The following is a 57671-nucleotide window of genomic DNA, read 5'->3' on the forward strand; positions in this document are numbered from 1 at the left end:
GACTCGCGCGACGTGGCGGACCGGCTGGTGGCGCTGACCCTGGCCGGGCCGTCCGGGCAGGCGCCCGATCTGGCCGGGCCGAAGGTGTACGGGATGGGGGAGCTGATCCGTACGTACCTCCAGGCGCGCGGTACGCGGCGGCTGCTGGTGCCGGTGCCCATGCCGGGCAAGGCGGGGCGGGCCTACCGGGCGGGCGAGAACCTGTCCCTGGACGGGACCGCGGTGCTGGGGGAGCGGACCTGGGAGGCGTTCCTCGCCGAACGACTAGGCTAGCCAGCGCGACTGCGATGGCCTGTGTATGGCCTGCGTATGGCCGAGAACATGAACGTGAAGGACGGGGTGGTGGGACCGTGAGCGACTTCGACGCGATCGACTCGCTGCTCGCCTCGGTGGGTCCCGAGGCCGCGCTCCCGGCGCCCGAGCAGCGCCTGCGGCTGCGCGAGGCCGCCCGCCTCTCCAAGGCGCAGGTCGCCCGTGCGCTCGGGGTGAGCCCGTCGACGGTCACGGGGTGGGAGACGGGCCGTGACCCGTCGGGCGAGGTGCGTACGCGGTACGCGTATCTGCTGGAGGGGTTGCGGGAGCGGCTGGAGGAGTCCGAGCCGGAGCCGGAGCTGGAGCCTGAACCGGAGGTCGAGGCGGAGCTGGAGTCCGCGCCGGTGGGCGAGGCCGGGGACGAGGCCGGGGACGACGTCGAGTCGCTCGGTGCGCCCGAGCCGTGTGTGCTGTGCGGGCGTCCGGCCCGGCAGCGGGTGGCGGGGTTCGCGCAGCACCTGGATCCGGCGGAGTGCGAGACGGCGGCGGCTCCGGTCGCGCAGGACCCGGTGGCCGCGCAGGCTCCCCAGGTCCTGGCGGCCCCGCAGACCCCGGCCCGTACAGCGAACGAGTCCGCCGTGCCCCGCGCGACGCACACACCACGCACCGCGCGCCCCCCGGAGTCGGCCAAACCCCCCACCCGCCGCGCCTTCCAGCCGCCCCGCCCCGAGCCCTCCGACCTCGTCACCCAGGCCGTGCGCGGGGCCCTCGCCGAGCATCACGGGGACGTCGAGGCGGCCACCGCCGCGCTGGTCAAGCGGGCGATCCCGGACGCGATGCGGCTGCTGGACGAGTCGCGCAAGGGGGCGCGTTACGACATCATCGCCCACCCCTGGATCCCGGACGTGCTGCGCAAGCAGACGGCCAAGGGCGCCGACCAGATCTGGGAGGCGCGCCCCAAGTGGACGCGGCGCGAGCTGCCGCCGGGGGAGCACGAGGTGACGGCGCTGGACATCAACGGCGCGTACCTCTCCGCGCTGAAGACCCACCTCCCGCTCGGGCAGCTGGAGCACTCCACCGGCTTCGCGCACGACCGGCGCCGGGCGGGCGTACACCTGATCACACCGCCGGTGTGGGAGCACGAGGACGTCCTGCCGAACCCGATCGGCAACCGCGAGGAGCCCGGCCCGCTGTGGGTGACCGAGCCGACCCTGCGCCTGCTGCAACGCCTGTCGGGACCGAAGTACGGGCTGTGCGAACCCCCCGAGATCCACGAGTCGTTCACGTCCGGGGCGACGGAGAACCTCCTGGAGAAGTTCCGTATCGCCCTCAAGGACGCCCGTGACGCGGCGCTCGCGGACGGGGACGAGGTGACGCTGGAGTACGTGAAGGCGATGTACTCCAAGTTCGTCTCCACGATGGGGGAGTCCAACTACAACCGCGAGCTGTACCGTCCGGACTGGATGCACATCATCCGCTCCCAGGCGTTCGCCAACCTCTGGATGAAGGCGTACAAGGCGCACGACGAGGGTCTGGCGGTGGTTCGGGCGATGGGCACCGACGAGCTCCATGTGATCGGCGACTGGCGCAAGGTGTTCGCGGAGGGCCGGGGCGTGACGGAGGTCAAGGTCAAGGACACGTACACCGCCGGCGCGGTGGGCGGGGAGGGCTGAAGTGCCGGAGCACAGCCATGAGTTCGGCAAGTACGGGGCGCGCGGCATCAAGGGCAGCGAGGCCGTGTCCCGGGTCCTGGACTCGCTCGCGGGCGGCATCGCGACGCCGGTGACGGTCAGGCGGGGCCTGCTGGCGCGGCTGCACTACCTGACGCGTACCCCGCACGCCTGGGCGGCGGCGCGGGAGGCGGGCCTGACGGTGACCGACCGCACGGTCAGGGCGTGGCTGGCGGGCGCGCGCAACCCCACCGCGGCGAACCTGGAGCGCATCGACCGCGCGTACTGGACGGTCCGCCGCCACAACGTGGCCCGCCACCTGCTGCGCCGCCTCAACTCGGCGGGCGGCACCCGGGTGGAGCTGCACCCCCTCAACCAGTCCCAGGTGCCCCGGCCGCGGCAGCGGGTGGTGGAGTACCGGGCCCTGAACGTACGCCGGTGGGACCGCATCGTCGAGGCGTGGGCGGCGGCGGACGCGGAGGCGCTCGACGGGGCGTGGACGGACGTCATCGAGGACCTGGGGTCGCAGTGGGGGCAGTATGAGTATGTGACTAATGTGGGGTTTGCGGCGTGAGGCCGTCGCCGCCGAAGTGGTCGGCGTTCCACGTCCTTATGATCAACTGGTGATCACCCCGGAGACCGTCGTCGAACGCCAGCTCGCCGCCTACAACAGCCATGACCTCGAAGCCTTCGCGGCGACGTACGCCCCCGACGTCTGCGTCAACCGCCGCGGCGGCGACCGCCTGCTCGGGCGCGACGCCGTGCGGGAGGCGTACGCCGACCAGTTCGCCGCGGGGCGCTGCCGGGCCGAGATCGTTGGCCGGCTCACCGAGGGCGACTGGGTGGTGGACCACGAGATCGCCCACGGCATCACGGACGACCCCCTGCGTGTGCTGGTCGCCTACCGGGTCCGCGACGGCCTGATCGACCGCGTCGACTTCCTCGGCTGACTGTCGGGCCTTGGATCACGACTGCTGTCTTTCTTCTGTCTCTCTTGGTTGGCTCCGGGAACGCTGCTGGGTTATCACGCCGTGATAAGTGGCCGCAGGGGGAGGGCTGTTGCTCGCCGGGGGGGGAGCGGCCGTCATCGAGACGTCGGCTCTGCGTGGAGCGGGTTGCCGGGGGCCGGGGTGACGCGGGCGAAGGAGGTCACGACGGCGCGGAAGCCGGTGTGGTCGTGGTGCCGTGCGGTGTGCTGGATCGCCCAGTCCTCCGGCCCGTCGCGGGTGTCGGAGGGCGGGGAGGTGTCGAGGCAGGTGGTGCACTCCATGACGTGGATCGGTGCGGAGGCGCCGGGGGTGGTGTCCGGGCCGAGCGTCCATTCCGCGTAGCGGATCACGGACCTCATGGCGTCCGCTCCGGTGTCGGCGTCTGGCGCAGTCTGTGCTGCCCGAGCGCGACCAGGCCGGCGACGGCCTGGGCCGCGCACAGGCTGCCCACGGCGCGGGGTGGGAGGGCCCAGTACGGGCCGGGGCGTGCGGTCCGTTCGACGCGGGGGACTCCCAGCCAGGTTCCTGGGCGTAGGCATTCGACGCCCGGCGTCCGCCAGGCGGTGTAGGTGCCGGGTGGGACGAGTGCGTAGTACCAGACCCCCACCCCATACGCGTCGTGGATGACGGCCCCGCTGGGGAGGGCTGTGGCGAGGAACGCGGCGACGGTGTCCGGGTCTTCGCTGCCTGCGGCCGCGTGGACGACGGGGGCGGGCAGGCGGATCGCTTCGAACCGCGTGCCGGTGCGGAGCAGTGCGATGCCGGCGTCGAACTCCCGGTGGGCCTGGGCGGGGGCGTCGTGGGAGGCGGCGAGCCAGTCGGTGATGGCCCTGGTGGTCTGGTTCATCACGGCGTGATCACCCCGGCGGGCCCGGACGCCTCGGCGCAGCCGCGGTGCGCGTAGCTGGTGTGGCTGGCGCCGGAGTCGGCGACGAAGATGTGGGTGGGGGTGTCGGCACCCGGCTCGTGGCACACCTCGCAGGGGCGGTACCGCGCCGGGTCGATGGGCCGATGGTTGGGTGCGTCCTCGATTTCGGCCGCCTCCAGGTGGTTGCCCGTGGCGGAAGGGATGGTGGGCCGGGTGGGCATGTCGCCTCGTCTCCTCGGGGATGGGGAGACGGTAGGGGCTGCGACGGCGCACGCCATGAACTGAGCGTTCGCATGAACTCTCCGTTCATGTCAGGCCAGCCCTCACTGCGAGGGCGTCCACCTGGTCCCGGTAGGTGGGCCGGGCTCGTCTGCGCAGGTCGGCAAGGAGATCGAGGGCAGCCGGGCTGCGAGCCAGGTCTTCGGCGGAGAGTTCCTCCAGGCGTAGGAGGTGGACGAGGGTCGCGGCGTCTTCGTGCCGCATGGCGTAGCAGCGGGCCACTTCAAGCGTGAACGTGAACGCCCTTTCGCGGCTTGGCAGTCGGTGGGTGTCGATGCTGTCGGCGACACGCAAGGCCTCCCCCGTCTCTCCGGCGAGCATCTCGATGCTCAGAGCGTGCAGGGCGACGTTGGTCGGGCCGAACACCGTGTGCTGAACGTTCCCCTCACCCGCGCGGTCGCCAAGGCCGCATGCCTGGTCGGCGAGCCTGTCGCGTGCCTTCCACCACTGGCGGCGACGGGCGCAGGCGACGACAGCGACGAGTTGGAGGGCCCCAGCCATGGCGCTTGTTTCACGGGTCTCGTTGCCTTGGGTGAGGGTTTCGATAGCCGAGAGGGCGATGTCGGCGGCCTCTTCGACGGCGCCTTCGCGCGGGTCGGAGAGCATGACGTGCCCCATGTTCCAGCTGGCTGCCGCTATACGGATGGGATCATCGGCGTCTTCGGCGGCGCGCAGGGCCCGGTCGGCGACCACGAGGGCAAGGTCGTTGCGGCCGGTGCGGCGGCAGTAGGAGCGCGTCAATCCGTAGAGGTCGGCGGCGGTACGCAGAACGTCGCGGCGCCCAAGGTCGTCCGTCCCGTGGCGGTGTGCGCGAGCGGCGTGCTCGACGTCTGCGATGAGCGGCGGGAGCACGGTCGCGATTTCCGTGAAGCGGGTTCTGGACGTCTGCCAGATCCGCCAGGCAGCCTCGACGCGATCGCGGAGTTCCCCGACCGGAAGGGCGTCGCGGGAGCGGGGCGCTCCATAGCCCATGAGGGCTCGGGCGACGGCGGGCGCGATGGTCGGCGGAGCGGCTGGTTCGGGCGCGGAGTCTTCAGTGAGGAGCGCGCTGACGGGGACCCCGAGTTCAGCGGCGATACGGACGAGGACGTCGTGGGAGGGGATGCGCTGACCCCCCTCGATGTAGGCGAGGTAGCGCTCGCTGATGCCGCAGAGCCCGGCGACGGCGGCTCGCGTACGGTTGCCGTTCTCCCGGCGGTAGTACACGATCCGCTCACCGACGGGCAGCCTCGGTGAGTCCATAGTGGTCAGCGTAGGGCGAGAACCGGTGGGCGGGCACGCTGTGCGCCCGCTCGGGCGGACTCTGGATACCCAGTGGCACACGGGCAGTTGGGGAGGGCGACATGCGGCTGGTGCTGTGGGACATCGACCACACGCTGATCGATACGCGCGGGGTGGGCCGGGAGCTGTCGGCAGCGGCGTTCGAGGCTGCGACGGGTGTGCCGATGCGGGAGCAGGCGAAGATCGACGGGATCACCGAGCCGGTCATCTTCCGGGAGACCGCGAAGCTGCACGGGCTGGTCACGGACCGGAACGACTTCGAGCGGTTCGCTCATGCCCTCGAAGAGCAGCATCTGAAGCGAGCGCCCGAGCTCCGGGAACGGGGGTGGGCACTTCCCGGAGCCGCAGAGGCCCTGGGTGCCCTGGCAGCGGCGGGCGTCCGGCAGACGGTGGTGTCGGGGAACATCCAAGGCGTCGCCAAGGTCAAGCTGTCCGTATTCGGTCTGGACGCACACATCGACTGGGAGATCGGCGCTTACGGAGAGGACGCCGACGAGCGCGCCGACCTGGTGCGACTGACCCTCGATCGGGCGGGCGTCGCTGCGGCCGACGCGATCCTGATCGGCGACACTCCGGCCGACGTCGAGGGCGGCCGGGCCCACGGGGTACAGGTCGTCGCCGTCGCCTCCGGCAAGAGCAGCGAAGCCGATCTCAAGGCGGCCGGTGCCGATGCCGCGCTGCCGGATCTGCGGGATGCGGGTCTGCTGGTGCAGCTGGTGCAGGACGGCATCCGCTGACGGTGCTCACCCGTCTTGTCGCCGTGGTCGGGCCCCTGCGGTGAAGTCCCGCTAGCCGGTTCGGTGTTCGCGTCTGCGGGCTCTGCCGTACCGGCTGTCACGCCGTGATGAGTGGGCGGGTGAGCGGCGGCGGCAGGGCCGTCACCAACCCCCTCCGAAAAAAGTTCTCCCGAACGTGTCACGTTCCCCCGCCCCCACGTTTCACAGAAGCAGAGCCACCGAGAAGCGCGGCTCACCCCGCCGGACCGGTGGGGGCACGGAAGCGAGTTCTGGAGTGAAGCGTCATGACGAACCCCATCCTGGTCACCGGCGGCACCGGCACCCTCGGCGGGCACGTCGTTCCCCTTCTGCGGGAGGCCGGGCGTATCGTGCGGGTGCTGAGCCGGAATCCGCGCGAGAGCGGGGACAGCGGTGTGGAGTACGTGGGGTGCGACCTGCTCAAGGGGGAGGGGATCGATGCCGCCCTCGACGGGGTCGAGACCGTTCTGCACCTTGCTGGCGGGCCCAAGGGGGACGACGTCGCCACCCGTAACCTCGTCGCCGCCGCCACCCGCGCCGGCGTCAAGCACATCGTCTACATCTCCGTCATCGGCGCCGACACCGTCCCCCTCGGCTACTTCCAGGCCAAGCTCGGCGCCGAGCGGGCCATCGCGGAGTCCGGGATCGCGTGGACGACGCTGCGGGCCGCCCAGTTCCACGACCTGCTGCTCACCATGGCCGAGAAGATGGCCAAGATGCCGGTCATTCCCGTTCCCGGCGGCATTCGTTTCCAGCCGGTTGACGCGAAGGAAGTCGCTGCCCGGCTCGTCGAGTTGACCCTCGGCGAACCGCAGGGGCTGGTCGCGGACCTGGCCGGGCCCAAGGTGTACGGGATGGGCGAGGTCAACCGTACATACCTCAAGGCGCGCGGCAAGCACCGGCTGATGATGCCCGTCCGGGTGCCGGGCAAGGCCGGGAAGGCCTACCGCGCGGGCGTCAACCTCTCCCTCGACCACGCCCTGGTCGGCACGCGGACCTGGGAGGACTTCCTCGCCGAGCGGGTCGCGTGACCGGCCGGGAGGCCACTGCGCCCGCAGCCGGCGCGTAACCAACCGGAGGCCACTGCGCCCGCAGCCGGCGCGTAACCGACCGGAGGTCACTGCGCCCGCAGCCGCCCGCTCAGCCACCCCAGCGCCGGCGGGATCTCCCGCCGCCACGTGTTGAAGTTGTGCCCGCCCGTATCCAGCGTGATCGACGAGACACGGGCGGGGCTGCGCACCTTCGCGATGAACTGCTGGGTGGCCCGGTAGTTGGTCTCGCCGTGCTTCGACGTCGTGACCAGGAACGACGAGTGGCCCTGCGGCAGATGGTCCAGGCTCCACAGCAGGTTGGCGCGCTTCTGCGCGGACTTGTCGCCATGGAACAAGTCGCCCGAGTCGCGGTCCACCTCCGCGTTGTAGTCGGCGGACAGACCCACCCCGGCCGCGTACGCCTCGGGGTGCTGGAGGGCCAGCTTGAGCGCGCAGTAGCCGCCCGTCGAATCCCCCATGAAACCCCAGTTGCGTGGCGCCGTCCCGACCCGGAACGTGCCCGAGATCGCCTTCGGCAGGTCCTTGGCGAAGAACGTCTCCGTCTGCGGGCCGCCGGGGATGTCGATGCACTGGGTGTTACGGGGCGGAGCCACCGTCGGCCGCATCATCACCAGGATCATCGGCTGCATCTTCTTCTGCTTGACCTGCATCCACGCCGTCTTGGGGTAGCGCAGCCCCTTGAGGAGGTTCTCGGCGGTGCCGGGGAAGCCGGTGAGGACGACGGCCGCGGGGAAGGTCTTCGTCTCGTACTCCTTCTGGAAGTACTCCGGCGGCAGATACACGTACGCCGGGCTGACGATCCGCGACCGCTCCCCCTGCACCGAGATCTTCTGCACCTCGCCGCTGAGGTGCGGCGTCCCGGACCCCGGAACGGGGACCTCCTCCTTGCTGACCAGCTTCACCCCGGGGTTGCCGATGGCCTGCGTGCCGAGGACCCCCACGCCCGACTGCTTCCCGAAGAGGTCCGCCCACGACCCGTAGAAGAGGAACGTCCTGTTCGCCGCGAGGCCCACCGACGAGAACAGCAGCACCTGGATCGCCAGGACCAGACCCACCCGGCCCACCACCGGCATCCACCCCCGCCGCGCCAGGAACGGCCACACCCAGATCGTGGCGGCGAACAGCAGCACCGTGCAGATCACGGCCAGCAGCAGAACGGTGGTACTTGTGAGGCCCATGAACCGTGGTGACTCTCTGTCGGATGGACGGAAGGCGGATGGACGGAAGGCGGATGACCGGAAGCCGGATGGCCGCAAGCCCGACGGTGACCGGGGTTCCCTTCGCCCAGTTCTACCGTCCTGGCGGTGCGCACCCCGGTAGATGGCGTTCGCGGGCGATCCGTTCCCCGGGCCGCCGCCGGGTGCCCCGCGCCCGCTGGCTATGATCCCCAGCCCGACGAACTGGAGGATGCCGTGAGCGAACGCCTTGTCCGTACGGTCGAAGTGCCCCTGGCCGAAGGCAGCGACGAGACGATACGCGTCCAGGTCCGCGAGGTGGACGAGAGCCTGGTACGGGTGGGGCGGGGCGACGGGTCCGTCAACCGGGCCCAGCGGACGTTCGGGCAGATGCTCGACACCGTACGGCCCGTCGCGGAGAGCTTCGTGGGGCGGTTCCGGGATCTGGCGAACTCGCCCGACGAGATCACCCTCGAATTCGGGGTGTCGCTGTCGGCCGAGGCGGACGTCGTCATCGCCAGCACCGCCACGGAGGCCAATTTCTCCGTGACTCTGACCTGGAACAGGAGTGACACCCGAGGCGGGACGGCCGACGATGCTCCGCAAGGGAGTTGACCAGGTGTCCCGCCATCGCGGTGGCGCGAGGACGCGGAGGTCGTGGTGACGGGGGCGCAGGCACGGAGCGCGGACGAGGTGCTGGCCTCGACGGTCGTACGGATCGCGGGGCGCGGCGGCGCGGTCTGCGGCGCGGGCGCCCTCGTCGCCCCCGATCTGGTGGTGACCTGCGCCCACGTGGTCTCCGACGCACTGGGACGGCCCCGCCAGGAGACCGTGGCGGCGGGAGCCGTGCTCACCGTCGACTTCCCGCTGGCCGGGACCGGGGCGAGCGGGACCGGGGCGAACGCGGCGGCCGAAGCCGAAACAGGGGCAGGCCACGACGACCCCCCGGCCCCGCCCCCCGCCCGTCCCCCCACCACCGCCACCGTCGAACACTGGATCCCCACCCGCCCCGACCGCACCGGCGACATAGCCGTCCTGCGCCTGCCCGAGCCCGTCCCCGGCACCTCCCCCCTCCCCATGGCCGACCCCGACACCGTCTGGGAGCACGGCGCCCGCGCCGTCGGCTTCACCGGCGGGGAGCCGGGCGAGATGTGGTTCCGGGGCAGGTTCAGCGGCGCCACCAGCGAGGGCTGGATCCAGCTCTCCCGGGCCGACGGGCAGAGCGCCCACGTCAGACGGGGCTTCAGCGGCACCCCCGTCTGGGACAACGAACTCGGCGCCGCCGTCGGCCTCGTCGTGGCGGCCCAGCCCGAACAGGACGCCCAGCAGGCCTTCGTGCTCAGCACCCGCACCCTGCTCAGGGAGGTGCCCGCGCTCGCCGCCGTCCTCAGCCCCGCCCCGCCGTTCCGGGGGCTCGCCACCTTCCAGGAGAGCGACGCGGACGTCTACTTCGGGCGGGACGACGACATCGAGGAGGTGGTCCGCGCCCTGCGGGGTGAGCACCGGACGGTCACCCTGTACGGGCCGTCGGGCTCGGGCAAGTCCTCCCTGGCCCTGGCCGGAGTGGCCCCCCGGATGCGGCAGGCCGGATACGACGTGCTGGTGGTGAACGCCGGGCGCATCGCCTCCCCCCGGGCCGCGATCGCCACCGAGCTGTACGAGCGGATACGTTCCGGCAGTTACGGGCTGCCCGCCCGGGCCTCCAGCGCCGACCAGGTCGAGACCTGGCTCGCCTCGCTCGGCCTCGCCGACGCCCTCCACCGGGCCACGGGCAGCCCTTCCGGCAGGCTCCTGATCGTCCTCGACCAGGCCGAGGCGCTCCTCGACCGTACCGACGACGAGCTCGCCCAAGCCGCCGACCTGCTCTTTCCCGCCCACCCCGCACCGGGGTCGCGCGTCCTGCTCACCCTGCGCTCCGACTTCATGGACGCGACGCTCAAACACCCGCGCCTGGGCCCCGCCCTGCGCTCCGGCGCCACGCTGCCGCTGACGCCGATGTCCCGCGACCAGCTGCGCGAGGTCGTCGTCCGGCCGCTGGAACAGGTCCCGGCGGTGGCGTACGACCCGGGCCTGGAGCGGCGCATCCTCGACGACGCGGGCGGCGAGCCGGGCATCCTGCCGCTGCTCGGTTTCGTCCTGGAACAGCTGTGGGAGCGGCGGGCCAGCGGACGGCTGCGCTCGGCGGCGTACGAGGAGATGGGCGGCGTACGCGGCGCACTGGAACTCCACTCCGAGCGGGCCTGGCGCGAGATCGTGCGCCCCGGGAGGGAAGAGGAGGGGACGGAAGGCGAGAGGGCGGCGGTCGAGGGGACGGAGGCCGAGGCGCTGCGGCTGCTCACCGGCCTGGTCCGGGTGCACCCCGGCAGCGACACCCCGCTCAGGCGCAGGCTCACCCGGCAGGAGGCGGGCGAGGAGCGGTGGGCCCTGGCACGGGCGTTCGCCGAGCGGCGCCTGCTCGTCCTGCACGGCGGCGAGGAGGAGCCTCAGACCGCCGAACTCGCCCACGAGGCACTGGTCACCGCCTGGCCCGCGCTGCGCCGCCAGGTCAGGGCCGACGCCGAGTTCCTGGCGGGCCGGGCGGAACTGGTCCACGACCGCAGGCGCTGGGAGCGCGGCGGCCGCCGGGCCGATCTGCTGCCCGGCCCGCGCCAGCTCGCCGCGACCGAGCACTGGCTCGGCGGGCGTGAGCGCGAACTGAGCGAGCGGGAGCGGGAGTTCCTGGCGCTGGCCCGCCGCCGCCACCGCGCCCGCCGCACCCGGCTGCGCGCCGCCTGGACCGCCGCCGCCCTGGTGCTCGCGCTGATCGCCGGGCTCGGCACGTTCCTGGTCTACCAGTCGCACGTCAGCGACCAGCGCCGGGCCGAGGCCCGCTCGCGCGCCCTGGCCAGCATGTCTCGCGACCTCACCACGACCGACCCGGGGCAGGCCGCCCTGGCCGCGATCGCCGCGTACGACATCGCCCCCACCCAGGAGGCCCGCAGCGCGCTGTTGCGCCGCTACGACCAGTTCAAGGACGCCGACTGGGTGCTGACGGGTGTTCAGGGGAAGATCGACGCGGTCGCGATGAGTCCGGACGGCGCCGTGACGCTGGTGACGACCAAGGAGGGCCGCGCGACGCTGTACGTACGTGCCCGGGGCAGGGTCCTGCGCACGCCGCTGCGCCTGCCGGACAAGGCCCGTGGCCCGATGGTGAGCCGGGACGGCCGGCGGATCGCCTACCTGGGGGCGAAGGACGGGACGCTGTTCTGGCACGACGTGGATCCGGCGGCCCGGGACGCGGAACACCTGCTGACGAGCACGGGGCGGATCGACGGCGAAGGCGCCTTCAAGGCCGTCGGCGGGCTGTTCGCGGGCTCGGCCGGCATGGCCGCCCTGTCCCCGAGCGGCGCCCGGGCGGTGGCGGTCGACGACGGCGGGCGGCTGTGGCTGTGGGACCTGCGGACGAAGACGCGGCGGCAACTGCTCCCGTCCGGACCGAAGACCGAGGCGGTCTGGTACGGCCCCGACGAGAACACCCTGGTGACCCAGCGGCCCGGCCCCTCGCCCCAGGAGTCGACGATGGTGGCGGTCGACATCGCCACGGGCAGGACCCGCCAGCTGGCGGAGCGGGCCTACACGGACTCGCGACTCGCGCAGCTCGGTCTGTCCGGCGACGGCGGCGTCCTGGTCGTCTGCCAGGCGGGCGCCACCGTGAGCACCCCCGTCTACCAGGCCGTCCGGGTCGCCGATGGCCGCCGGATCCACCGCCACACCGCCGACGCGCCCTGCCACGGCTTGGCCATCGACCGGACGGGCGAGCGGTACGCGGTGCACCAGGGCGGCGGCTGGCACCTGGTCGACACCCGCCCGGGCAGGGAGGTCAAGCCGCTGTTCGGCCCCAGGGTCACGTCGCTCAGCAACATGCGCCTCCTCGGGCGGGAGCTCGCGCTCACCATGGCCGCCTGGGAGGAGACCGCCGTCACCGGGTGGTCGCTGGGGATGGACACGACCCACATCCCCACCACGCCGGTGCTGCTCGACAGCGGCGACAAGATGCTCGCCCACGTGGGTTCGAAGGGCGAACAGCTGGTGCTGATGGACACGACCGAGGAGTCGTTCGACGGCCCCGGCCCGCCCCGCCGCCTCGCCGAGGTGGCACGCGACCCGGCGACGGACCCGCAGCAGCTGTCCGACCTGAAGATCAACCGGGCCGAGACGCTGCTGGCCGACCTCGTCGGCCGCACCACGGTGATGATCCGGGACACCTCCACCTTGCGCGCGGTGGCGCGGATCAGCACCGCCGAGCCGCCCCTCGACACGGAGGGCGAGCCGGAGAAGGCGGAGTACGTGTTCACCGCCGACAACGAGCTCGTCACCGTCTCCGGCAGCCTCGTCGAGCACTGGAACGCCCGCACCGGAAAACGCCTGTCGCGACCGTTCGAGGTGGGCGACGCGGGGATCAGCGAGGACAAGCACCCCAAGTTCAGGCTGTTCCGCCACCCCGCGCCGGGCCACGTACAGGTCATCATCTCCGGGGACCCGGCCGTCCACGCCGTCGACCTGCGAACGGGCAGCGAGGACAAGGCACTGAGCCTCACCCTGGGCCCGGACGTCACCGACGCGGGCTTCGACCGCAGCGGACGGTACGCGGCGGTGCGCACGGGCGGCGACATGGTGGAGCTGTGGTCGCTGCGGCCCGGGAGAAAGCCGGAGAAGGTGTATGGGCCGATCGGACCGCTCAAGCAGTTCAGCGACTACAGGGGCGGATTCGTGGGCGACAGCTCCGAATTCGTCCTGGCCAACGGGAACTCCATCCGCTTCGTCCAGGCGTCCGACCCCGGCCAGGTCCGGTCGTACGACTTCGACACCCCCCAGACGTTCATCGCGGCCCCCAAGGACGCCAAGGTCCTGCTGCGGACCGGCCAGGACGGGCGGGTGGACCTGCTCCGCTTCGACCCCGGCCGCTGGAGGGCCCGGGTGTGCGAGGTCCTGGGCCGCGACCTCGACCCGGAGGAGCGCCGGAGCCTGGCGGGCGGCCTGCCGAAGCGGATCTGCCCGGCGCCCGCCGGGTGAGTCCTACGCCTCGAAGTGGCTCGGCCGCCCGTCCTGGTGGACGAGGCGCCCGAGCCGGGCCGCCGCCGCGCTCGGCATCAGCGTCCAGGTGCCGTCCGCGCGCCGCAGCGCCGCCGAGTGCCACGGGGTCGTCCAGGCGTCGGGCGTGTCCAGGAGGCGGATGCCGAACTTGGGGGCGCCGACCGGCTGGGGGTGGATGGACAGGCGTACCGCGTCGGGGTGGTGGGCCGCTATCAGGTCGCCCCAGGCGCGGCTGCGCTGGATGACGCCGTACGCGCGGGTACGGCATGCGCGTTGGAGGGCGGACCGCGTACCCGTGAAACCCGCCGTGTCCTCCACCAGGAAGCGGGTGATGCCCCGGTACAGCGCGAGGGTCTGCTCGTCCGTACGGACCTCGGCGCGCAGGGTCTCCACGCTCGGGGCGTAACGGTCATGGACGTGGGTGCGTTTGGCGGGGTGCGACAAATCGCCGAGGACGTCGCGTAGGTCGAAGACGGAGAGCCGGTCCAGGTCGGACGTGGCGATGAGGGCCCGCAACTCGTCGGAGTACGCGTCGATGTGGTCGTCGGGGACGTGTATGAGGTCCCCGAAGACATGGCCGTCGGAGCAGATGACGATACGGGCGCCCGGTGGGTATATCCGGCCGATGTCTCTGCACAGGGCGTCCAGGAACCGCAGCGACAGGCGTTCGCCCTGGTCGGGGAGGTGGCCGAGCACCTTCGCCGGGTTGGGGGACTTGCAGGGGAAGCCCGGCAGGGTGAAGACCACGGGCGCCCCGGCCCGTACGAAGGCCGCTATCCGGCGCAGTTGGTGCCCGAACGCCTCCGCGTCGACGGCGGATTCGTGGTGGTCGGTCGTGCGGTGGTGGGGCAGCAGCAGGTTCAGGATCGAGGCGCTCAGGCTCGTGGAGACACGGTCCGGTGCGGTGGTCAGCGGCATGGGGGTTCTCTCCGAGAGGGCGTAGGGGCATGGCGGGATGGCGCCTCGGCGGTGTGCCGGGCGCCGGGCCGAGCGGGCTCGGGGAAGTGCGTTGCTGTACCGCGCCCCTTTAGGGGCGCGGGGCTGTGACCTGTGCGGCTCCGCCGCGTGGGCGCGACCGGCCCAGGACGGCCCGCAGACAGGTCACGGCACTTCCGACGGCGTCAGACGCGCCTGTCGTACGCCACCGGCAGCCGCACCGTCCCCCGTCCCAGCACCGCCTGGATCCACTCCAGGTCCTCGTCCGCGACGGCGAGCCGCAGCCCCGGCAGCCGGGTCAGCAGGGTGCCCAGGGCGATCTGGAGCTCGGCGCGGGCCAGTGCGGCGCCGGGGCAGAAGTGGATTCCGTGGCCGAAGGCCAGGTGGGGGTTGGGGAGCGGTCCAGGACGAGCTCGTCCGGGTTCTCGAAGCGGCGCGGGTCCCGGTTGGCCGCGCACAGGGAGACGATGACCGAGTCCCCGGCGGGTACGGCCGTGCCGTGCAGATCGTCGTCCTCGGCGAGGAAGCGCCAGGTGGTGAGCTCGAAGGCGCTGTCGTACCGCAGGAGTTCCTCGACCGCGCGCGGCAGCAGCGCCGCGTCGTCGCGCAGCCGGGCCAGCTGGCCGGGGTGGCGCAGCAGGGCGATCAGCGCGGTGGTGATCTGGTTGGTGACCGGCTCCTGGCCCGCGACCAGGAGCTGGAAGATCATGGAGTCCAGCTCCTCCTGGGTGAGTTCGCCCTCGTCACGGGCGGCCACCAGACGACCGAGCAGGTCGTCGCCCGCGTCCTCGCGCTTGTGGGCGACGACCTCGGCTATATAGCTCTGGAGGCCGTGCAGCCGCGCCTCGTACATCGGCCGCCCCGGATCGGTGGGGCCCACCGGCTGGACGACCTTGCCCCAGTCGCGGTCGAAGCGGGCGGCCAGCGGCGCCGGGAGGCCGATGGTCTCGGCCAGGACCTGGAAGGGGAAGTGCGCGGCGAAGCCCGCCACCAGGTCGGCGGGGCCCGTCTCGGGCAGGGCGTCGACGAGCGCGTCGGCCAGTTCCTGGAAGCGGGGCCGCAGGGCGTCGACGCGGCGCGGGGTGAACGCGTCCGTCACATAGCGCCGCATCCGCGTGTGCCGGGGCGGGTCCTGGTGCAGCAGGTGGACCTGGAGCTGGGAGTGCTGCGGCTCGGGCATGATCGAGGCGCGGGCCCGCCAGCGGTCGTTGCCCCGGTCGTGGTTCTTGCCGAGCCGCTCGTCGTTCAGCGTGGCGTGGGCGGCGTCGTACCCGGTGACGAGCCAGGCGTTCACCCCGCTGGGGAACAGGACGCGGTGGATCGGGCCGTCCTCGCGCATCTGCTCGTAGAGGGGGTACGGATCCTGCTTGTACGGGCAGCCCATGAGCGGGACGGCATCGGCAGCCGGGCCGGTGACCGGCAGCGGTTCCTGGATGGTCATGAAAGCGCTCCTCAGAGGGCGAGTTCGGGCTGGTGGTGATCCAGCCACAGGGCGAGGTCGACGACGCGTTCGAGGCGGAGCCGGTGGCCCCACGGCAACTGCTCGGGCGGGGCGTCCAGACACGGCTTGATCAGCGTCTCGTCGGCGAGGTCGCGGACCCGGCCGCCACAGGCGTCCAGCGCGTCGCGGGCCATGTCCTGAAGCCCGCGGTTGTAGTCGGGGTGGTGGGTGGCCGGATAGTGGTTCTTGGGCCGCCACAGCACCGACTCCGGGGCCAGGCCCGCGCCCGCCGCCCGCAGCAGGCTCTTCTCGCGGCCGTCGAAGCTCTTGAGGGCCCACGGGGTGGCGAAGGCGTACTCGACGAGGCGGTGGTCGCAGTAGGGGACGCGCACCTCCAGGCCCTGCGCCATGCTGAGCCGGTCCTTGCGGTGCAGGAGCTGGCGCAGCCAGCGGGTCAGCGACAGGTGCTGCATCTCGCGCTGGCGGTGCTCGGCGGGGCTCTCGCCGTCGGCGTGCGGCACGGCCGCCAGCGCGCTGCGGTAGGTGTCGTCGCGGAACTCCCCGATGCGCAGGCCCAGATCCGGGTCGAGCGGCATCGCCGCCTCGTCGCCGGTGACCAGCAGCCAGGGGAAGGTGGGCGCGGCGAGCGCCTTGGGGTTGTGGAACCAGGGGTAGCCGCCGAACACCTCGTCGGCCGCCTCCCCGGACAGGGCGACCGTGGAGTGCCGGCGGATCTCCCCGAAGAGGAGGTACAGCGAGGTGTCCATGTCGCCGACGCCGATCGGCGAGTCCCGGGCCACCACGACCGCCCTGCGGTGCTCGATGTCGAGCAGGGCGCGCGGGTCCAGTACGACCGTGCTGTGGTCGGTGCCGATGTGGGCGCCCGCCTCGATCGCGTACGGGGTGTCGTGGCCGGTGCGCAGCACATCGCCGGTGAACTGCTCGGCCTGGTCGCTGTAGTCGACGGCGTACGAGCGGATCCGGGCGCCCGGGCCCTCGCGTAGCCGCAGTTCGTCGGCGAGCAGCGCGGTCAGGACGGTGGAGTCGATGCCGCCGGACAGCAGACTGCACAGCGGGACGTCGGCCTCCAGCTGGGTGCGTGCGGTCGTGGAGACGAGGTGGTGGACGCGGTCGACGGCGGTGTCCTTGTCGTCGCCGTGGACGCCCGCCTCCAGCTGCCAGTAGCGGCGTTCGCGGATGCCGCCCCGGTCCAGGACGAGCAGCGAGCCGGGCTCCACCTCCCGAACGCCCGACCACACCGTGGGGCCGGTGTTGAACAGCAGGCTGTACGCCTCGCGCAGGCCGTCCGCGTCCACCCGGGGGTGTATCTCGGGGTGGCAGAAGAGGGCCTTGGGCTCGGAGGCGAAGGCCAGGCCGCCGTCGACGGCCGCCCAGAACAGCGGCTTGACGCCGAGCCGGTCGCGGACGAGCAGCAGGCGCTGCTCGCGCGCGTCCCACACGGCGAAGGCGAACATGCCGTCGAGGTGGTCGGCGAGCGAGGTGCCCCACTGGGCGTAGGCGCGCAGCACCACCTCGGTGTCGCTGCGGGTGTGGAAGGTGTGCCCCAACTGCCGTAGTTCGGCGCGCAGTTGGTGGTGGTTGTAGACCTCGCCGCTGTAGGACAGGACGGCGGTGGGGGCGTCGGGCCGGTCGGGCATCGGCTGGACGCCGCCCGCCAGGTCGATGACGGACAGGCGCCGGTGGCCGATCGCGGCGTGCTCGTCGAGCCAGACGCCGCCCGCGTCGGGGCCGCGCGGGGTGAGGGCGGCGGTCATGGCCTCGATGACGGGCGTACGGGCGCGGGCGTCAAGGCCGTCATGGGTGTCAGGACGGAAGGACACCCAGCCGGTGATTCCGCACATGGGGCAACTCCAGGGTCGGGCAGGGGCGTCGGGCAGGGTCAGGAACGGGCGGCGGACACCGCTTCGGTGCGCTGCGCCTTCAGCGGGATACGGACGGGGAAGGCGAGCAGCGGCACGGCCAGGCACGCGGCGACGGCGGCGAGCGCGAGCCCGGCCCGTACGCCGTCGCCCGCGGCGAGCCCCCACGCGGCGGTCGCCAGGGCCGGGCCCAGCGTGAAGCCGAGGCTGCGGGCCAGCTGCACGGCCGAGCCGACCGTGGCGGCCCGCTCGGGCAGGGCCGCGCCCATGACCAGCGCCTGCGTGGGCCCGCCGTTCAGGCCCATGCCGAGGCCCGCGAGCGCCAGGCGCCAGGCCACGTCCGGCGCCGACCAGCTGTCGCCGAGCGGGACGAGCAGCAGCAGGCCGGCGGCGGTCAGCACGGCGCCCGCGGTGGCGATCCGCCGGGCGCCGTACCGGTCGGCGAGGCGCCCGCCCAGCGGTCCGGCGAGCCCCATGCCGAGCGGGAACGCCAGCACGGTCAGCCCCGTGGAGGTGGCGCTGAAGCCGTCGTCGCGCTGGAGGTGCAGGGCGACGACGTAGTGCATGGCGGCGAACGCGGCCGCCAGTGCCAGGACCGCGCCGTGCGCCCGGTAGAGCCCCGAGGCCCGCAGCGCGCCGGTCACCGGCCGCCCGCCGGGCCCGCGCAGCCACCACCACAGCGGCGGTACGGCGGCGAGCGCGCCCGCCAGCCACCACGAGCCGTGTGAGGAGGCCAGCGTCAGCGTCAGCAGCAGGACGGTGACGCCGGCGGCGACGAGCAGCGCGTCGGCCGCCGAGCGCCGGTCGGGCCGGTGCAGCCGCCCGTCCCTGGGCATCGCCTTGTACGCGACGGCCAGCGCCAGTACGCAGACCGGCAGCTTGACGAGGAACACCGCGCGCCAGCCGAGGTGGTCCAGGAGCAGCCCGCCGAGCGCGGGCCCGGTCACCGCCCCCAGCGGGCCGAGCGTCGCGGGCACGCTCATCGCCCGGCCGCGCAGCTCGGGCCGTACCGACCGCATCGCCAGCACCGGCATCAGCACGAACAGCACCGCCGCGAACGCGCCCTGCCCGACCCGTGCGGCGATCAGCCACGCCGCCCACGGCGCGAGCGCGGCGAGCGCGCTGCACACCGCGAACCCGCAGGTCGCGGTCAGCAGGGCGGGCCGCGCCCCCACGCTGTCCAGCCACCGTCCGACGGGCAGCAGCAGGGCGACGACGGGCAGTTGGTAGCCGAGCACCGCCCACTGCGCGGTGGCGGCGGACACGTCGAGGCCGCCGGAGATGTCCGCGAGGGCCACGTTGACGATGTTCATGTCGAGCATCGCGACGAAGGAGAGCAGCCCGGCGACGGCGACGAGGGACCAGCGGTCTGGGGCATCGGGTGCGCTGCTCATACCGTCACCTCCGTAACCGCTTCCGCCACGGCCCGGTGGTCGAAGGCGATCAGCGGATCGCCGGTCAGCGGGTGGTCGACGACGGCCGCCCGTACTCCGAACACCTCGGCCATCAGCGCGGGGGTGAGCACCTCGCGCGGCGTACCGGAGGCGACGACGCGCCCCGCGTGCAGCACGTGCAGCCGGTCGCAGACCGAGGCCGCGGCGTTGAGGTCGTGGAGCGAGACGAGGGTGGTACGCCCCTGGGCCCGCAGCAGCGCGAGGAGTTCCACCTGGTGGCGTACGTCGAGGTGGTTGGTCGGCTCGTCGAGCACCAGCACGTCCGGCTGCTGGGCGAAGGCCCGGGCGAGCAGCACGCGCTGGCGCTCGCCGCCGGACAGCTCGGTGAAGCGGCGCCCCGCGTGCTCGTCCATGCCGACGTCGGCGAGGGCGCGCGCCACGATGTCCGCGTCCGTGGCGTCCTCGGCGGCGAAGGCCCGCTTGTACGGGGTGCGGCCCATCGCGACGACCTCACGCACGCTCAGCTCGAAGTCGCCGCCGCGCTCCTGCGGCAGCGCGGCGATGTGCCGGGCCGCCTGCACGGGGCTCAGCTCGCGCAGATCGGTGCCGGACAGCAGCACCCGCCCGGCCGTCGGCCGCAGATGCCGGTAGACGGTCCGCAGCAGCGTGGACTTGCCGCTGCCGTTCGGCCCGACCAGGCCCGTGATCTCCCCTTCGGCGGCGAGCAGACGCGCACCCGAGACGACGGTACGACCGCCGTAGGCGACGTGCAGATCCTCGACATCGATCCTCAACTGGGGTTCCCCGCCCGTACTCAACTCTCGCTCCCCAGGCGCCGGTCCAGCAGATACAGCAGCGCCGGAGCGCCGATCAGTGAGGTGACGACGCCGACGGGCAGCTCCTGCGCGTCCATGGCCGTACGGCACACGGTGTCCACGACCACCAGCAGCAGCGCGCCCATCAGCGCCGACACCGGCAGCAGCCGCCGGTGGTCGCCGCCGATGAGCAGACGGCACACGTGCGGCACCATCAGCCCGACGAAGGCGATGGCCCCCGACACGGCCACCAGGACACCGGTGAGCACACTGGTGACGAGGAAGAGTTCACGGCGCAGCCGTACGACGTCGATGCCGAGCCCGGCCGCCGTCTCGTCGCCCATCAGCAGCGCGTTCAGCCCCCGGGCGCGGGCCTGGAGGACCAGCAGCGCGAGCGGAACCGCGAGGGCGGGCACGGCGAGCAGCGTCCATGTGGCCCCGCTCAGACTGCCCATCAGCCAGAACAGCACGCTGCGGGTCTGCTGCTCGTCCCCCGCCTGGAGGACGAGGTAGCTGGTGAAGCCGGACAGGAACTGCCCGATCGCGACCCCGGCCAGCACGAGCCGCAGCGGCGCGAACCCGCCGCCGCGCCGGGCCACCGCCCACACCAGCGCGAACGTCGCGAGCGCCCCCGCGAACGCGGCGCCGGACAGCCCGAGCCCGAGGGCCCCGCCCGCCCCGGCCCCGAGCACGATGGCGGCGACCGCGCCGAGGGACGCGCCGTTGGAGATGCCGAGGAGGTACGGGTCGGCGAGCGGATTGCGTACCAGCGCCTGGACCGCCGTACCGACGACACCGAGTCCGGCGCCGACGAGCGCGGCGAGCAGCGCGCGCGGCACCCGCAGCTGCCACACGATCAGATCGTCGGTGCCGGGCCGGGGCACGTCCCCGGACAGCCTGCGCCACACCACGCCCCACACCTCGCCCGGCGGGATGGAGGTGGAGCCCCAGGAGACGGCGGCGGTGAGGGCGGCGAGGAGGGCGAGGGAGAGGACGACGGCGAGTGAACCGGCGGACAGCGTACGGGAGTTGGCCTTCAACGCGGTGTTCTTGCGCGACGACAGCAGCGACACCACGACGGCTCAGCCGACCTTGCCGGGATGGACCGTCTTGGCGATCTCCCGGACGGTGTCGGCGTTGGTGACACCGGCGATGGTGGTCCGCTCGGAGCCGATGCGGACGAAGTGGCCTTCCTTGACGGCCTTCAGCCCCTTGGTGGCGGCGTTGTCCTGGAGCCACTTCTGCGCCTCGTCGAACGCCGCCTTGTTGGCGGCCTCGCTGCCCCGGTCGCGTACGCCGAGCTGGATCCAGTCCGGGTTCTTCGCGATGACGTCTTCCCAGCCGACCTGCTTGAAGTCGCCGTCGCAGTCGCCGAAGGCGTTGCGGGCGCCCGCGAGGGTGATCACGGCGTGGGCGACCTGGCGGTTGCAGACGACGGAGGGCTGCTTGGTGCCGGCGTCGTAGTCGAAGAAGAAGTAGGTGGGCCGCGAGGCCTCGGGAACCGACCGGACGGCGGCCTGGACGCCGTCCACGGTCTTCGTCATCCCCGCGACGAGCTCCCCGGCCTTCGCCGAGGTGCCGGTGACGGCGCCGAGGGAGGTGATGTCGTCCTGGACGGCGGACAGATCGGTGACGGGGCTCTTGCGGTCGGCCGCGCAGGCGGTGGACTTCAGGAAGACGTGCTTGATCCCGGCGGCCTTGAACTCGGCGGCGGTGGGCGCGTCGCCCATCCCGCCGCCGCCCATACCGCCCATCGAGGCGAAGGTGTCGATGTACAGGTCGGCGCCGGACCCGAGGAGCTTCTCCTTCGGGATGACCATCTTGCCCAGCACCTTGACCTGCTGCGCCCGCGCGTCCAGGTCGGCGGGCAGGGTGCCCTTGCCGGGCGGGAAGCCGGTCCCGACGACCTTGTCCCCGGCGCCCAGCCGCAGCAGCAGCTCAAGAGCGGCCGCGTTGCTGGTGACGATCTTCTTCGGGGCGGCGGCGAAGGTGGTTTTGGCGCCCATGCAGTCGGTGACGGAGACGGGGAATCCCCCGGCGGAGACGGCGGCCCCGGCCGCCGCGTCCTTCCCCTTGTCGGCGTCCTTGTCGCCGTCGCCGCAGCCCGCCGCCAGGAGGCCGAGCACCACGGCCGTCGTAGGCCACCACACGCGAGAACGCATCGAAACTCTCCAGGTCCACTTGGTACGCGGGCGGACCTCTGCCGCCCGGTTCCAGTAGTCGCGGCGGACCGTGGATGAGTTCCCGGCTTCTACGAGTGGTGGATCGTCTGGCCGTCGGGGATCCGGTAGCAGCCCGAGACGACCTCGATGCCGAGGCTCGGGCTGGGACGCTTGCCGTACGCGACGATCGAGACACTCACCTTCTTGGCGTCGTTGTCGGCGACGAGGTTGAGGTTCTTGTTCGGGCTGTTGTCGCGGTACTCGTCCTTCAGCACCCAACCGCCCGTGTTGAGCTTCGCCTTGAGGTGCTCCATGGCCTTGTCGACGTCCCCGGGGGAGTTCGGCTGGAAGTTCCACGGGTGGTAGACCTGGAAGTACTTCTCCTCGTCCATGCCCGAGCACGCCGAGATGCCGGGCCCGGCCTCCGAGGCCTTGCCGGGCACCCCGGTGAAGTCGAAGACCTGGCTGGAGACCGTCTGCACGGCGGAGCGCGCGTCGTCGAGGCTGGCTGTCCCCGCAAGGGGGATCTTCGAGGTGTCGTCGTCGCTCATGCCACATCCACTGAGAAGGAGTCCGGTCAGTACGAGGGGGAACAGGGCGCTGCCCGGCCGCCGACGTCGGCGGACGGCGGGGAGCGGTACGCGGAGCATGCGGTTCCTTGGTGGTGTCGGGAGGGTTGCTGGCAATGCGGTGGGTGCCGGGGCAGCCCGGCCGGCGCGCGTCAGTGAGGAGCGGTGACGTCGCCGTACTCGCCGATCACGACCAGCGCCTGGTTCTTCAGGGCCGTCGTGTCCTTGTTCCAGTACTCACTGTGGCCGTGCGCTCCCTTCGTCGCCGAGGGGCCGCTGCCCTCGGGGTGTGTGTTCATCTGGTTCGCGCCGAAGACCTCGTCGCTGGGGATGAGGAACGTGCCGCCGCCCAGCTTCCACTGGCTGCCGCCGTGGCCCCAGCGGCCGATGTCCGGGACCTTGTCACCGTCGGCCTCCTCGTTCCACACATGCCCCTTCGGCACGTCCATCTCGGCGGCCGAACCCACCTTCACCCCCGGGCTCCCCGCGAAGATCACGTCGTCGGCGTTGAGATCGCCCTTCTGGGCCGCCGCCCCGATGAGCGTGGTTCCGTACGAGTGCCCGATCGCCGTGCGGTGGGGCTCGCCGGAGCCGCTGTACGAGGCGTCGAGACCGTCCATGAACTTCCGGTACGCGGGCGCCCCGTCATAGGCGTAGTGCTCGAACGGAGCGTCCTTGACGATGTCCTGAGGGGCGTCGTAACCGAGCCAGGCGATGGTCGACACGTTGGCGCCCGGTTCGGCTTTCTGGGTCTGGCGCCACAGCTCCGTCGTCCGGTCGATGCTGCCCCCGAACCCGCTGAGGTTCGACGTCGTACCGGGCACGTACACGGCCTGGTGCCGGGCGGTGTCCGGGTTGCCGTTGGCCAGGATGGCCCGGCCGTTGCCCTCGGGGCTGAAGCCGAGCAGATACGCGTCGGGCAGGCCGTCCTGGCTGGTGCGGTCGAACCGGTTCTGGATGGCGTTCATGCCCTTGAGGGACGCCTCCAGGTGCCGGTACCGGTCGCCGTACTTGCGGTCCCACGCCATCCACTCGTCGGTGTGCACCTTGGAGGGGAACATACCGGCGGTGATCCACGTCCACTCCTTGGCGGGCGGCTTCGGGATCCCGTTCAGCTCCGTCTGGTACTGGCCGTGCGACGTGTCGAGGACCATACGGTTGGCCTCGTCCCGGACCGTGGCCGGGAGCCCGTCGAGGCCGCCGACGGTGTCGGGGTGCAGCGCGGTCCAGGCGGCCTGCTGGTCGGGGTCCAGGCCCTTCCACCAGTCGGCGTTGGCCTTGGGGCTGCCGTCCTTGGGGGCTGGGGGAGGGAGTCCAGATAGTGCCGGCCCGCCCCGCGCACGCCCTCGGTGTCCTTGGCGACGTCCGCCCAGTCCCCGTCGGAGACGACCAGGTCGTCGTCCGCCTTGAGCTTGCGCAGCTGCGGCGCCCACTTCTGGTCCGTGTCCGTGGCCTCCTTGAGGGCCTCGGTGATCCGGTTGGCGATGCCCTGGGCGATCGCGTAGTTCGGATTCGGGTGGAAGCGGGCCGTCTGATCCTGAAGTGCCAGGGCGGTCTTGTCCGTGGCGCCACTCGCGTTGCCGGGTCCGGGCGGGGAACCACCCGGGTTCTCCCCGGCCGCCGGATAGCTCACCGCCCCGTCCGCGCCCACCGTGAACTTGTGCTCGGCCGCCTCCGACAGCGCCCGCTTCAGCTTGTCCTGCGCCGGGCGCATGTCCGCCGCGAACGCCTTCAGGGCCGTCGCGACGAGGCCGCACTCGACCTGTACGTAGTGGAAGTCCTTGGCCACCTCGCGCAGTTGGCCGATCGCGCCGTCGGCCGTCTCGCCCTTCAGGACCTTGCGCATCTGCACGGTGATCCGCTGCTCCAGCGCGTCCTTCGCGCCGCTCGCCATGTCGCTGGACGAGCGGTATCCGGCCGCGGCCTCCTCGAACTCGTGCAGCTTGAGCGTCTTCAGCGTCTCGATGTCCACGGCTCAGGTCACTTTCCCTCGCCACCGACGGCCGGGGTGTCCTGGTACTGCTTCCCCAGTTCCGCGAAGAGGCCCTTGATGTTCTCGTCGGTCAGGAGCAGGTCGTTGCCGGCCCGCTGGAGCTTGCCCTGGAGCTCGGTGCACCGCCCGGACAGTTTGTCGAGATACGTCTTCCAGCTCTGGTAGACCTCGGACTGCGCGGCCGCGCTCTCCGCTCCGCCGGTGCCCAGCCCCTGCTGCCCCGTCTCCAGGGCGGTCAGCGCCTTCTTGAGGTCACCGCCCAGCTCGCCGACGGCACTGCCCGCCGCCGTCCAGGCGGCCTTGCTGGACTGCACGTCGCCCTTGCCGTCGCCGCCGCCGTCACCGGCCCCGGCCAGCCGCATCGAGCCCCCGCCTGCGGGACCGCTCTTGAGCTGCGCCCACTCCTGTGCGAACGAACTCACTCGTTCCCCCTGATTCACACCCGTCTCGCCCGTCACTCTGACCTTGCGCCGCCGCCAGGCTACAAGGAGCGGAAGCGGGGCTTCTGAGTACGGGTACTCAGATCCGTGTTCCAGGGGCTGTCGGGGATGGGCTATATTGGATCTTGAGTTCGCGCCCGCGATGAGCGGCTGCGGGCCCGGCGTTGGTGGTCCAAGGAAAGGCGCCCCACTTCCTGTGGGGAGATGTAGGTGCAAGGCCTGCCCAGCGCTCGATGAACGAGGGCCCTGGTCTCCGTATGGAGGCCGGGGCCCTTACTCGTATGCGGTCCATTCGGTCCGGGCGACCGACCCGGCGGTGGCCGGCGGCTTTCTGGGCCTGCCTCGGCGGTGTCACCCGCGTGGACGCCCTGTCGGCACCCTGTTGGCGCCCTGTTAGCGGGCTGTTGGAAGCGGCTGTGAGGATTCCCGGCGGGGCGGCGACGAGCCGTGATCCCATCCACTCGACATCGGGGGACCCATGAAAATCCTCAAGACCGCACTGATGACGGCCTCGGCCCTCGCCATGGCCGCCGGGATGACGCTCTCGTCCTCGGCGTCGGCCTCGGCCACGTCGACGAACGAGTTCGTCAACCAGAACGGCAACCACTGCCTGGCCATCGACATGGGGCAGGAGTACCAGGTCCTCGCGATCCTGTGGACCTGCAACCACAACCCCGACCAGCAGTGGCACGTCGCCGACCGCAAGGGCAGCGACGGCGGTGGCACCTACTACGAGATCAAGAACGGCTACGGCCAGTGTCTCGGCACATGGCAGGGCGCGACCGGCAACGGCACGAGCGTCGTCGGCTGGGAGTGCAACGGCAACCCGGACCAGCAGTGGTACGTCGACACCGTCTCCAGCGACCCGCGCTACTCCGCGATCCGCAGCCACGCGGCCTGGGCCAACGGCGACGGCAACAAGTGCCTCGCCCAGTACAACGGCAGCGGCGACGGCGCCCCGGTCGTGATCTGGGACTGCAACGGCAACAGCGACCAGCACTGGATGCGCGTCGGCTGACATCGGTGAGGGTGAGCGGGCGGACGCCCGCCCGCTCACCGGCCCCAGCCGGGCGGCGGCCGTCCCCGTACACCGGGCGACCGGTCAAGGGGAGACGAAGAGGTCAAGGGGAGACGAAGAGGTCAAGGGGAGACGGGGAGACGAAGAGGTCAAGGAGAGACGGGGAGACGAAGAGGTCAAGGAGAGACGGAGAGACGGAGAGACGGAGAGACGGAGAGACGAACGATTGACGTTAACCGTCAACCGACGCACCCCACCTGCGCGAACTCCGGCACCATGGCCCCATGAGCGTGATCATCGACATCACCGGACTGCCGCCCGAGCGCCTCGTGTTCAGCCCCGCGCCGCTCGCCGAGCTGTGCGCCGCGCTGCACGCGCTGGCCGAGCCGGGGCACCACCCGGGGCTGCACGGGTGGACGACCGCGACGAACGCCGCCCTCAAGCCGGACCTCGCGGACCGGCTGTGCGAGGCGGAATTCCTGTGGACGTCGTCGTTCTCCGACATCGCGCTGCCGTTCGCCGCGCTGCCCGACGCGCACGGCCGCCCGGGCGCCACGCTCGCCGAGGACCTGGACATGCTGGACCGGCTCGACGACGACGTGTTCGTCGACGCCGCCCTGGAGATCTCCTGCACCAGCAACTACGGCCGCGGCGGCCCCTCCCCGCTCAGCGACGCCAAGGCCCGCGCCCACGCCCTGGAACGCGCCGCCGCCCGGGGACCGAGGCAACTCGACTTCGCCACCCGCCTCCTGGAGGACCCGCCCGCCCTGCGGGCCTGGACCCGGCGGCTCTTCGAGGACTGCGCCGAGGCGTTCTTCGACGACGTCTGGCAGCGCGTACGCGTCGAGCTCGCCGCCGACGCCCGGCACAAGACGCAGGTGCTGCGCCACAAGGGCCTCGCGGAGGCGCTGGCGGAGGTCTCGCCCGCCGTCGCGCTCGAGCAGGACGGGTCCCGTATCAGCGTGGACAAGCTGAGCAGCGGCCGTACGCACGCGCTCGACCCGGCCGTCGGCCCCGGCGTCACCTTCGTCCCCTCCTCCTTCGGCTGGCCCCACCTGTGGGTGCTGCACGCACCCCGCTGGCGCCCGGTGATCCACTACCCGGCCGCCGCCCCCACCCTGACCGGCCCCGGCTCCCTGAACCTGCTGGAGCTGCGGATGGAGGCACTCTCCCACCCGATGCGGATCCGGATGTGCCGCTACCTGGCCCGCGCCGCGTACACCACGACCGAACTCGCGGCCGCCCACGACATCAGCGCGCCCGAGGTCTCCCGGCACATCGCGATCCTGAAGAAGGCCGGCCTGATCACGACCCGCCGCCGCGGCCGCTACGTACACCACCAGTTGGACCTGACGGTCGTCGCCCGCCTGGGCAGCGACTTCATCGAGGGGGTGCTGCGCTGAGGTACGCGGTGGCCGTACGCCAGGGCTGGGGAGCCCCCGGGCCCCTGCGAGGGCGGAAAAGGCTGCCCTCCCAGGGATTCAAAATCTGTTACCGCCGTTGTCGAATTTGATGGCAGGCGCGCCGAGGATTTCTTGCGCATCGGCCGACCGGTGGAAAATTCGGCATATTCGCCGGGCGGGGGCCTCCTATCCGTGCTACTGTCGATCTCAGTTGCAGTTGTGGTTCCCAAAAACTTCAAGTGCCCTCGCCGAAGCTCCGCACTCAGGGGTCCGGTGGGAGCACTTTTGTATGTCCCGGTCTTTTCTCCGGGCGGGGTAATCATCGCAGTGACGCGGAGTTCGCACGGTGCGGGCTCCGGGAAATGCCCCGAAGGAGATTGACATGGCTGCTGGTACCGTGAAGTGGTTCAACGCGGAAAAGGGCTTCGGCTTCATCGAGCAGGAGGGCGGCGGTCCTGACGTGTTCGCCCACTACTCGAACATCGCCGCCCAGGGCTTCCGCGAGCTCCAGGAGGGTCAGAAGGTGACCTTCGAGATCGCGCAGGGCCAGAAGGGCCCGACGGCCGAGAACATCGTTCCCGCCTGATCTTGACGCAGACGCGTCCCGCCGTAGCGCGGACGCCTCCGTCTTAGCTGGGGCCCGCACCTTGGGGTGCGGGCCCCAGCTGTTTTGTTTCGGGGCCGAACCCCGGACCGCATCACCGCATCACTTCGCATTCCCATGCGATTCCCCGCATCAGATTGGCTCGTTCTTGCGATTCCCCGTGCCACCCGTTTTCCCCGGGAATTCCTTGATACGTGCCGCCGCAAGCAGCATCAAGGAAGGTTCCTCTTGAACCGCACACGTACGGGTACGCGCTCGGATTCTCGCTCGGGCGCCCGTTTCTCCGGCGCCCGTTCCGGATCCCGATCCGGACCCCGCACCGGCTACGGCCGCCGCCCCTCCGCCGTACAGGGTGAATTCGCGCCGCCGCAGACGCTCACCCCCGCACTCCCGGCCGTCGAGGCCTTCGCCGAGCTGGCCCTGCCGCGCCCGCTCCTGGCGGCGCTGAGCTCGCAGGGCGTCACCGTGCCGTTCCCGATCCAGGCGGCCACCCTGCCGAACTCGCTCGCGGGCCGCGACGTGCTCGGCCGGGGCCGCACCGGCTCCGGCAAGACCCTCGCCTTCGGCCTCGCGCTCCTGGCCCGTACGGCGGGACAGCGCGCCGAGCCGCGCCGGCCGCTGGCACTCGTCCTCGTACCGACGCGCGAGCTCGCGCAGCAGGTCACCGACGCGCTCACCCCGTACGCCCGGTCGCTGCGGCTGCGCCTGGCCACCGTCGTCGGCGGGATGTCGATCGGCAAGCAGGCCAACGCGCTGCGCTCGGGCGCCGAGGTCGTCGTGGCGACGCCCGGCCGCCTGAAGGACCTCATCGAGCGCGGCGACTGCGGGCTGGACCAGGTCGCCGTCACCGTCCTCGACGAGGCCGACCAGATGGCCGACATGGGCTTCATGCCGCAGGTCACCGCGCTCCTGGACCAGGTGCGCCCCGAGGGCCAGCGGATGCTGTTCTCGGCCACCCTGGACCGTAACGTCGACCTGCTGGTGCGCCGCTACCTCAGCGACCCGGTGGTGCACTCCGTCGACCCGTCGGCGGGCGCGGTCACCACGATGGAGCACCACGTGTTCCACGTCCACGGCGCCGACAAGCACCGGGCGACCACCGAGATCGCCGCCCGCGACGGGCGGGTGCTGATGTTCCTGGACACCAAGCACGCCGTCGACCGCCTCACCGAGCACCTGCTCAGCAGCGGTGTACGGGCGGCGGCGCTGCACGGCGGCAAGTCCCAGCCCCAGCGCACCCGTACCCTGTCCCGGTTCAAGACGGGGCATGTGACGGTGCTCGTGGCCACCAACGTGGCGGCGCGCGGCATCCACGTCGACGACCTCGACCTGGTCGTCAACGTCGACCCGCCCACCGACCACAAGGACTACCTCCACCGCGGCGGCCGCACCGCCCGCGCGGGCGCCTCCGGCAGCGTCGTCACCCTGGTGACGCCCAACCAGCGCCGCGACATGAGTCGGCTGATGGCCACGGCGGGCATCGTCCCGCAGACCACCCAAGTGCGCGCAGGCGACGCCGAGTTGGCCCGTATCACCGGAGCGCAGGCCCCCTCGGGCATCCCGGTCACCATCACCGCCCCGGTGTCGGAGCGCCCGCGCGCCGCCGCCACGTCGCGCGGCCGCCGCAGCCGTACGGGCCAGGACCGGCGCGTACGCGGTACGGGGCAGCGCAGGCCCGCCGCGGAGGCGGCGGCATAACCCGCCACACGAGCCTGCTCCCCCACCCCCTCTCCTTCCTGGAGGCACCATGCGTTGCGTCATCGCCCGTTTCCCGTTCGACCTCTCCAAGAGCGGGGTGGAGAACACGATGAAGGGCGTCAAGCCCCAGCCCGTCGTGGGCGAGTCCGTGCTCATCGGCCGCCGCCGCTACCCCGTCATGCAGGTCGGCGAGGTCGTCACGCGCCAGGACCGCCGTGACTTCAGCGCCCGGGAGGTCGTCCGCGCGATGACCGCCCTCGGCTTCGCGTGCCGCGTCGCCCCCGAGGCGCTGCCCGCCCGCGACCTGACACCGCTCCAGGCGGCGTCGGAACTGCTGGGCGCACCGACACCGGCGTAGCCGCACCGTACGGGCCAGGGCCCTGCCGACGCGCGTCGGCAGGGCCTCACCCATGTCCGTGTGACGGCCCTGCCGACGCGCGTCGACAGGCCCTCACCCATGTCCCGGTGTGACGGCGCACCCCCCTCATGCTGTTGAATTCACCCGGCCCGCTTTATGCCGTACACCGAGGTGACAGTGACAGCAGATAACCCGCTCAGCGATCGTCTGGACGATGACGACTACCCCGCCTACACGATGGGCCGGGCCGCCGAGATGCTCGGCACCACGCCCGCCTTCCTGCGGGCCCTGGGCGAGGCACGCCTGATCACCCCGCTGCGCTCGGAGGGCGGCCACCGCCGCTACTCCCGCTACCAGCTCCGTATCGCCGCCCGCGCCCGCGAGCTCGTCGACCAGGGCACCCCCGTCGAGGCGGCCTGCCGCATCGTCATCCTGGAAGACCAGCTGGAGGAGGCGCAGCGCATCAACGCGGAGTACCGGCGGGCGGCGCAGGAGAAGGACGACGGGCCCGCCGACTCCGCCTGACGAGGGTGACGCGTTCACCCCGCCCACCCCTCCTACCCCGGACAAATGTCCCGCCGTTCTCGGGACAGCGGTCTCTGCCGCCGTGTGCCCAGGTCGGAAAGGCTGTTCAGGTCGTCATGACCGTGACACCGAACACCGAACACCGACCGGGGACAACAACTCATGGATCAGTCGCTCGTGGACCGCACGCTGGATTACCTGAGCGCCGGGGCGGCGGGGGACGTGGCGGCGCTGGACGCCGTCCACGACCCGGGCTTCGAGAGCATCCGGTGCGACGGGGCGGGGCGGGTGGTGGCCCTGTCGAGGGCCGAGTTCCTGTCCCTCGTCCGTGCGCCGCGCGAGCGGGGGCAGAGGGGCGAGCGGATGGGTGACATCGGCTTCCTGGCGACGAGTGAGTACGACGGCCACGGGGCGGTGATCGTACGCCGTGTCCAGGGGGGTGTTCCCGTGCTCTGCACCTTCGTATGGCGCCGGGAGGAGGGGGAGTGGACCACGCTGCTGCGCGCGTTCACTTTCGCGCCCCATGCCATGCCCGGTGCCATGCCCGATGCCGCGCCCGATTCCGTGCCCGATGCCGCGCCCGATGCCGCGCCCCCTTCCCCGCCCGATTCCGTGCCCGTTTTCCTGCCCGATTTCCTGTCCGATCGAGGACGGGATCTGGCCTAGATGCTGCGTAGCGTGGAGGTCGGAAGGCAGGGAGGCGCAGGGCCTCCCCGCTCGTAACTCCCGTATCAAGAGGGCGGACATCATGGTCACTCACGTTCCCGCAGAGGCCCACGGCGACGAGCGCGGCGCGCTCCTGGCGTTCATCGAGGCCCAGCGCGGCGGGCTGCGGCGCACGCTCCTCGGCCTCACCGAGGAGCAGGCCGCGAGCCGCCCCAGCGCCAGCGAGCTCTCGCTGTCCGGGCTGCTCAAGCACGTGGCGGAGTGCGAGCTGATCTGGCTGCGCCTGGCCCAGCAGCGGCCGAACGAGAAGCAGCGCGAGGAGTCGACATGGCACGAGAGCTTCGAGCTGGTCGGTGACGAGACGGTGCCGCAGATGCTGGAGTTCTGGGACAAGGTCGCCAAGGAGACCGAGGAGTTCGCCCGTTCCGTGCCGTCCCTGGACGACACGTTCCCGCTGCCGGAAGCGCCGTGGTTCCCGAAGGACGGCCGGGTCTCGATGCGCTGGATGCTGCTGCACCTGATCGAGGAGTTCGGACGGCACGCCGGGCACGCGGACATCGTCCGGGAGTCCCTGGACGGCAAGACGGCGTTCGAGCTGGTGGCGCTGGCGAACGCGTAGGAGCCTGCTTCCGAACCCCGGAGCACTTATCACGCCGTGATAACCCGGCTGTTGAACGAGCACCGGTGACGAACGGCTTCCGGCTGACGCCGGTTCCCCGTCTCACCGGTGCTCCCACCACAGCAGAAGCCAGCCGACAGCCTCCGAACCGAGACCGCATACGGTCCCCACCAGCACCTGGCGCAACAGCGAGTTCGCGAACGGCTCGGGCGCGGCGCCCGCACACGGGTGAGAACACGAGCGAGCGCGCGGACGGGAACACGCGCACCCGCACGGACCCGACCGCCCCGCCACCCGCGGACGCGGACGCCGACGCCGGCGCGGACGCGCGCGCCCCTCTTCCGCCGCTTCGGATCCTGATCCCTCGGCCATGTCGTCCATACCTCTCCCTGAGACCTCCGGAACGGGCCTCATCCTGGGGTGAGCGGACGGTGTTGCGGACCCGGAACCGCGTTGATGATCCAACCGGCAGCGTTCCCACCCGCCCCGCGCACCCGTTGCCGCGGGCGCGTCGCCTGTTGCCGGTGTTGCCGCCCCATTCGGCAACGGCCAACCCCTTGCCCCACGCCCGCGATGCGCCAAAGTGGTGTGGTTCGGTTCGGCGCACTCGGTGGGGAGAGCATGAGCGGCAGTACGACAGGGACCCGGCTGTTACCGCTGAAGCCGGGCCTGGGCCCCGAGAAACGCGCCCTCGCGGAGGATCTGCGCAGCCTCTTCCTCACCCTCGACGTGAGCGTCCGCCGCTACGCGGCACGGCGGCACCTCAACGCCAGCTCGGTCACGCGCTACCTCAGCGGCGAACGCGTACCGCCGTGGGACTTCGTGGCCGGCGTCATCGTCGACTCGGCCGAGGAGACGGAACGGCCCCTGACCACCGAGGCCGAGGACGCCCTGCGGGAACTGCACCGCGCCGCGCTCAAGGCCGGGCGCCGCAACAGCGAGGTCCAGCGGTTGCAGGACCGGCTCGCCGACACGGACGAGGAGATCCGGCGGATCAAGACCCGGGCGCGTGCCCTGGAGGAGGCGCTGGGCGACCGGAACCGCCGCCTGTCCGACCTCCAGCGCCGCTGTCTGCGGGCCGAACAGGTGGTGGAGGAGCAGCGGTTCGTGCACAGCGCCGAACTGGAGCGCTGGGAGGGCGAGTACGAGCGCCTGCACACCGAGCGGCAGGACCTGCGCGAGCAGGTCCTCTTCCTGGAGGAGGCCCTGGCGGTGGCCCGGGCGGAGCTGATCGCCGCCGAGGAGGAGTGCCACCGCCTGGAATCCGAGCTGGAGGCCTCCCACGAGAGCGAGAACCGCGTCGCGGCCCCCTCGCTCATGGAGGCCCTGGAGGCCACCGACCGCACGGCCACCGTCACCGAACTCGTCGACCTGGTCACCGGACTCGAAACCCGCACGCAGCACGCCATCGCCAGTGAGCTGGTCACCTCGGCCAGCCGCAGCCGCGAGATCGCCGAGGTGTCCGCCCTGCTGACCGGGCTGTACACCGCGGGCCTGCACCATCACGCCGAAGCCGCGCTGCCCGCCATGGTCATGATGCGGCCGGTGGCCGATGTGGCGGGCCTCATCGCCGCCCTGTCCGGTGCCCGGCTGCGCCCACCGGTCGTCACCCTTCTCCAGGCCTCCGTACGCCTGCACACCCCGCAGGACGTCGCGGGCCTCGCGGGCATGCTCCACACCGCGGGCCTCGCCGACCACGCGGTCAGCCTGCTCGGCGCCGCCGCCGTCACCCGGCCGCTGCCGGATGTGATGGGCGCCATCGGCTGCCTTCACGCGCCGGGCTTCGCGCCCCTGGTCCGGTCCGCGCTGTCCGCCGCCGCCTGCCAGCGTCCGATACGCGAGATCCTCCGCCTCCTGAACCTGCTCTTCGAAGGCGGACTCGGCCATCTCGTCGCGGGGATGACCAGCGCGCTCGCCGCCCAGCGCACGGCCTCCGACGTGGCCGAGTTCCTCGCCTTCGCCCGTATACGCGGCCTGGACCACCTGAGGGAGGCGGCCCTCGCCGAGACCGAACAGCGCGACATCGCCCACCTCACCGACCTGATCTACGCACTCCAGCGCACCGGCAACCACATGGCCACCGATGCGGTGCTCCTCCGGGCCGTCGCCGGCCGGGCCCCGGCGGACGTCGCCGTACTGATCAACGATCTCCATGTGTCGAGCAGCTTCCACGAGTCCTCGCGCGCGCTGGTCGCCGCCCTGGCCAAACCCTCCGCGGCAGAAGTCAGAGCCCTGGTCGGCGCACTGGACCAGGGGTACGCCGGAGCCGACGCCGTACTCAAGGGCGCGGCCCGCGTCTGCACACCGGGCTCCGCCGCCGCCATGGCCGCCACCCTGGAGGCCTGCGGACTCCACGAGCAGGCCGAAACGCTGTTCCAGTGCTTCGTCCGCACCAAGCCCGCGGGCCACTGCGGCATGTTCCTGCAAGGCCTCCACGTCAACGGCGCCCCGAGCATGACCGCCGCGTCACTGCGCCGGCGGGCCCATCGCAGCACCATCCTCGAACTGGCGCAGCTCATCCGCGCCCTCGACACCCCCGCCCTGCGCAGGCACCTCGACGTGGTGCTGCTCGCCTGCGCGACAGCCAGGTCGGCCACCGACAACACGCTGCTGCTCAAGAACCTCAGGGACAACGGCACCTCGACGGACGGGCGAGCCGAGCGTGTGGTCACCCGCCTGCTGGAAGAGGTCGTCGCCCACCAGCCGGTACCCGGCCAGGTGGACCTGCTCCTCGCCCTCGCCATGGCCGACCTGGGCGACTGCGCACGCCACCTCGAAGCCCTGGCCACCCGGACCGAACAGGCCGTCGCCTTCACCAAGCTGCTGAAGGCGACGAACAGACAGCACGAACAGCGGCCGCTCTCCCGCTCGTTCTGGCGGGCGAAACGCCCCTGAGAGCCTGTCTTCGAACCCCGCGCCCGTACGGCTGTCAGCGCCGCGCGAGCAGCTCCAGCGTGTCGATCACCCGGTTGGAGAAACCCCACTCGTTGTCGTACCAGGCGACGACCTTCACATGACGGCCGTCCACCCGCGTCAGAGCCGAGTCGAAGATGGACGAGGCGGGGTTGCCGGTGATGTCGGAGGACACCAGCGCGTCGTCCGAGTACTCCAGTACGCCCGCGAGCGGACCCTGTGCCGCCGCGCGGTACGCGGCCAGCACGTCCTCGCGCGTCACATCACGCGCGACCGTCGTGTTGAGCTCGACGATCGAGCCCACCGGGACCGGCACCCGGATCGAGTCGCCGGACAGCTTGCCGTCGAGGTTGGGCAGGACGTGGCCGATCGCCTTGGCCGCGCCCGTCGTGGTCGGCACGATGTTGACCCCGGCGGCGCGGGCGCGGCGGGGGTCGCGGTGCGGGCCGTCCTGGAGGTTCTGCTCCTGGGTGTAGGCGTGCACGGTCGTCATGAACCCGTGCTCGATACCGGCGAGTTCGTCGAGTACGGACGCCAGCGGGGCCAGCGCGTTCGTGGTGCAGGAGGCGTTGGAGACGATGGTGTGCGCCTCGGGGTCGTACGCGTCGGTGTTGACGCCGAACGCGAGGGTGACGTCGGCGCCCTCCGACGGCGCGCTGACCAGGACCTTCCGCGCGCCCGCGTCGAGGTGAGCGCGGGCGGCCTTCGCCGAGGTGAAGCGGCCGGTCGCCTCCAGGACGAGGTCGACGCCCAGCTCGGCCCACGGCAGGTCGGCCGGCTCGCGCTCGGCGAGCACCTTGATGCGGCGGCCGTCGACGACGAGCGTGTCCCCGTCCACGCTCACCGGGCGGCCGAGCCGGCCCGACGTCGAGTCGAAGGCGAGCAGCCGGGCGAGGGCGGCGGGCTCGGTGAGGTCGTTGACGGCGACGACCTCCAGCTCGCTGTCGCGCTCCAGCAGCGCGCGCAGCACATTGCGTCCGATGCGGCCGAATCCGTTGATGGCGATACGAGTCATGGGTCGTGTCCCTTCGTCCCTGAGCCTGCCTCTGAGGTTCGCCTCCAGCCTCGCGCGCGGGCGCCGCGCGGTGGCAGCGGCGTGAGCGCCACGGTTCGAAAGGATCTCGCCAGGCGCCGCGGTCGCCGTACGGTCTCGGCTACTCGCCCTGCGCGAACGTACGCCGGTACTCGCTCGGCGTCGTCCCCAGCACCCGCTGGAAGTGCAGCCGCAGATTCGCCCCCGTGCCAAGACCCACGTCCGTCGCGATCTGCTCCACACTCCGCTCGGAGCGCTCCAGCAGCTCACGGGCCAGATCGATCCGGGCACGCATCACCCACTGCATCGGCGTGTACCCGGTGTCGTCGACGAACCGCCGCGAGAACGTACGCGCCGACACCGCCGCGTGCCGCGCCAGCGCCTCCAGGGTCAGCGGCTCGTCCAGGCGGTGCAGCGCCCACTCGCGGGTCGCGGCGAACCGCTCGCCGAGCGGCTCGGGCACGCTGCGCGGCACGTACTGAGCCTGCCCGCCGCTGCGGTAGGGCGCCGCGACCAGGCGCCGGGCCGCGTGGTTGGACGCGGCCACCCCGAGGTCGCCGCGCAGGATGTGCAGGCACAGGTCGATGCCGGAGGCCGCGCCCGCCGACGTCAGCACACTGCCCTCGTCGACGAACAGGACGTTCTCGTCGACCCGTACGAGGGGGTGCTTGGCGGCGAGGGCCCGCGCGTAGTGCCAGTGCGTGGTGGCGCGCCTGCCGTCGAGCAGGCCCGTCGCGGCGAGCGCGAAGGCGCCGGTGGAGATGGCGGCGAGCCGCGCGCCCCGCTGGTGGGCGGCGACCAGCGCGTCGAGAACGGCCGGCGGCGGATCCTCGCGGCCCGGGAAGCGGTACCCGGGGACGAAGACGATGTCCGCCCACGCCAGCGCGTCCAGGCCGTGGGCGACGGAGTACGACAGCCCGTCACCCCCGGCCACCAGCCCGGGTTCCGCCCCGCAGACCCGTACCTCGTACGGCATGCTCGCGCGGGTCGTGAACACCTGCGCGGGAATCCCGACGTCGAGCGGCTTCGCGCCTTCGAGTACGAGTACGGCGACGCGTCGGCGCGGGGAGATCGGCACGGGCCAAGCGTACGAGGGGGAGCGGGGCGCGCTTCGCGGCCTAGCATGCTCGTGTCCGTCGCTCGGACGGGACGGGGGAGGCGCGGTGCGACAGCTGGCAGCGGCGATCGCGATGGAGGGTACGCCGGTGGGGGAGTTGAGCCTCGGCGGCCAGATCGCCGCCGTGGTGTTCCCCCTGCTGGTGGCGGCGCTGGGCGGGGCGATCGTCACCGACTTCAAGGGCCTGGCGACGTGGCACCGCCGGCAGGCCGGGCCGGGCCCGTCCGCCCCGGCGGACCGCACCACGACGGTGATTCAGAAGATCGTCGGCTGGTGGTTCCTGATCGCCGGCCTCGTCCTGTCCCTGGGGGTGCTGGTCAGCGTCCTGTCCGGCTGACGCGTGCCGGGCGGGCCGAAGGGGAGGGGCCGCTTCATCCGTACGGGGTCCGGGCGGGCCGCCCCGGCGATACCGTGAAGGGGTACGCCGAAGGACTGCCCAGGAGCCCTCGATGAGCCAAGAGCCGGCCCCCGCCGCCGCACGGCAGCAGCTGGAGCCCGCGGCCGCCGACGCGGTACGCGCCTACGCCGCCAGGACCCGCGAGAACGCCGACCGGCTCGCCGCCGTACTGGAGGACATCGCCACCCATGGCCTGCCGTCGGCGGAGGAGTGCACGCCGTGGGAGGACCTGCGCGAGCAGCACCTCGCCCGCCTCGTCGCCCAGCGCCCGGCCGTGGCCTGATGGCGTCCGGCCACGGCCCCCGGCGCGCCCGGATCGCGTTCAGCGACTCCGCGGCCAAGCAGCTCGAAGAGCTCACCACCGAACGCGAGATCCACGCCCTGGACCGCGCCCTGGTGGCCCTCTCGGTCACCCCCGAAAGCGGCACCCCGATCCCGGGCAACGCCTCCGGCCCCGAACTGCGCGAGTACGCGGACGAGATCGAAGCGGTGCGGATCCTGTACTGCCTGACCGCGCTGCGCACCGTGGTGGTCGTCGCGTACATCGAGGTGTAGCGGCGCGGCGAGCTCACCAGGGCTCCGATGCCGAGCCGACGCCCGGCTCGCCGCCCCCTACGGCTCGCCCCGCCGCGCGGCGAGCTTCTTGATGCACCACGCGGTGACCGCGAGGACCGTGCCGGAGCCGAGGGAGGCGAGGAAGCCGGGCAGGCCCGTCCGCAGCAGCGCGTTCCAGGACAGGTCCAGGGGCTGCTGCGCGGGGACGATCGCCGGGGCGTCCGGCGGCTCGGTGGCTGAGGCGTCCGGCCGTGCCGGGGCGGTGGCCGGGGCGTTCGGTGGCGCCGGGTGTACCCACGCGGTCGCCACCACTCGTGTGTGTCCGGCCGGTTGGGCGGGAGCGGTGGCGGCGAGGAGGATCAGGAGGACGGCCCCGGCGCGTGCTGCACGGCCGCCGCCGGGCCGGGCGCCTCGCGGTCGGCGGCCAGGGAGTGCCCGCTCCGCGGCCCGGTGGCGGTAAACATACCCGCGTCGGACACCTCGCTCTTTAGGATGACTCATTGCGCCCCTTGTGGCGTGAAGGGCCGGGCCGCCCCCGCTGCCCGCTGACGGCGGCCCGGTTCGTGAAAACCGGCGGCGGATCACCGACCGGCCCTTCCAGGAGACGCCCCCGGCGGGCGGCACCCGTACCGCTTCGACCGGGCAGCGACCGTCAGTGCGTTCCTGACACGGCGCTTACGCGGCGTTGACCTGTGGGACTCTCGTTTTTTCTGACGAGATCTGACAGGGGGCCCGGCCGTGCCCGTACCGCAGCTGGCGCATGAGCACGAGGAACCGGTGGGCCCGCAGCAGCGCCTGCGCGAGCTGCTGGAGCGGCTGACGGTCGCCGCGGGCAGCCCGTCGGGGCGCGACATCTCGCGCCGCATCAGCACCGGCGTACCCCCGGAGCCCCTGTCGCATCAGACGGCGTGCCTGATCCTCAAATGCGAGCGCCCCACCACCGAGAAGAACCTGCTGCGCGTGGTGCGGCAGCTGCTGCGGATGGACCCGTGCCACACCCAACTGCCCGACGAGGAGCGGCGGGCCCGCGAGAGCGAGGTGTGGGAGGAGGCCCACGTCCTGTGGGCGGCGTGGCGCTCCGACCTCACCCGCCGTGCCGAGGGGCCGCTGCCGGGGGCGTTCGCCGCACAGCTGCGCGGCGCGGTCCTCGACCGGCCGGGGGACTACGGCGCCCTCAGCCGCCGCCTGGAGAAGCACCTGCCGGCCGAGCAGGCCAAGGCCATGTCCCCGAACCTGCTCAGGGCCTGGACCGAGGGGACGCGTACACCGCAGCTGCACGAGCTGGAGCTGCTGCTGCGCCTGCTCGCCGAGGACGGCCGCGCGCTGTCCGCGCACGACCACCAGGCCCTGATGTACGCCTACTTCACCCTCCTGCGCCACCACGACCCCGACCGGTTCCGTCAGCATCTGCTCGCCGCCGAACGCGATGCCCTGCGCGAGTACACGGCCCACCTGGAGAGCGCCCGGGAGCGGGCCGTACGCCGACAGCAGCAGGAGCGGGCCGAACACCTCGCCGCCCTGGCCCGTATGCGCGGCCGGCTGCGCGAGGCCGAGGAACGGGCCCAGCGCGCGGCCGTCCTCGCCCGCCGGCGCGGGGACGACGTCGTCCAGCTGACGGACGAGGCGGAGAGCCTGCGGGCGGACCGGGACGCGGCGATCGCCGCCACCGGCGTCGCCGAGGGCCAGGTGGTCGAACTGCGCCGCGAGCGCGAGGAACTGGGACGCCGGTACGTGGAGCTGGCCGCGGTCAAGGAGGCCGAGGACACCCTGGCCCGGGCCGCCGAGGAAGCCGCGACCTGGCCGACCGCGGCGGAACACCTGCGCCCGGCGACCTACACTCCTGTCGCCCCCGACTCCCCCTACACGTACGACGCGTACGGCACGTACGTCGATCCCTACACCGTGGCAGACCCGTTCCTGCTCCCCGGGCACGACTACGCCGATCCGTACACCACCGCGGACACCCCGACCCTCCAGCTCACCCTGCGGCTCGCCCGTCCGACCACCCGTCCGACCACCCAGCCGACCGCCCGTCCGGCCCTGTCAGCCCTGTCAGCCCCGTCAGGGCTGTCAGCATCTGACACCTGCACCGCACCGCCCCGCCAGGCCACCGTCTTCGGCGCGGGCACCGCCCCGTGGACGGTGGTCCGTTCCGTTCCACGCCCCGCCCTGCCCCCGGCACGGTGCGCGGACCGCGCAGGGGTCCCGGCGGAGGCCCCGGAGCCCCCGACCCGCCCGCAACGCCCGCGCGGACGCCTGCGCTCCCTGTTCCGACCCGGCTACGGCCGCCACGCGCGACCACGCGCCTGACCGGTTCCGCCCACGCCGGTGACGATCCCCTGCCGACCGGTCTCCAGGGCGCTCAGCACGTGACGCGGGCCACGACCCACGCTCTACGGGCGGCGGGCCAGCAGATGGGTGTCCAGGAAGCCCCGCTCGGAGGCCGGGTCGTGGAGCAACCGGGCGAAGGTGACGAGTCCGGCCCCGGCCAGCAACTCGGCGAACCGCTCCGGCGGCCAGCTGTAGGCGGGCGCCACCTTGTGGTCGAAACGGACCGGCTCCGGGCCCTCGGTCCCGAAGAACGACACCATGAGCAGGCCCCCCGGTGCCAGGACACGCACCTGCTCGGCGAGCAGCGCGGGCAGTTCCCCGGGCGGGGTATGGATCATCGAGTAGTGGGCCAGCACGCCGCCGAGCGCGCCGTCCTCGACCGGCAGGGCCTCCATGCGCGCCTCGTCGAACCGCAGCGCGGGATGGGCCCGCCGAGCGTGGTCGACCATGGCGGGGGAGAGGTCGAGCCCGAAGGCGTCCAGCCCCAAGTCGTGCAGCATGGCCGTCAGATGACCGGGGCCGCAGCCGACGTCGGCTGTCCGCGGGTTCCCGGTGTCACGTACGAGCTCGGCGAAGGTGGCGATCATGTTCCGCGCGAACGGCCGCGTCTCCAGCCGGTTGGCGAACATCGACGCGTACAGCTCGACGACCCCGTCGTAGGCGGCCCTGGTCTCGTCCTGGTGCTTCACCACGGGGAGGAAACTAACACCCGCGCTGCTCGCAGCTGTTCGCGGCTGTTCGGAGCTGTTCGGAGCCGGTCTACGGCCGCATTCCGACCCTTCGAGAAGCCCTTCAAGAAGCCCCGTACAACCAAAGTTGTAGGAACCGCCCGGCTACGACTGTGGGTTACCCGCGGCTTCAACCCACCGTTCGACGACGCCGCCCAGAGGCGTCCCTAGCGTGGTTCACCGTGACAGCGGCCGCCCGCACGAGGACCGGGGCGCCGCGTGGACCACTGGCCGACGGAGGCACCTCACCGGGGGCCCGGACAGCGGTCCGGGAAGGAAAGGACCATGCACTTACGTCAGAGCCTGGCGCTGGCGACAGCCACGGCGGCACTGGGAGGCGGCCTCGCGCTCGCACCCGCCGCCCACGCGGCGCCCGCGCACACACCGGCCGCCACCCAGCAGAGCGCGGCCGCTCCCATGGACGCGGCGGCGGCCAAGGGGAGCTGGCACCTGATCTGGGGGCCGCAGAGCCACAAGCCCACGAAGTACTGGGCCACGCCCGACTTCGTACCGCGCAGCGGCACGCTCGGTGTGAACGCGCGCTGCTGGAACGGGGGTGACGGCACCAAGTACAAGATCGACGTCGTACGGACCCAGGGCAAGAAGGTCGTCAAGAAGGGCGGCTGGGGCTACTGCAACGGCGGCTGGATGACTGTGAAGGCCTCGGTGAAGAACGGCTCCTCCTACTACATGCGCATCTACCTGAAGGGCAAGGCGCACACCGTCGAGGCCAAGGCCTACTACTACCGCTGAGAACCGCCACCCGGCCCACGCCCTCCACGTGAGCCCGGTGGCCCTGGTGCGGGCCGGGGATTGCGGCCCCGGCCCGCACCAGCACTTGCAGCCTCGCGAGCACTGGGGCAAGGGCTGCCCCCGGGCACGCATCCCCCGTCACCCGCGATACGTCGAGCCGCTGGGTGGCGGGGCAGGCGCATGGCCGGTCAGGGGCGTGGCGTCCGGGCGGTGAGGGCGCGGAGGAGGATCGTCGCGGCTCGTCCCAGCGGGGCTCCGGGCGGGCTCTCCAGCAGTTTCGGTCCGTGGGATTCCGCTGCGGCGAGGCGGGCGGACTGGAGCCGGACGAGTGCGCGCAGGAACGGCCGGTGCGGGGGCAGGGCGAGGTGTTCCAGGCGCGTGGCGGCTTTCAGGTCGGGGCGGATGCGTGCGGCCTGGTGGCGGACCAGCGTTCGGACCAGGGCGGGATCGGGCCGGTCGAGCAGTCCGTCACGGGTCAGGCCGCAGTCGGCGAGCGCCTCCTCGGAGATGCCGAGCCGGCCGGAGCGCAGGTCCTCGGCGAGGTCTTCGAGGAAGTCGAGCCGCTGGCCGCCGAGGATGAAGGCGCGGCACCCGGCCTCGAAGGCCTCCGTTTCGCCGGGAGGGGTGAGCAGCGAGGCGATGACCATGAAGGCGGGCAGGGCGTACGTGTCGACGTACGCCCGGAAGTCGACCTCGGTGGCGAAGCCCGTCCACCGGGCCTCCAGCTCGCCGCCCAACAGGTAGGCGCCGATGTGCGGGCGCAGGCGCGGGTGGGCCGAGGCGGTGTGGCGCAGGGCCGCGAGCACCGGGTCGAGGTGGGCGGCGTCTTCGGCCCGGTCGTCACAGTCTTGCGCTCCTCGGGGGTGGTGGGGGTTGGGGCCGGGCGTGCCCGTTGCCCCGGCGGGCTACGGCCCCCTCCCCGGTCGCTGTGCAGCGGCGGCCGTTCGCGCCGACGGGATCATCTTGGCACCCCACCCCGGGCGGCCGTCCGTTCCGCGAGAAGGCGAATGACCTGGGAACCGCTCGCTCTCCGCGTTCGGCTAACCTCCCCTAGTCGGCCGGTCGGCCGTTTCGAGACATACGGGGGCAAGGGCCTGTGGTGCGGATACCGGTACGGGGTGCGGTCGCGGCCGCGCTGGCGGCAGTCGTGCTGACGGGGTGCGGCGGGGCGACGGAGTCCTCGGGCAAGCCCCCTGCGCAGGCCTCCCCGGCATCCGGCGCCCCGGCGGCCTCGGGTGCCGGGACCGTCGGGGCCGCCGGATCGGCGTGCCCCCTGCCCGTGGTCTTCACCACCGCCGACCACTGGAAGGCGAAGGCGGTCAAGCTCGACGGCACCGCGCTGGACGCCCTCGCCAAGCAGGGCCCGTTCACCATGGCCTGCGAGATCGACGCCAAGCCCGCCGGGAACATCGGCTTCCTGCGTGCCTGGACCAGCAGCGCCGAGCAAGGCACCCCGCGCGCGGCGCTGGAGGCGTTCGTCGCCGCCGACAAGAACGCGGGGAAGGCGGCGTACACGGAGATCACGGCGGGCTCGCTGCCCGCCGCCGAGGTCGTGTACGAGACGTACAGCAAGCTCCTCGACGAGTCGAAGCAGGAGCACGCCCTGGCCGTCCTCACGCCCGGCGGCGCGGTGGTCCTGCACCTGGGCGGCATGGACACCGACGAGCACAAGGAGATGCTCCCGGCCTACGAACTGGCCAAGAAGAGTCTGCGCGCCAGCTCCCGGTAGGGGTTGCCCGGCACCGGCCAAAACGAACAAGGTTGCATTACTCGCCGGTTACTTCCGCCTCCGTCCCCCTCTCGTCAAGTGTCATCCCCCTGTGTAGCTTTCAGAGTGACGATCTTGCAGCCAGGGAGGGGAGGGGCCGATGGCACAAGACGTGTTCGAGCGGGTCGACGCGCTGGTGGCGCGGTCCGCGGGTCTGCCGCCCCCGCATGTGCGGGCCCGCCTGCGTCAGGCAGGCAGGCTGACGCAGGCCGAGGTCGCGGAGGCGCTGGGGGTGCACCGTGTGCAGGTGGTGCGCTGGGAGGGCGGGAAGGCCGAGCCCCGCCAGCCGCACCGCCTGCTGTACGCCCGCTTGCTGTGCGGGCTGGCCGAGAAGTACCCGGAGGCCGCCTGCCAAGCCGGGGCCGTGCCCGCCGCGCTCGACCCGGCTCCCGACCCGCCCTAGAAACGCCGAAGCGGTCCCCGTCGCCACAACGGAGACCGCTTCCCAGCTGTCGACTCAACGCACTGCAAGCTTCCGAGTCGTGAGCAGCGAGGGTGACCTCCCTGCCGGGTGAAACCTGTGGTGCCCTGGGGCACCGCGCGGTCACCGGTATGCAGGATAAGCGTGCCGCCCCGCGGTATGCCATACCTGCCGTCACCTTGAACGTCTTCGGGGGTGTTTTTCCGCCCCGGCCGCCGTCTCGCTCCCCTCATGGCTTGCCCAACCTTCCGGGGACACGCCCATGCACCGCCCGCTCCGCCCGCAACGCCAGCCCCAACCACCCTGCCGCCGACGTCCGCCCGGCGGCGGCCGATGACCGAGGACGTGGGCAACAGCCGTCTGGAACGGGCGTGGGAGCTGCCCGAAGAGGTCGTCATGACCCGGCTGGTCGTGGAGACCAGCGGTCTGCAACCCGAGGACCTCGGGGTGCTCGCCGCCCTGCTGCTGCGCGACCCCCGGCTTCCCTCGACCCTCGACGCGATCCGCAAGGACCTCCAGGGGACGGGCTGGAAGATGGGCAAGGACCGCTTCGCCGGGGTCGTGGCCCGGCTCAAGAAAGCGGGCCACATCGCCCATCTGCCCGTCTTCGACGAGGACACCCAGCGGCCGACCTGGGTCACCCGGGTCTTTCGCAACCCCGCCAACAACCAGCAGTACGTCGATCTCGGCATCACCGCATCGCTGCACGTCGGCGGCGAAATGCGGGAAACCGGCAGTCCGGGCGCGGAGCGCTCGCGGGGAAGCCGGGAAACCCGCGTTCCGCCTGGCAGGAGCCGAAAGGCCGCGGATCCGGCAGCCGGATCCGCAAGTCGGCAAACCCGCGATCGGGAAACCCGCCTTTCGCCTGCGCAGCGCGCGAATGCGGATCTGCCGCCTTACGCGGATGCTCCCCCCACTCCCCCCAAGGGGGAGGAGGAATCCTCCTCCCTTCCCTCCTCCGTCCCCGCTGCGGCGCCCCAGGCGGCCGGTGAACCGGTCGCGGCCGCCGAGGAGTTCCTCGCCGAGCTGCCGGGGCGCTGGGCGTGCGGGCGCCGGACGGCCGCCGCCCTCGCGTCCCTGCTCGCGGAGTCGGCGGAGCGGCAGGGCTGGACGCTGGGGGAGGAGCTGGTGGACGAGCTGACCAGGCGGGTCCCGGGACGGCGCGATACGGCGGCGGTGCTGCGGGACCGGATCGAGGACCTGCCCCGCTTCCGCGCGCGCCGTCGCGCCGCGGCACCGGAGCCGTACCCCGGCGTGCCGGGGCCCCGGCCGGGGTGGGAGGCCGTCCGGGCCCCGCACCCGGCCGGGGCAGCCCCGGCCGTCGCGGACGTACAGGTGGAGCGGGCCCGTGAGCTGCTGCTGACGTTGACCGGGCCCTGGGTGCTGGGCCCCGAGAGCGCCGCCCGGATCGCCCCGGCCCTCGCGGCCAGGGCCCAGGAGCGTGGCTGGGAACTGGACCAGGCGCTGCGCACCCAGCTGATGTCGAACCCCGACGGGATCAACAACTACGAACTCACCCTGGAGACCGTACGGGTGGGACGGCTGCCCTATCGGCGCCCGGCCACCGCCACCGGCGCCCCGGGCGCGACGGACCCCGCCCGGCCGGGTGCCACGTGGTGCGGGCACCCCGAGTGCGACCCGGTCAGCCGGCTGCGCACGGCGCGGGGTGAGGACGGGTTCCAGCGGTCGGGGCCCTGCCCGGTGTGCCGCGAGGGCCGGGTGAACCCTTGAGCGGGACGGAGCCCACGATGAGCAGCCCCGACGACAGCTCCGGCGGCCCCGGGCCGTTCGCCGTGCCGTACGACAGGGAGGCCGAACAGGCGGTCCTGGGCGCGCTGCTGCTCGCGCCCGGGGCGGTCGAGGCCGTGGTGGCGGTCCTGCGTTCCGGCGCGGACTTCCACGAGCCCGCCCACCAGGAGGTCTACCGGGCCGCGCTGGCCGTGCACGACCGGCCGGGGGTGCGGGCCGACCCGCTCACCGTGGCGGCCGAGCTGGGGCGGCGCGGGTCGCTCGCCCGGGTCGGCGGGGCCGCGTATCTGCACGCCCTGGTGCAGGCGGTGCCGACCGCGGCCAACGCCGGGCACTACGCCGAGAAGGTCGTCGAGACGGCCCGGCGCCGCCAGTTGATCCGGACGCTCACCGCCGGGCTGCAACGGGCGGGCATGGCCGAGGTCGGACCCGAGGACGCGGCCGAGGCCGTACTGGCCGAGCTGCGGGGGCTCGCGGGGGACGGCGGCGAGCGGCGCTCGCTGTGGCTGGGCGACCTCGTACCGCAGTTCGTGGACGAACTGGAGGCGGGCCGCGACCCCGACGCACTCGACACGCCCTGGCCGGACCTGAACGCGGTGGTGGAGCTCAAGCCCGGGCAGCTGATCACGGTCGGCGCCACGACCGGCGGCGGCAAGTCGCTGTTCGCGATGAACCTGGTGGCGCACGTGGGGCTGCGCCGGGGACGCCCGGTGCTGATGGCGTCGCTGGAGATGGGCGGCAAGGAGCTGGTGGCGCGGCTGTTCGCGTCGGAGGCCACGGTCCCCCTGGACCGGCTGGTGCGCCGCCGGGTCGAGGACGCGGACTGGCAGCGGATGGCGGAGGTGACCGGGGAGCTCCAGCGGGCCCCGGTGCTGCTGGACGACACGCCCTCGCTGAGCGTGGCCACCCTGCGCTCCCGGATCCGCTGGATGGCCGCGCAGGGGCGGCCGCCCGCGCTGGTCGTCGTCGACTATCTGCAACTGCTGACCCCCGAGCGCTCCGGGCGCGCCACCACCCGGGCCCAGGAGGTCGGGGAGATCTCGCGCGGACTGAAGCTGCTCGCGGGCGAGTTCGGGGTGCCGGTGGTCGCGCTCGCCCAGTTCAACCGGGGCGCGGTGGGCCGTCGTCCGCTGGTCAGCGACTTCAAGGAGTCCTCGGCGATCGAGCAGGACTCGAACGTGATCGTGCTGCTGCACCGCGAACTCGGCGAGGACGGCGCGGATACGGGACCGAAGGCGGGCACCGTCGAGGCCATCGTCGCCAAGAACCGCAACGGGGCCGCGGGCCGGGTCGTCGAACTCGCCTTCCAGGGGCACTACGGGCGGCTGACCTCCCTCCACGCCTAGCCCTCCACGCCTGGGCCTCCACGCCTGGGCCTCCACGCCTGGGCCTCCACGCTTGAGTGCAGGGGGAGTTGGCCCGTAAAACCGGCTGCGCGACCGGTTCGGGAAGATCATCGAGGTGGTGCGGGTTGGCGTGGGAGCAAGAGCACCAGTACCTCGAAAGAAACGGCTGAACACAGATGAAGATCGCCCTGCTGGGAACCGGCAACGTCGCCAAGGTCCTCGCCCCCAAGCTGGTGTCCCTCGGCCACGAGGTCACGCTGGGCTCGCGTGACGCCGGCGACTCCCCGGTCGCGCCCTGGGCCGAGGAGATCGGCGCGACGGTGGCGGGCATAGCCGAGGCCGCCGCCGCCTCCGAGTTCCTGATCAACACCGCGCCGGGGCTCGCCTCGCTCGACGTGCTCACCGCGGCCGGCGCCGACAACCTGCGCGGCAAGGTCGTCGTCGACGTCTCCAACGCCACCGAGGTCAAGGACGGCGTGCTGTCGGTCGTCACCCAGGAGGACGGCAGCAGCGTCGCCGAGCAGCTCCAGAAGGCCTTCCCCGAGGCCCGTATCGTCAAGACGCTCAACACGATGGCCGGACAGGTCATGGTCGACCCCGGCCGCATCCCCGGCCACCACACCGCGTTCCTCAGCGGTGACGACGCGGCCGCCAAGGCCGAGGTCGCCGCGCTGCTGAAGTCGTTCGGCTGGGGCGAGGCCCAGATCCTCGACATCGGCGACGTGGTCAGCGCCCGCGCGACCGAGGCCGCGCTCCTGCTGTTCGTCCGGCTCTACACCACCTTCCAGAGCCCGGAGTTCAACCTCTCGGTGGCCCGCGCCTGACCCGGCGCCCCCGCCGTGGCCGCGGGCCGGCGCACACCGCCCGCCCGCGGCCGCGTCACCCCTGCTCACAGGGGTAGGGGTGGCCCGCGAAAGCTAAGGGTTGGGCCGCGCGGAAGCCGCCCGTAACGTCGTCGGCGCCGGGTGCCGACACCGAGGGAGAGGTAACTGCCATGGACGCTTTGGCCGAAGCGGTGATCGAGGGGGCCCCGCCGGGCGAGCTGGAGCGTGCCGCGGTGCCGTACGAGTACACCGCCGCGCATCTGCGCAAGGACGAGGTGGAGATCTTCGGCGACGCGGCCGACCGCGATGTGCGCAGGTCCCTGCGCGTCGGTGCGGTGCCGATGCCGGAGCTCGCCCCGGACGAGGTGCTGATCGCCACCATGGCCAGCGCCGTCGACCACCACACGCTGGCGGCCGCGACGTTCGCCCCGCGCCCCTCCTTCGCCGCGCTGGAGGAGCTGGGCCGCGAGGGCGGCTTCGAGCAGCGGCACGACCAGCCCTTCCACGCGGTCGGCTCGGACGCGGCGGGCGTCGTGGTCCGGGTGGGCTCGGCGGTGCGCCGCTGGAACGTGGGGGACCACGTGGTGGTGGCCGGGGCCTGGGTGGACTCCCAGGAGCCCGCCACCCACGCCGACGGCATGCTCAGCGGCGAGCAGCGGATCTGGGGCGCCCAGACCAACTACGGTGGCCTGGGCCACTACTCGCTGGCCCGCGCCGACCAGCTGCTGCCCAAGGCGCCCCACCTGACGTGGGAGGAGGCCGCCTCCAGCACGCTGTGCGCCTCGACCGCGTACCGGATGCTGGTGGGTGAGCGCGGCGCCCGCGTCAAGCAGGGCGACATCGTGCTGATCTGGGGCGCGGCCGGGGGCATCGGCTCCTTCGCCGTGCAGCTGGTGCGCAACGCGGGCGGTATCGCCGTCGGCGTGGTCTCGGGCGCCGACAAGGCGCGCCGGGTGGCGGAGCTCGGCTGCGACGTGGTGATCGACCGCACCGAACTGGGCCTGGACGAGAGCGGACTCGGCGCGGCGGAGCTGGGGCGCAGGCTGGGACGGGTGATCAGGAGCGAGGTCGGGGAGGACCCGCACATCGCGTTCGACGCCACCGGCGAGGCGACGTTCGGGATCTCCGTGTACGTGGTGCGGCGCGGCGGTGTGGTGGTCACCTGCGGTTCCGGCTCCGGGGCCTGGCACACCTTCGACAACCGCTATCTGTGGATGAACCTCAAGCGGGTCATCGGGTCGCACGCCGCCAACTACCAAGAAGCGTGGGAGTGCAACCGGCTCCTGACGCTGGGGCGGCTCTCCCCGGTGCTCTCGCGCACCTACCCGCTGGCCGAGGTCGGCGAGGCCGCCCGGCTCCTCCAGGACAACGCCCACCTGGGCAAGGTCGGGGTGCTGTGCCTGGCACCGCGTGAGGGCCTGGGCGTCACCGACCCCGCGCTGCGCGAGCGCATCGGCGAGGCGAAACTGCGGCCGTTCCACGCCGGGGCCCTGACGGGCTGACAGATACGGGCGGGCGGTTCGGTCGACGAGTACGGGCGGACGCCGTCCGGCGCCGCGCGCGAAGGCGCGGCGCCGGACAGGGACCGTTCGAGGGCGGGCTCTCAGGCGGTGCCCCGCAGATGCGGGGAGACCCGGCTCTGCAGATCGCTGCGGCCGCCCACCTGGAGCTTGCGGTAGACCCGGGTCAGGTGCTGCTCGACCGTGCTGACCGTGATGAACAGACGGTCGGCGATCTCCCGGTTGGTGTAGCCGCGCGCGGCCTGCTCGGCGACCCGCAGCTCGGCCTCGCTCAGGACGCTCTGGAGGGTGTCCTTGGTCGCCGGGGGCGTGCCCGCGCCGGTGCGGGCGGTGCTGAACTCGGGCAGCAGCGCGGCCCGTACCCGGGCCTCGGCTCCGCACTGGGCCGCGATCTGCCAGACGCGGCGGGCGGTGAAGCGCGCCCGGTGCGAGTCGCCGAGCTCCACGTACACCCGGTTGAGGTCGATCAGGGCCGCCAGCAGCTCGACCGGCAGCTCGTCCGTGTCGAGCACCTCGGCGGCCTTGCGCAGGAGGTCCACCGCCTCACGCGGCTTGACGGTGCCCGCGCGCAGCCGCAGCAGCGTGCCGCGCACCCGCGGGTGCGCGGCGCCCGGCCGTGCCTCCTGGCAGTCCAGGAGCTCGGCGGCGCGTTCGAGCTGCCCGAGTCCGAGCAGCGCCTCGGCCACGCCCAGGCGCCAGGGGACCACGGCCGCGATGTCCATGTCCCAGCTCTCCATCAGCCCGCCGCACGCCATGAAGTCCCGCAGCGCCGGCAGATAGCGCCCCTCGGCCAGGTGATGGTGGCCGCGCGCCTCCAGATAGTGCAGGTGGTAGCGGGTCTTGGGGGCGTCCTCGGGGCGCGGGAAGGCCAGCCAGTCGGCGGCCGTGCTCAGATGGCCCATGGCGGTGGCGGCGGAGATGAGGGACGCCAGCGGCAGTTCGATCTGGGGTCCCCACGCCCGGGGGCTCATCAGCCGCAGCGCCTCCTGGGCGCGGTGGGAGGCCTCCGGCAAGTCGCCGCGGCGCCGGGCCACCTCGGCCAGGACGGTGGCCTGCACGGCGTGCCAGGTACGGAAGCCCGGCTCGGCGTCCTGGAAGAAGAGAGTGGTCCAGTGCTGGGCCCGGTCGAGCTCATGGGCGTACACCAGCACGCACACGGCGCTGCCGCGCGGACCGCGCCAGTAGTCCGGCGACTGGTCGCCGTACAGCAGGTCCTCGGCGAGCCGCGCGGCCGCCGCGTGGTCGCCGTCGCGCAGGTGCTCCCACATCACCGCCTCGTCGGGCAGCGGGGCGGCCGGTTCCAGGCCGGGCGCGGGGGGTGCGGTGCGCTGCTCCCACCGCACCACCGCCGAGTCGGGGTGGGTGCTGCGCAGCGACTGGGCGGTGGTGTGCAGCGCCCGGCGCACCTCCGGGGCGTGCTCGCGCGAGGAGATGGTGCTCAGGATCGCGGCGCTCTCCTCCTCCCGGCCGTGCCAGGTCAGGGCGCGGGCCAGGATGACCGCGTCCAGGTCCGGCAGCTGGCCGCGGTCGAACGCGCTGAGCAGGGCCGCGAAGTGGGGCATGGCACGGGCCGGGTTGGTCAGCCACTCGACGCGGACCTTGGCGGCGGTGATCAGCGCGCGCTCCTCGTCGTCGCGGCTCTCGCGCAGCGCCAGGTCCAGATACTGCAGGGCCAGGCCCGACTCCCGCCGGTCCAGGGCCTCCTCCGCGGCCCGGCGCAGCAGGGAGACGTGCCAGGGGCGGTCGAGGCGGTCGGCGGCGGCCAGATGCTGGGCGATCGCGAGCGGGCAGGCGCCCTCGCCGTGCAGCAGCTCGGCGGCGCGCAGCCGCACCGTGGACGTGTCGGCCAGATCCAGATCGTGCATGACGGCCGCCGCTGCCGCCGGGTGGCGCAGCTGTCCGTCCTCGCGCAACAGCCCGGCCTCGCGCAGCGATTCGGTGAAGTGGTCGACCACCCGGCGGGGCAGGGACGTCAGCTCGGACCTGAGCTCGGGAGTGCCGTAGCGGCCCAGCAGGACGTGGGCGCGGGCCACCTCCAGACCGGCCACCCCGCTGTGGTGCAGACAGGCCAGCACCGCCATGGCGGAGGCCTCGCCCGGGTCCAGGGCCTCCTTGAGGGGGTCCTGATGGTTGCTCAGGTGCTCTTCGAGCAGGGCCCGGACCACCAGCGGGTTGCCGCCGGCCACCGCGTGGGCGGCGGGGGCCAGGCGCTGGGCGGCGGCCTCGCCGAGCCGCTCGGCCAGGACCGCGGCGACCCCGCGCACCGACAGCAGCGGCAGCTGGATCTGGCGGTGGTGCGGCTCGCGCAGCAGCTCGGCGTGGAAGAGCGGAATGGTCTGCTGCGAGTACTCGCCGGCGACCAGTACCAGCATCACCGGGGCGCTGCGCGAGTGGCGGACCAGGTAGAGCAGACCGCTCAGGGAGTCGGCGTCGGTGAGGTGGACGTCGTCGGCGATCAGGAGGAGCGGCCTGCGGGAGGCCGAGCGCAGCAGGTCGTGGCAGACGGAGAGCATCAGCTGCGGCGAGAGCGTCTCGCCGGAGGAGGTGAGCCGGGCGCGCAGTTCGTCGGCCGACGGGCAGGACTCCAGGATCTGCCCGAAGATGCCGAGCCCCGGCCCCACCTCACCCGGGGAGGCGTGGGTGCGCACCACCCGTACCCCCCGCTCGGCGGCGAGCGCGGCGAACTGGTGGGTGAGTTCGGTCTTTCCCGAGCCGACCGGGCCGGTGACGGTGACGACCTGCCCGCGCCCGCCCAGTACATCGCCGAGGGCGTTTTCCAGCAGGGCCAGCTGTTCCGCGCGTTCGGGGAATACCATCCTTTGCCCTTTTGCCTGACCTCTGCTGCCGCGTTGCGCCACTGCTCCCTGTCCGAGCGGATTGCCTGATGTCCGCGAAGTGACGGATCCGGTATTTCGCGGTGCGTCCGGGGCGCTCTCGGAGCGCCCTCCTGCAAAGGTCATGCGTCCCCCGTGCTGTGGTGGCCTGTTATGGCCGTCGTGTTGCTATCCGTGATTCTAGTGAGACGGCGAACTCAGTGGCGACTCCATAAGGGTGTGATCCCGGCCGTGTCCGCGGCGTAGAGGAGGGGGTAATTCCGGTTGCACTACGCCTAGTAATCGGTCGGTTTCACCAATTGGCCGGTATTGGAGGGTGCTGTTGAACAGTGAACCTAGCGAGGCGCACCCCCTAGCGGTCAACCCCTATGGCCGGTTCGACCTGCGCTGATGGGTTTTCGGCGGACCCGTCGCCCGGTCCCCGGCCGGTCCCCGGCGGGCCGGGTCCCAGGTGGGGGCGGCCACCCCTATCCCGTAATGCCGGGGTAACAGGAGATAGGGGAGCGAGGGTAAGGGTTGGCCTATGGCGGGAGTGGACGTAGCGTTTTGTCTCGTCCGAATTGGCTGCCCGATCGCAGTTCGACCCACTCTTCGCCCATCGCTTATCAACGGCCGGGTAATTGTTAACGGCAGGTAAATTCGGAGAACGTCCACAGTATTTGTGTCGAGGGTCACTGCGGCCGTATTCGGCACCGGAAAGCGGCGTGCCGGAAACCGGGTGTGCGACCGGTTTTCGGCACGCTTCTCATACGGCCCCGCGACGTGCGGGGCCGACGGCGGATCCCAGGGCGAAACGGGGAGGAAAACCCCGAAGAGCGACCTGTGGAAGCCCCGAGGAACGTCTGAGCAAGCCTGAAAGGAAGGCGAGGGTACGGCCATGACCGACGAACCCCGTTTCGACAGCGGCGCGCAGGACCAGCCGGCCCCGGTGGAGCCTGTCGCCGTCGTCGGGCTGGCCTGCCGTCTGCCCGGCGCACCCGACCCGGCCGCCTTCTGGCAGCTGCTCGTCAGCGGCGCCGACGCCGTCACCGACGTGCCGCCCGGCCGCCCCGGGCTCGCGCCCCGGCCCGAGGGCGCCCGGCCGCTGCGGGCCGGGTTCCTCGACGGCCCCGACCGCTTCGACGCGGAGTTCTTCGGCATCTCGCCGCGCGAGGCCGCCGACATGGACCCCCAGCAGCGGCTCGCCCTGGAACTGGCCTGGGAGGCCCTGGAGGACGCCGGCATCCTGCCCGCCTCCCTCAAGGACACCGCCACCGGCGTCTACCTCGGCGCGATCTGGGACGACTACGCCAAGCTCGCCCACCAGCGGGGCGCCGACGCGGTCAACGGCCGCACCCTGGCGGGCCTGAGCCGCGGTGTCATCGCCAACCGCGTCAGCTACGCGCTGGGCCTGCAGGGTCCCAGCATCGTCGTCGACACCGCCCAGTCCTCCTCGCTCGTCGCCATCCAGCTGGCCTGCGAGAGCCTGCGCGCCGGCCAGAGCGACCTGGTCCTGGCGGGCGGCGTCAGCCTCAACCTCCTCTCCGAGGGCTTCACCGCGGCCGAGCGCTTCGGTGCCCTCTCGCCGACCGGCCGGGCGTCCGTCTTCGACGCCCGCGCCGACGGCTACGTACGCGGCGAGGGCGGCGGTGTCGTCGTGCTCAAAACACTCCGTCAAGCCCTCGCCGACGCCGACACCGTGTACTGCGTGATCCGGGGCGGCGCCGTCAACAACGACGGCGGCGGTGACACCCTCACCGCGCCCCGCGAGAGCGCACAGCGAGACGTCCTGCGAAGGGCCTACGAAAACGCGGGAGTGGACCCCGCGCAGGTGCGTTTCGTGGAGCTGCACGGCACGGGAACCCCCGTCGGCGATCCCATAGAGGCGTCCGCGCTGGGCGCGGTCATCGGCCGCGCCCAGCCGGACGCCTCGCCCCTCCTGGTCGGCTCCGTCAAGACCAACATCGGGCACCTCGAAGGCGCCGCGGGCGTCGCCGGGTTCCTCAAGGCCGCCCTCAGCCTGCGCGAGTCCACCCTGCCGCCCAGCCTGAACTACGAGAGCCCCAACCCGGCGATCGACCTGGACGCGCTCGGCCTGCGGGTCGCCGCCGACGCCGTCGACCTCACCGAGGGCGGCGACGGCCCGGTGTACGCGGGGGTGAGCTCCTTCGGCATGGGCGGCACCAACTGCCACCTCGTGCTCAGTGACACCACCGGGCTTCCCGTCCCCGAGACCGCCCCGGCCGCCGCCGCCCCCGTCGGCCCGCACCCCGTCCTGCTCTCCGGCCACGTCGAGGGCGCGCTGCACGACCAGGCGCGGCGCCTGCGCGCCCACCTCGCCGGGCGGCCCGGCGACACCGTGGCCGACCTGGCCCGCACCACGGCGCTCAGCCGCACCCACCACCGGCACCGGGCCGTGCTGCTCGCCGACGGCCGCGACGCCCTCGCCGACGCCCTCGGCGACCTCGCCGAACGCCGCACCTCCGCACGCGTCGTACGGGCCGCCGCCGCACCGGGCGCGCCCGGCCTCGCCTTCCTCTTCACCGGCCAGGGCAGCCAGCGGCCCGGCATGGGCGCCGCCCTGCACGCCGCCCACCCCGTCTTCGCCGACGCCTTCGACGCCGCCTGCCGCGAGCTGGACACCCACCTCGACCGGTCGGTGCGCGAGCTGGTCCTCGCGGGCCCCGAGGCGCCCGACGCCGCCTTGCTCGACCAGACCGTCCACACCCAGGCCGCGCTGTTCGCGTACGAGAGCGCCCTGTACCGGCTGTTGCGGCACTGGGGCATCACCCCCGACGCCCTGCTCGGCCACTCGATCGGCGAGCTCACCGCCGCGCACGCCGCCGGTGTCCTGTCCCTGGCCGACGCTGCCGCCCTGGTCGCCGCGCGCGGCCGGCTGATGCAGGCCCTGCCCGAGGGCGGCGCCATGGTCTCCGTCCAGGCCTCGGAGGCCGAACTTGCCCCGGAGCTGGCCGGGTTCACCGGGCGCGTGGAGATCGCCGCGCTCAACGGCCCCGCCGCCACCGTCCTGGCCGGGGACGAGGACGCCGTCCTGGCCCTCGCCGGGACGTGGCGGGCGCGCGGCCGCAAGACCAAGCGCCTGCGGGTCAGCCACGCCTTCCACTCGCCGCACATGGAGGGCATGCTCGACGCCTTCCGCGAGGTCGCGCGCGGCCTGACCTACCACCGCCCCGAGCTGCCGGTCGTCTCCAACCTCACCGGCCGCGCGGTCACCCCCGACGAACTGCTCGACCCGGAGCACTGGGTGCGCCACGCCCGCGAGGGCGTGCGCTTCCTCGACGGCGTGCGCGCCCTGGAGGAGCGGGGCGTCACCGTGCACCTCGAAGTCGGCCCGGACGCGGTGCTCGCCACCATGGGCCGCGACTGCGTGGGCGCCGACGCGGTGTTCCTGCCCACCGCCCGCGCCGGACGCCCCGAGCCGGACACCCTCGCGGCGGCGGTCGCGCATCTGCATGTACGCGGGGTGCCCGTCGACTGGGAGCGGTTCCTGGAGGGTACGGGCGGACAGCGCGTCCCCCTGCCCACCTACGCCTTCCAGCGCGAGAGCCACTGGCTCGGCGCGGGCACCGGTGCGCCTGCTGCGGCCCCGGGCGCCGTCCCCGCCGCTCCCACCGCGGACCGGGCCCCGGCCGCCGCCGAGCCCGCTGCCACCACGCCCGCCGACGCCCTGCGCGAGCGGCTCGCCGCCCTGCCCGCCGCGGAGCGCGAGCGCGCGCTGGCCGACCTCGTGCTGACCCAGGTGGCCGCGGTGCTCGGCCACGGCACGGCCGAACGCGTCGAGCGGGACCGTACGTTCAAGGACCTCGGCTTCGACTCGCTGGCCGCCGTCGAGCTCCGCGACCTGCTCACCGAGGCCGCCGGAGTCGCCCTGCCCTCCACCCTCGTCTTCGACCACCCCACCCCCGACGCCCTGATCCGCCACCTCGGCGAGGACGCCCTCGCCGACGTGGCCGCGGCCCGGCCCGGCCGGGAGCGGGACGACGAGCCGATCGCCATCGTGGGCATGGCCTGCCGCCTTCCGGGCGGCGTCGACTCCCCCCAGGCCCTGTGGGAGCTCGTCGCCGAGGGCCGCGACGTCATCGGCGGCTTCCCGACGGACCGTGGCTGGGATGTGGAGGGCATCTACAACCCGGACCGGTCGGTTGCGGGTACGTCGTATACGCGTCAGGGCGGGTTCCTGCACGAGGCGGCGGAGTTCGACGCGGAGTTCTTCGGGATCTCGCCGCGCGAGGCCCTGGCGATGGACCCGCAGCAGCGGCTGCTGCTTGAGACCTCCTGGGAGGCGATCGAGCGGGCCGGGATCGACCCGGCCGCCCTGCGCGGCTCCAACACCGGCGTCTACGCGGGCACCTTCATGTTCCCCGACCGCACCGCCCCGGGCGGCGGCCCCGACCCGCTGGAGGGCCAGCACATGACCGGCGGCGCCAGCAGCGTGCTGTCGGGCCGTGTGTCGTACACCTTCGGTTTCGAGGGTCCGGCGGTGACGGTCGACACGGCCTGTTCGTCGTCGCTGGTGGCGCTGCACTTGGCGGTGCAGGCGCTGCGGCGTGGTGAGTGCGATGTGGCGCTGGCCGGTGGTGTGACCGTCATGTCGACTCCCGGCACCTTCGTGGAGTTCTCCCGCCAGGGTGGTCTGTCCGAGGACGGGCGCTGCCGCTCGTTCTCGGCGGACGCCGACGGGACCGGCTGGGCCGAAGGCGCGGGTGTGCTGCTCGTGGAGCGGTTGTCGGACGCTGAGCGCCTGGGCCACGACATCCTCGCGGTGGTACGCGGCACGGCGGTGAACCAGGACGGTGCCTCCAACGGCCTGACCGCCCCCAACGGGCCCTCCCAGCAGCGCGTCATCAAGGCCGCGCTCGCCGACGCCCGGCTCAGCCCCGCCGACGTCGACGCCGTCGAGGCCCACGGCACCGGCACCCGCCTCGGCGACCCCATCGAGGCCCATGCGCTGCTGGCCACGTACGGGCAGGGCCGCGACGGCCGGGACCCGCTGTGGCTGGGGTCGCTCAAGTCCAACCTCGGCCACACCCAGGCCGCAGCCGGTGTCAGCGGCATCATCAAGATGGTCATGGCGATGCGTCACGGTGTGCTGCCGTCGACGCTGCACGCGCAGGACCGTTCCCCGTACATCGACTGGGAGGCGGGCGCCGTCGAGCTGCTGGCCGAGGCGCGCGACTGGCCGCGGACCGGACGGCCGCGCCGCGCCGGTGTCTCCTCCTTCGGCATCAGTGGCACCAACGCCCATGTGGTTCTGGAGAGTGCGGTGGAGACCCAGGCGGAGGACATGGCCGAGGCCGACGCCTCGGGTGCCGTGCCGGTCGTGGTGTCGGCGCGCAGCCCCGAGGCGCTGCGCGGACAGGCCGCCCGGCTGGGCGAGTTCCTGGCCGAGCGCCCCGCTCTCGGACCGGTGGAGGTCGGCTATTCGCTGGCCACGACCCGGGCGGCGCTGGAGCACCGGGCCGTGGTG

At 72.6% G+C, this 57671-nt stretch carries 49 protein-coding genes and 2 pseudogenes (2 of these 51 cut by a window edge); 29 read left to right on the plus strand and 22 right to left on the minus strand.

The annotated features are described in order from the left end of the window. The 4 genes from BX283_RS39240 to BX283_RS39255 form a co-directional block, all read left to right on the plus strand. A protein-coding gene (locus BX283_RS39240; protein ID WP_101392963.1) for an SDR family oxidoreductase crosses the window boundary here: on the plus strand, positions 1–273 show its 3' end. Its footprint begins 492 nt before the window's first position; only the last 273 of its 765 coding nucleotides appear in the window; its start codon lies beyond the left edge, outside the window; the stop codon is at positions 271–273. Between the two features lie 77 nt (positions 274–350). Further along, positions 351–1925, plus strand: coding sequence for a helix-turn-helix transcriptional regulator (locus tag BX283_RS39245; protein WP_101392964.1), 1575 nt, complete (start codon positions 351–353; stop codon positions 1923–1925). A gap of 1 nt (position 1926) precedes the next feature. After that, positions 1927–2496 carry a transcriptional regulator gene (locus BX283_RS39250; protein WP_101392965.1) on the plus strand — a complete coding sequence of 190 codons (570 nt, stop codon included), beginning with the start codon at positions 1927–1929 and terminating at the stop codon, positions 2494–2496. A 49-nt stretch (positions 2497–2545) separates the two neighbouring features. Continuing rightward, positions 2546–2872: a nuclear transport factor 2 family protein gene (locus BX283_RS39255; RefSeq protein ID WP_101392966.1), complete on the plus strand. Its 327-nt coding sequence runs from the start codon at positions 2546–2548 to the stop codon at positions 2870–2872. A 134-nt stretch (positions 2873–3006) separates the two neighbouring features. Here the strand turns inward: BX283_RS39255 and BX283_RS39260 are convergent, their stop codons facing one another. The 4 genes from BX283_RS39260 to BX283_RS39275 all read right to left on the minus strand — a co-directional run bounded on the left by BX283_RS39260 (position 3007) and on the right by BX283_RS39275 (position 5300). Then, the gene (locus tag BX283_RS39260; RefSeq protein WP_101392967.1) at positions 3007–3270 is read right to left on the minus strand and encodes a hypothetical protein; all 264 of its coding nucleotides are present in this window, start codon (positions 3268–3270) and stop codon (positions 3007–3009) included. Continuing rightward, complete coding sequence (locus BX283_RS39265) at positions 3267–3758, minus strand: hypothetical protein (RefSeq protein ID WP_101392968.1); 492 nt, start codon at positions 3756–3758, stop codon at positions 3267–3269. The genes BX283_RS39260 and BX283_RS39265 overlap by 4 nt, the downstream gene beginning before the upstream one ends. Continuing rightward, complete coding sequence (locus tag BX283_RS39270; RefSeq protein WP_101392969.1) at positions 3758–4000, minus strand: hypothetical protein; 243 nt, start codon at positions 3998–4000, stop codon at positions 3758–3760. Before BX283_RS39270 ends, BX283_RS39265 begins: the two co-directional genes overlap by 1 nt. A gap of 85 nt (positions 4001–4085) precedes the next feature. After that, on the minus strand, positions 4086–5300 hold the full coding sequence (locus BX283_RS39275) for a helix-turn-helix domain-containing protein (RefSeq protein WP_101392970.1): 1215 nt from the start codon (positions 5298–5300) through the stop codon (positions 4086–4088). 101 nt (positions 5301–5401) lie between these two features. Between BX283_RS39275 and BX283_RS39280 the strand changes: the two genes are divergently transcribed. Next, positions 5402–6076: an HAD family hydrolase gene (locus BX283_RS39280; RefSeq protein ID WP_101392971.1), complete on the plus strand. Its 675-nt coding sequence runs from the start codon at positions 5402–5404 to the stop codon at positions 6074–6076. A gap of 284 nt (positions 6077–6360) precedes the next feature. Then, positions 6361–7125, plus strand: coding sequence for an SDR family oxidoreductase (locus BX283_RS39285; protein WP_101392972.1), 765 nt, complete (start codon positions 6361–6363; stop codon positions 7123–7125). 86 nt (positions 7126–7211) lie between these two features. Here BX283_RS39285 and BX283_RS39290 read toward each other — a convergent pair whose 3' ends face one another. Next, entirely contained in the window at positions 7212–8324 is a 1113-nt protein-coding gene (locus tag BX283_RS39290; RefSeq protein WP_101392974.1) for an esterase family protein, read from the minus strand. Between the two features lie 234 nt (positions 8325–8558). Here BX283_RS39290 and BX283_RS39295 point away from each other — a divergent pair, with 234 nt between their 5' ends. Together BX283_RS39295 and BX283_RS39300 are read left to right on the plus strand one after the other, a co-directional pair. Continuing rightward, complete coding sequence (locus tag BX283_RS39295) at positions 8559–8936, plus strand: CU044_2847 family protein (RefSeq protein ID WP_101392975.1); 378 nt, start codon at positions 8559–8561, stop codon at positions 8934–8936. Between the two features lie 45 nt (positions 8937–8981). Continuing rightward, a complete protein-coding gene (locus BX283_RS39300; RefSeq protein ID WP_101393048.1) occupies positions 8982–13373 on the plus strand; it encodes a trypsin-like peptidase domain-containing protein in 4392 nt (1463 codons plus the stop codon). Between the two features lie 3 nt (positions 13374–13376). Here BX283_RS39300 and BX283_RS39305 read toward each other — a convergent pair whose 3' ends face one another. The 11 genes and pseudogenes from BX283_RS39305 to BX283_RS39350 form a co-directional block, all read right to left on the minus strand. Beyond that, a complete protein-coding gene (locus tag BX283_RS39305; protein WP_101392977.1) occupies positions 13377–14312 on the minus strand; it encodes an L-tyrosine/L-tryptophan isonitrile synthase family protein in 936 nt (311 codons plus the stop codon). Between the two features lie 203 nt (positions 14313–14515). After that, a pseudogene (locus BX283_RS39310) lies at positions 14516–15771 on the minus strand (cytochrome P450). An 11-nt stretch (positions 15772–15782) separates the two neighbouring features. Continuing rightward, a complete protein-coding gene (gene asnB, locus BX283_RS39315) occupies positions 15783–17633 on the minus strand; it encodes an asparagine synthase (glutamine-hydrolyzing) (RefSeq protein ID WP_101392978.1) in 1851 nt (616 codons plus the stop codon). Positions 17634–17671: 38 nt separating this feature from the next. After that, complete coding sequence (locus tag BX283_RS39320; protein WP_101392979.1) at positions 17672–19045, minus strand: MFS transporter; 1374 nt, start codon at positions 19043–19045, stop codon at positions 17672–17674. Next, a complete protein-coding gene (locus tag BX283_RS39325; RefSeq protein ID WP_101392980.1) occupies positions 19042–19839 on the minus strand; it encodes an ABC transporter ATP-binding protein in 798 nt (265 codons plus the stop codon). The genes BX283_RS39320 and BX283_RS39325 overlap by 4 nt, the downstream gene beginning before the upstream one ends. Positions 19840–19859: 20 nt before the next feature. Continuing rightward, positions 19860–20936, minus strand: coding sequence for a FecCD family ABC transporter permease (locus BX283_RS39330; protein ID WP_373979788.1), 1077 nt, complete (start codon positions 20934–20936; stop codon positions 19860–19862). 6 nt (positions 20937–20942) lie between these two features. Further along, complete coding sequence (locus BX283_RS39335) at positions 20943–22022, minus strand: ABC transporter substrate-binding protein (RefSeq protein WP_180357520.1); 1080 nt, start codon at positions 22020–22022, stop codon at positions 20943–20945. Positions 22023–22111: 89 nt separating this feature from the next. Continuing rightward, complete coding sequence (locus BX283_RS39340; RefSeq protein ID WP_257584516.1) at positions 22112–22573, minus strand: hypothetical protein; 462 nt, start codon at positions 22571–22573, stop codon at positions 22112–22114. A gap of 170 nt (positions 22574–22743) precedes the next feature. Next, entirely contained in the window at positions 22744–23745 is a 1002-nt protein-coding gene (locus BX283_RS42280; RefSeq protein WP_306822876.1) for an alpha/beta hydrolase, read from the minus strand. Next, entirely contained in the window at positions 23703–24563 is an 861-nt protein-coding gene (locus tag BX283_RS42285) for a hypothetical protein (protein WP_306822877.1), read from the minus strand. The genes BX283_RS42280 and BX283_RS42285 overlap by 43 nt, the downstream gene beginning before the upstream one ends. An 8-nt stretch (positions 24564–24571) precedes the next feature. Next, entirely contained in the window at positions 24572–25006 is a 435-nt protein-coding gene (locus BX283_RS39350) for a hypothetical protein (RefSeq protein ID WP_257584517.1), read from the minus strand. A 496-nt stretch (positions 25007–25502) separates the two neighbouring features. Between BX283_RS39350 and BX283_RS39355 the strand changes: the two genes are divergently transcribed. The 9 genes from BX283_RS39355 to BX283_RS39400 all read left to right on the plus strand — a co-directional run bounded on the left by BX283_RS39355 (position 25503) and on the right by BX283_RS39400 (position 34810). Then, positions 25503–26042, plus strand: a complete 540-nt coding sequence (locus tag BX283_RS39355; RefSeq protein ID WP_101392981.1) for an RICIN domain-containing protein — start codon at positions 25503–25505, stop codon at positions 26040–26042. Positions 26043–26326: 284 nt separating this feature from the next. Further along, positions 26327–27445, plus strand: a complete 1119-nt coding sequence (locus BX283_RS39360) for a DUF5937 family protein (protein ID WP_101392982.1) — start codon at positions 26327–26329, stop codon at positions 27443–27445. 382 nt (positions 27446–27827) lie between these two features. Next, positions 27828–28031, plus strand: a complete 204-nt coding sequence (locus BX283_RS39365) for a cold-shock protein (protein ID WP_101392984.1) — start codon at positions 27828–27830, stop codon at positions 28029–28031. Positions 28032–28277: 246 nt separating this feature from the next. Continuing rightward, a complete protein-coding gene (locus BX283_RS39370) occupies positions 28278–29747 on the plus strand; it encodes a DEAD/DEAH box helicase (protein WP_101392985.1) in 1470 nt (489 codons plus the stop codon). Between the two features lie 49 nt (positions 29748–29796). Continuing rightward, on the plus strand, positions 29797–30105 hold the full coding sequence (locus tag BX283_RS39375) for an SCO5918 family protein (protein WP_101392986.1): 309 nt from the start codon (positions 29797–29799) through the stop codon (positions 30103–30105). Positions 30106–30282: 177 nt separating this feature from the next. Beyond that, entirely contained in the window at positions 30283–30630 is a 348-nt protein-coding gene (locus BX283_RS39380; protein WP_101393053.1) for a MerR family transcriptional regulator, read from the plus strand. Positions 30631–30807: 177 nt separating this feature from the next. Further along, a complete protein-coding gene (locus BX283_RS39855; protein WP_180357521.1) occupies positions 30808–31296 on the plus strand; it encodes a nuclear transport factor 2 family protein in 489 nt (162 codons plus the stop codon). A gap of 82 nt (positions 31297–31378) precedes the next feature. Further along, positions 31379–31915, plus strand: coding sequence for a DinB family protein (locus BX283_RS39395; protein WP_101392989.1), 537 nt, complete (start codon positions 31379–31381; stop codon positions 31913–31915). Between the two features lie 621 nt (positions 31916–32536). Continuing rightward, positions 32537–34810: a hypothetical protein gene (locus BX283_RS39400; RefSeq protein ID WP_101392990.1), complete on the plus strand. Its 2274-nt coding sequence runs from the start codon at positions 32537–32539 to the stop codon at positions 34808–34810. Between the two features lie 34 nt (positions 34811–34844). Here the strand turns inward: BX283_RS39400 and gap are convergent, their stop codons facing one another. Both gap and BX283_RS39410 read right to left on the minus strand, forming a co-directional pair. Beyond that, complete coding sequence (gap, locus tag BX283_RS39405) at positions 34845–35843, minus strand: type I glyceraldehyde-3-phosphate dehydrogenase (RefSeq protein WP_101392991.1); 999 nt, start codon at positions 35841–35843, stop codon at positions 34845–34847. Between the two features lie 139 nt (positions 35844–35982). Beyond that, positions 35983–36939 carry a GlxA family transcriptional regulator gene (locus tag BX283_RS39410; RefSeq protein ID WP_101392992.1) on the minus strand — a complete coding sequence of 319 codons (957 nt, stop codon included), beginning with the start codon at positions 36937–36939 and terminating at the stop codon, positions 35983–35985. 85 nt (positions 36940–37024) lie between these two features. Here BX283_RS39410 and BX283_RS39415 point away from each other — a divergent pair, with 85 nt between their 5' ends. From BX283_RS39415 to BX283_RS39425, 3 genes are all read left to right on the plus strand, one after another. Further along, positions 37025–37315: a hypothetical protein gene (locus BX283_RS39415; RefSeq protein ID WP_101392993.1), complete on the plus strand. Its 291-nt coding sequence runs from the start codon at positions 37025–37027 to the stop codon at positions 37313–37315. A 112-nt stretch (positions 37316–37427) separates the two neighbouring features. Further along, the gene (locus BX283_RS39420; protein ID WP_101392994.1) at positions 37428–37658 is read left to right on the plus strand and encodes a hypothetical protein; all 231 of its coding nucleotides are present in this window, start codon (positions 37428–37430) and stop codon (positions 37656–37658) included. Beyond that, a complete protein-coding gene (locus BX283_RS39425; RefSeq protein WP_101392995.1) occupies positions 37658–37930 on the plus strand; it encodes a hypothetical protein in 273 nt (90 codons plus the stop codon). Before BX283_RS39420 ends, BX283_RS39425 begins: the two co-directional genes overlap by 1 nt. Before the next feature lie 57 nt (positions 37931–37987). On the opposite strand, the gene BX283_RS39430 is transcribed toward BX283_RS39425, so the two are convergent. Next, positions 37988–38239 carry a hypothetical protein gene (locus BX283_RS39430; protein WP_143676652.1) on the minus strand — a complete coding sequence of 84 codons (252 nt, stop codon included), beginning with the start codon at positions 38237–38239 and terminating at the stop codon, positions 37988–37990. Positions 38240–38668: 429 nt separating this feature from the next. Between BX283_RS39430 and BX283_RS39435 the strand changes: the two genes are divergently transcribed. Beyond that, positions 38669–40240: a hypothetical protein gene (locus tag BX283_RS39435; protein ID WP_101392997.1), complete on the plus strand. Its 1572-nt coding sequence runs from the start codon at positions 38669–38671 to the stop codon at positions 40238–40240. Between the two features lie 83 nt (positions 40241–40323). On the opposite strand, the gene BX283_RS39440 is transcribed toward BX283_RS39435, so the two are convergent. Beyond that, on the minus strand, positions 40324–40953 hold the full coding sequence (locus tag BX283_RS39440; RefSeq protein WP_101392998.1) for a class I SAM-dependent methyltransferase: 630 nt from the start codon (positions 40951–40953) through the stop codon (positions 40324–40326). A 321-nt stretch (positions 40954–41274) separates the two neighbouring features. Between BX283_RS39440 and BX283_RS39445 the strand changes: the two genes are divergently transcribed. Further along, positions 41275–41742 carry a hypothetical protein gene (locus BX283_RS39445; RefSeq protein ID WP_101392999.1) on the plus strand — a complete coding sequence of 156 codons (468 nt, stop codon included), beginning with the start codon at positions 41275–41277 and terminating at the stop codon, positions 41740–41742. Between the two features lie 188 nt (positions 41743–41930). On the opposite strand, the pseudogene BX283_RS39450 reads toward BX283_RS39445, so the two are convergent. Continuing rightward, positions 41931–42563 (minus strand): annotated as a pseudogene (locus BX283_RS39450) (squalene/phytoene synthase family protein); the annotation flags it as partial. A 278-nt stretch (positions 42564–42841) separates the two neighbouring features. Between BX283_RS39450 and BX283_RS39455 the strand changes: the two are divergent. The 6 genes from BX283_RS39455 (at position 42842) to ccrA (ending at position 49352) form a co-directional block, all read left to right on the plus strand. After that, complete coding sequence (locus BX283_RS39455) at positions 42842–43471, plus strand: lipoprotein (RefSeq protein WP_101393054.1); 630 nt, start codon at positions 42842–42844, stop codon at positions 43469–43471. Between the two features lie 139 nt (positions 43472–43610). Then, the gene (locus BX283_RS39460) at positions 43611–43913 is read left to right on the plus strand and encodes a helix-turn-helix domain-containing protein (protein WP_101393001.1); all 303 of its coding nucleotides are present in this window, start codon (positions 43611–43613) and stop codon (positions 43911–43913) included. Between the two features lie 351 nt (positions 43914–44264). Continuing rightward, entirely contained in the window at positions 44265–45662 is a 1398-nt protein-coding gene (locus BX283_RS39465) for a hypothetical protein (protein WP_101393002.1), read from the plus strand. A 17-nt stretch (positions 45663–45679) separates the two neighbouring features. Beyond that, positions 45680–47026, plus strand: a complete 1347-nt coding sequence (locus BX283_RS39470) for a replicative DNA helicase (RefSeq protein ID WP_101393003.1) — start codon at positions 45680–45682, stop codon at positions 47024–47026. Positions 47027–47202: 176 nt separating this feature from the next. After that, positions 47203–47850 carry an NADPH-dependent F420 reductase gene (locus tag BX283_RS39475; RefSeq protein WP_101393004.1) on the plus strand — a complete coding sequence of 216 codons (648 nt, stop codon included), beginning with the start codon at positions 47203–47205 and terminating at the stop codon, positions 47848–47850. 170 nt (positions 47851–48020) lie between these two features. Beyond that, entirely contained in the window at positions 48021–49352 is a 1332-nt protein-coding gene (gene ccrA / locus BX283_RS39480; protein WP_101393005.1) for a crotonyl-CoA carboxylase/reductase, read from the plus strand. A 101-nt stretch (positions 49353–49453) separates the two neighbouring features. On the opposite strand, the gene BX283_RS39485 is transcribed toward ccrA, so the two are convergent. Beyond that, positions 49454–52186, minus strand: coding sequence for an AAA family ATPase (locus tag BX283_RS39485; RefSeq protein ID WP_180357523.1), 2733 nt, complete (start codon positions 52184–52186; stop codon positions 49454–49456). Positions 52187–53081: 895 nt separating this feature from the next. Between BX283_RS39485 and BX283_RS40975 the strand changes: the two genes are divergently transcribed. After that, on the plus strand, positions 53082–57671 hold the 5' portion of the coding sequence (locus tag BX283_RS40975) for a type I polyketide synthase (RefSeq protein ID WP_180357524.1). The gene runs 3903 nt beyond the window's last position; only the first 4590 of its 8493 coding nucleotides appear in the window; it begins with the start codon at positions 53082–53084; the stop codon falls past the right edge of the window.

Origin of the sequence: Streptomyces sp. TLI_146, assembly GCF_002846415.1 — a bacterium.
Lineage (GTDB): Bacteria > Actinomycetota > Actinomycetes > Streptomycetales > Streptomycetaceae > Streptomyces.

Excerpts from the sequence above, each read along its gene's own strand:
- asnB (WP_101392978.1), bottom strand. The coding sequence starts at position 17,633 with ATGTGCGGAATCACCGGCTGGGTGTCCTTCCGTCCTGACACCCATGAC.
- gap (WP_101392991.1), bottom strand. The coding sequence starts at position 35,843 with ATGACTCGTATCGCCATCAACGGATTCGGCCGCATCGGACGCAATGTG.
- BX283_RS39340 (WP_257584516.1), bottom strand. The coding sequence starts at position 22,573 with ATGAGCGACGACGACACCTCGAAGATCCCCCTTGCGGGGACAGCCAGC.
- BX283_RS39335 (WP_180357520.1), bottom strand. The coding sequence starts at position 22,022 with ATGCGTTCTCGCGTGTGGTGGCCTACGACGGCCGTGGTGCTCGGCCTC.
- BX283_RS39280 (WP_101392971.1), top strand. The coding sequence starts at position 5,402 with ATGCGGCTGGTGCTGTGGGACATCGACCACACGCTGATCGATACGCGC.
- BX283_RS39365 (WP_101392984.1), top strand. The coding sequence starts at position 27,828 with ATGGCTGCTGGTACCGTGAAGTGGTTCAACGCGGAAAAGGGCTTCGGC.
- BX283_RS39445 (WP_101392999.1), top strand. The coding sequence starts at position 41,275 with ATGCACTTACGTCAGAGCCTGGCGCTGGCGACAGCCACGGCGGCACTG.
- BX283_RS42280 (WP_306822876.1), bottom strand. The coding sequence starts at position 23,745 with ATGGTCCTCGACACGTCGCACGGCCAGTACCAGACGGAGCTGAACGGG.
- BX283_RS39395 (WP_101392989.1), top strand. The coding sequence starts at position 31,379 with ATGGTCACTCACGTTCCCGCAGAGGCCCACGGCGACGAGCGCGGCGCG.
- BX283_RS39320 (WP_101392979.1), bottom strand. The coding sequence starts at position 19,045 with ATGAGCAGCGCACCCGATGCCCCAGACCGCTGGTCCCTCGTCGCCGTC.
- BX283_RS39485 (WP_180357523.1), bottom strand. The coding sequence starts at position 52,186 with ATGGTATTCCCCGAACGCGCGGAACAGCTGGCCCTGCTGGAAAACGCC.
- BX283_RS39270 (WP_101392969.1), bottom strand. The coding sequence starts at position 4,000 with ATGCCCACCCGGCCCACCATCCCTTCCGCCACGGGCAACCACCTGGAG.
- BX283_RS39305 (WP_101392977.1), bottom strand. The coding sequence starts at position 14,312 with ATGCCGCTGACCACCGCACCGGACCGTGTCTCCACGAGCCTGAGCGCC.
- BX283_RS39285 (WP_101392972.1), top strand. The coding sequence starts at position 6,361 with ATGACGAACCCCATCCTGGTCACCGGCGGCACCGGCACCCTCGGCGGG.
- BX283_RS39360 (WP_101392982.1), top strand. The coding sequence starts at position 26,327 with ATGAGCGTGATCATCGACATCACCGGACTGCCGCCCGAGCGCCTCGTG.
- ccrA (WP_101393005.1), top strand. The coding sequence starts at position 48,021 with ATGGACGCTTTGGCCGAAGCGGTGATCGAGGGGGCCCCGCCGGGCGAG.
- BX283_RS39470 (WP_101393003.1), top strand. The coding sequence starts at position 45,680 with ATGAGCAGCCCCGACGACAGCTCCGGCGGCCCCGGGCCGTTCGCCGTG.
- BX283_RS39375 (WP_101392986.1), top strand. The coding sequence starts at position 29,797 with ATGCGTTGCGTCATCGCCCGTTTCCCGTTCGACCTCTCCAAGAGCGGG.
- BX283_RS39355 (WP_101392981.1), top strand. The coding sequence starts at position 25,503 with ATGAAAATCCTCAAGACCGCACTGATGACGGCCTCGGCCCTCGCCATG.
- BX283_RS39265 (WP_101392968.1), bottom strand. The coding sequence starts at position 3,758 with ATGAACCAGACCACCAGGGCCATCACCGACTGGCTCGCCGCCTCCCAC.
- BX283_RS39400 (WP_101392990.1), top strand. The coding sequence starts at position 32,537 with ATGAGCGGCAGTACGACAGGGACCCGGCTGTTACCGCTGAAGCCGGGC.
- BX283_RS39460 (WP_101393001.1), top strand. The coding sequence starts at position 43,611 with ATGGCACAAGACGTGTTCGAGCGGGTCGACGCGCTGGTGGCGCGGTCC.
- BX283_RS39475 (WP_101393004.1), top strand. The coding sequence starts at position 47,203 with ATGAAGATCGCCCTGCTGGGAACCGGCAACGTCGCCAAGGTCCTCGCC.
- BX283_RS39425 (WP_101392995.1), top strand. The coding sequence starts at position 37,658 with ATGGCGTCCGGCCACGGCCCCCGGCGCGCCCGGATCGCGTTCAGCGAC.
- BX283_RS39420 (WP_101392994.1), top strand. The coding sequence starts at position 37,428 with ATGAGCCAAGAGCCGGCCCCCGCCGCCGCACGGCAGCAGCTGGAGCCC.
- BX283_RS39260 (WP_101392967.1), bottom strand. The coding sequence starts at position 3,270 with ATGAGGTCCGTGATCCGCTACGCGGAATGGACGCTCGGCCCGGACACC.
- BX283_RS39290 (WP_101392974.1), bottom strand. The coding sequence starts at position 8,324 with ATGGGCCTCACAAGTACCACCGTTCTGCTGCTGGCCGTGATCTGCACG.
- BX283_RS39465 (WP_101393002.1), top strand. The coding sequence starts at position 44,265 with ATGACCGAGGACGTGGGCAACAGCCGTCTGGAACGGGCGTGGGAGCTG.
- BX283_RS39275 (WP_101392970.1), bottom strand. The coding sequence starts at position 5,300 with ATGGACTCACCGAGGCTGCCCGTCGGTGAGCGGATCGTGTACTACCGC.